24 protein-coding genes (1 of these 24 running past the window's edge) are annotated in these 57,671 nt (G+C 72.8%); 18 read left to right on the top strand and 6 right to left on the bottom strand.

The window, feature by feature from the left end; all coding sequences use genetic code 11:
- Positions 1-564 precede the first annotated feature (564 nt).
- The 3 genes from ACFMQL_RS38425 to ACFMQL_RS38415 all read left to right on the top strand — a co-directional run bounded on the left by ACFMQL_RS38425 (position 565) and on the right by ACFMQL_RS38415 (position 4,688).
- Positions 565-786: a hypothetical protein gene (locus ACFMQL_RS38425; RefSeq protein ID WP_364067745.1), complete on the top strand. Its 222-nt coding sequence runs from the start codon at positions 565-567 to the stop codon at positions 784-786.
- A gap of 8 nt (positions 787-794) precedes the next feature.
- Positions 795-1,052, top strand: coding sequence for a hypothetical protein (locus ACFMQL_RS38420; RefSeq protein WP_378789699.1), 258 nt, complete (start codon positions 795-797; stop codon positions 1,050-1,052).
- An 810-nt stretch (positions 1,053-1,862) separates the two neighbouring features.
- Entirely contained in the window at positions 1,863-4,688 is a 2,826-nt protein-coding gene (locus ACFMQL_RS38415) for an AAA family ATPase (protein ID WP_364067741.1), read from the top strand.
- On the opposite strand, the gene ACFMQL_RS38410 is transcribed toward ACFMQL_RS38415, so the two are convergent.
- Positions 4,689-5,009 (bottom strand): hypothetical protein, encoded by a 321-nt coding sequence (locus tag ACFMQL_RS38410; RefSeq protein ID WP_364067739.1) that lies wholly within the window; start codon positions 5,007-5,009, stop codon positions 4,689-4,691.
- Between the two features lie 30 nt (positions 5,010-5,039).
- Entirely contained in the window at positions 5,040-5,693 is a 654-nt protein-coding gene (locus ACFMQL_RS38405; protein WP_364067737.1) for a TetR/AcrR family transcriptional regulator, read from the bottom strand.
- Positions 5,694-5,755: 62 nt separating this feature from the next.
- On the opposite strand from ACFMQL_RS38405, the gene ACFMQL_RS38400 reads away from it, so the two are divergent.
- From ACFMQL_RS38400 to ACFMQL_RS38370, 7 genes are all read left to right on the top strand, one after another.
- Entirely contained in the window at positions 5,756-7,315 is a 1,560-nt protein-coding gene (locus ACFMQL_RS38400) for an MFS transporter (protein ID WP_378789697.1), read from the top strand.
- Between the two features lie 161 nt (positions 7,316-7,476).
- Positions 7,477-8,682: a P450-derived glycosyltransferase activator gene (locus tag ACFMQL_RS38395; protein ID WP_364067733.1), complete on the top strand. Its 1,206-nt coding sequence runs from the start codon at positions 7,477-7,479 to the stop codon at positions 8,680-8,682.
- On the top strand, positions 8,682-9,977 hold the full coding sequence (locus ACFMQL_RS38390) for an activator-dependent family glycosyltransferase (protein ID WP_364067731.1): 1,296 nt from the start codon (positions 8,682-8,684) through the stop codon (positions 9,975-9,977). The genes ACFMQL_RS38395 and ACFMQL_RS38390 overlap by 1 nt, the downstream gene beginning before the upstream one ends.
- A complete protein-coding gene (locus tag ACFMQL_RS38385) occupies positions 9,974-10,936 on the top strand; it encodes a proline iminopeptidase-family hydrolase (RefSeq protein WP_364067729.1) in 963 nt (320 codons plus the stop codon). The genes ACFMQL_RS38390 and ACFMQL_RS38385 overlap by 4 nt, the downstream gene beginning before the upstream one ends.
- Positions 10,937-10,946: 10 nt before the next feature.
- On the top strand, positions 10,947-11,438 hold the full coding sequence (locus ACFMQL_RS38380) for a cobalamin B12-binding domain-containing protein (protein ID WP_378790259.1): 492 nt from the start codon (positions 10,947-10,949) through the stop codon (positions 11,436-11,438).
- 6 nt (positions 11,439-11,444) lie between these two features.
- Positions 11,445-12,695: a methylaspartate mutase gene (locus tag ACFMQL_RS38375; RefSeq protein ID WP_378789695.1), complete on the top strand. Its 1,251-nt coding sequence runs from the start codon at positions 11,445-11,447 to the stop codon at positions 12,693-12,695.
- Between the two features lie 94 nt (positions 12,696-12,789).
- A complete protein-coding gene (locus tag ACFMQL_RS38370) occupies positions 12,790-13,731 on the top strand; it encodes an ACP S-malonyltransferase (protein ID WP_378789693.1) in 942 nt (313 codons plus the stop codon).
- A gap of 51 nt (positions 13,732-13,782) precedes the next feature.
- Here the strand turns inward: ACFMQL_RS38370 and ACFMQL_RS38365 are convergent, their stop codons facing one another.
- Entirely contained in the window at positions 13,783-14,028 is a 246-nt protein-coding gene (locus ACFMQL_RS38365; RefSeq protein WP_364067723.1) for an acyl carrier protein, read from the bottom strand.
- 42 nt (positions 14,029-14,070) lie between these two features.
- On the opposite strand from ACFMQL_RS38365, the gene ACFMQL_RS38360 reads away from it, so the two are divergent.
- From ACFMQL_RS38360 to ACFMQL_RS38345, 4 genes are all read left to right on the top strand, one after another.
- The gene (locus tag ACFMQL_RS38360; RefSeq protein ID WP_378789691.1) at positions 14,071-15,612 is read left to right on the top strand and encodes an AMP-binding protein; all 1,542 of its coding nucleotides are present in this window, start codon (positions 14,071-14,073) and stop codon (positions 15,610-15,612) included.
- 125 nt (positions 15,613-15,737) lie between these two features.
- Positions 15,738-27,335: an SDR family NAD(P)-dependent oxidoreductase gene (locus ACFMQL_RS38355; protein WP_378789689.1), complete on the top strand. Its 11,598-nt coding sequence runs from the start codon at positions 15,738-15,740 to the stop codon at positions 27,333-27,335.
- A gap of 19 nt (positions 27,336-27,354) precedes the next feature.
- Positions 27,355-42,582 carry an SDR family NAD(P)-dependent oxidoreductase gene (locus ACFMQL_RS38350; protein WP_378789687.1) on the top strand — a complete coding sequence of 5,076 codons (15,228 nt, stop codon included), beginning with the start codon at positions 27,355-27,357 and terminating at the stop codon, positions 42,580-42,582.
- Positions 42,560-48,685, top strand: coding sequence for an SDR family NAD(P)-dependent oxidoreductase (locus ACFMQL_RS38345; protein WP_378789685.1), 6,126 nt, complete (start codon positions 42,560-42,562; stop codon positions 48,683-48,685). The genes ACFMQL_RS38350 and ACFMQL_RS38345 overlap by 23 nt, the downstream gene beginning before the upstream one ends.
- Before the next feature lie 9 nt (positions 48,686-48,694).
- Here ACFMQL_RS38345 and ACFMQL_RS38340 read toward each other — a convergent pair whose 3' ends face one another.
- Both ACFMQL_RS38340 and ACFMQL_RS38335 read right to left on the bottom strand, forming a co-directional pair.
- Positions 48,695-49,420: a thioesterase II family protein gene (locus tag ACFMQL_RS38340; protein ID WP_378789683.1), complete on the bottom strand. Its 726-nt coding sequence runs from the start codon at positions 49,418-49,420 to the stop codon at positions 48,695-48,697.
- Positions 49,421-49,505: 85 nt separating this feature from the next.
- Positions 49,506-51,824 (bottom strand): penicillin acylase family protein, encoded by a 2,319-nt coding sequence (locus ACFMQL_RS38335; RefSeq protein WP_378789681.1) that lies wholly within the window; start codon positions 51,822-51,824, stop codon positions 49,506-49,508.
- 314 nt (positions 51,825-52,138) lie between these two features.
- On the opposite strand from ACFMQL_RS38335, the gene rfbA reads away from it, so the two are divergent.
- The 4 genes from rfbA (at position 52,139) to ACFMQL_RS38315 (ending at position 55,745) form a co-directional block, all read left to right on the top strand.
- On the top strand, positions 52,139-53,014 hold the full coding sequence (gene rfbA / locus ACFMQL_RS38330) for a glucose-1-phosphate thymidylyltransferase RfbA (protein WP_364070060.1): 876 nt from the start codon (positions 52,139-52,141) through the stop codon (positions 53,012-53,014).
- The gene (rfbB, locus tag ACFMQL_RS38325; protein WP_364070058.1) at positions 53,011-53,955 is read left to right on the top strand and encodes a dTDP-glucose 4,6-dehydratase; all 945 of its coding nucleotides are present in this window, start codon (positions 53,011-53,013) and stop codon (positions 53,953-53,955) included. The genes rfbA and rfbB overlap by 4 nt, the downstream gene beginning before the upstream one ends.
- Positions 53,956-54,018: 63 nt before the next feature.
- Positions 54,019-54,636, top strand: coding sequence for a dTDP-4-dehydrorhamnose 3,5-epimerase (gene rfbC, locus ACFMQL_RS38320; protein ID WP_364070056.1), 618 nt, complete (start codon positions 54,019-54,021; stop codon positions 54,634-54,636).
- Entirely contained in the window at positions 54,633-55,745 is a 1,113-nt protein-coding gene (locus ACFMQL_RS38315) for a DegT/DnrJ/EryC1/StrS family aminotransferase (RefSeq protein ID WP_364070054.1), read from the top strand. The genes rfbC and ACFMQL_RS38315 overlap by 4 nt, the downstream gene beginning before the upstream one ends.
- 280 nt (positions 55,746-56,025) lie before the next feature.
- Here the strand turns inward: ACFMQL_RS38315 and ACFMQL_RS38310 are convergent, their stop codons facing one another.
- A protein-coding gene (locus tag ACFMQL_RS38310) for an SDR family NAD(P)-dependent oxidoreductase (RefSeq protein WP_378789679.1) crosses the window boundary here: on the bottom strand, positions 56,026-57,671 show its final stretch. 9,142 nt of this gene lie beyond the right edge of the window; only the last 1,646 of its 10,788 coding nucleotides appear in the window; its start codon lies beyond the right edge, outside the window — the gene reads right to left on this strand; the stop codon is at positions 56,026-56,028.

Here is a 57,671-nt window from a genome sequence, read left to right as displayed (position 1 = left end):
GGCGTCTTCCACCGCTGCACCGTTGGACCCCAGTGCACCTGCGTAGAAGCCGACCGCGGTAGGAGGGGCCCTCACGAGGTCCGTCGCCCGCTCTTCCGCACGCCAGGCACGCGTACGCCCACCGATGAGGATCGCGACAGTGGTCAGGAGCGATGATCCACAGCGCATGGCCGCTTGCGCTGATCGCCGCGCCGGCTCACGTAGCACCCCCGGCCTCTGACAGCCGAGAGTGCGGCCGCCTGCGCTTGCCCAGCGCCTGCTTCGCCTCCGCACCGCCGGCACGGCCGGCGTCCGACGACTCGTGCACGCGCCGGCGAGGCGGGGCAGGCCGGACGGGTGGTCGTTTTGGACCGGTTGCCATAAACTGCGGCCGACCAGACTGAGAAGGCCCCCACCCGCTGCGGCGAGTGGGGGCCTTCTGCGCGTCGCCATCGCGTGAGCCGAACACGATCTCGACCTGTTCGGTGGCGCGGGAACGGCGAGGACGGCCACCCCGATCACCGATTCAGAACAATCAGCCATCGGGGCGATGCTCAGCGGCGCAGGGCGGCACATCATACGTTGGTGGGGACTCGGTGGGGACGCGCGCCGTCGTCACGGTGGTGGAACCGCGGGCTGTGGCTGGTCGCGGTCGGGATCCTGGTGACGTCGCTCGCATGGGCGGCCCAGGGCATGAGCGGGGACCTGGAGACCGCCGCGAACCAGGGGCAGATCATCGGCGTGGTGCTGATGGCGGTGGGCATCCTGTACACGCTGTCCTCACTGGAGATCCGGTCTGGGCGCTGACCTCGCTCGTGTCCGGGCTCGGGCTCGGTCTCGCGCTCGGGCTCGTATTCGGGCTCGTGGTCGCGCTCATCGCGTACAAAGCCGGGCTGCGGTACGTGTTCGGCGTCATCTGCGCGGCGGTGCGCGGGCGGCTGCCGTGGCGGCCGGCGGCGTTCTGCCGATGGGCGTGTGACGCCGGGCTGCTGCGCGTCGCCGGGGCCACGTACCAGTTCCGGTACGGCGAACTCCGGAGGTGGCTGACCGGCCCCGACCGGTCGCGCCCGTGATCGCTGCGACCTCCACCCCGCCAAGATGGCGGGCGGGTTAATGGGGCGCGCAGGCGCGGTGAAGCCGGTGGAAAGCGCACACTCAAGGGTGCGGATGTGTGAACGATGCGTACAGATCGCTGAACGCGAACACTTCCCTATCCTGCACACCTTAACCACCGGTTGTCCCACATGGCTCCATGATTCGAGGGGATATAGGGGGGCCGTTAGGGGTCGAAAAGTGATCTATCCACATATACTGCCGTCATGTTGTCCGACAGATCCCTCTTCGGGCAGTCTGTCAGGAAATGCCGACAGGCTGTCAGGGGTGGTGTCTGAAGGGGAGGATGATCCGCGACGCCGACGGGGGACGTGTGGCTATACGTACGGTGACATCGTCGAATGCCGGAGGATCAGATGCTCCGGCGATTATTGCACTTTATGCTCGCCCTTCAGCATGACATGCTGAAGGGCGAGGCTTGCGGGGGCGTGCGCGTGCGGCACGAAGACCGGCGCGCCGTCAAGGGGGCCGCGGCGACCGCGGCAGGCCTCGTAGCCGAGATCGAGCACGCGGCGGCCAGGGCAGGAGTCACCGCCGGAACGGCGGGCACCCCGTCCTGCCCTGCATCGTCTGCGAGGGCCATACGGCGTACCACCGTCCCGAAATCACGATCCGGACGGTCGAATAATGACGTTTCCCCTGCGTGTCACCCTGCCCCGCAACCCCTTCTCTCGGACGAAGGGCGCCGAGGCGATCGCAGAAATTCAGTTGAAAAGGAAAGTAAACAGGTCGAGTACGACGACTAGGGTGGCCGGCTGGAGGCATGGGCCATGCAGCTCATCGAACGTGCAGAGGCACTGGCGAACTTCCGAAACCTGATGGACAAGGCGTTGGCCGGGACCGGTGGAATCATCGTGATGACCGGGCCCGGCGCCACCGGTAAGAGTGCATTACTGCAGGCGTGCGCCGGTGAGGCCGGTGCGGCCGGGTTCCTTGTGATGAAAGCCGCCGGGTCGCGTGCGGAGCGAATGTTTCCCCTGGGAACGCTCGGACAGTTGTTTCGTTCCGTCGAGTTACCTCAGGAGCTGGCCGACGAGGTGGAGCAGACCCTCGCGCCGGAACCGGTCAACGGCATCTCCGGAGTGCCCGACCCGGTGGCGCTGGGGCATAACCTCACGAACGTCGCGGCACGGCTGTGCGGGGTCCTCGTGGAGCTGGCCAAGCGGCAGCCGATCCTGCTGTCCGTCGACGACGTGCACAACGTCGACGGCCCCAGCCTGCAGGCTCTGCTCTACATCCAGCGGCGGATGGCCAACGCCCCGCTGCTGCTGGCCGTGACCGCGCTGGCGCAGCGCCGCCCGGTGAACTCGCTGTTCAACGCCGAGCTGACGGGCCGCCCCAACTGCGTCCAGGTCCGGGTCACCCGCCTGTCGCCCGAGGGCGTGGAGGAGCTGCTGCGGGACAAGGTGGGCAGTGAGCCCGCCGCCCGGCTGGCCCCCGAGTACCACCGGCTGAGCGGCGGCAACCCGCTGCTGCTGCACGCCATGGTGCAGGACTACTGGGACGTGGCGCACGGCGGCTGGACGCCCGAGGGCCCGCAGGTGGGCGTCGGCCGGCATCTGCATCAGGCGGTCCTGTCCTGCCTGCACCGGTGGGATCCGCGAATACTCGACGCGGCCCGCGGCGTCGCACTGCTCGGGCGCTCGGCCAGCACCGGTTCGGTGGCGCAGCTGCTCGGCGTGAAGCCCGCGTACGTGCTGCCCGCGCTGGAGGCGCTGGAGGCGGCGGGCCTGCTCAAGGGCTGCCAGTTCCGCTATCCGACGATGCGCAAGGCCGTGCTCAGAGACCTCAGCCCGGACCGGCAGTCCGTCATGTACATGCGGGCGGCACGGATCATGTACCAGCTCGGGGCCGAGCCCGGCGACATCGCCGACCACCTGCTGGCGGCCAGCCCGGCCACACCGGCGGAGGCCGACCCGTGGATGGTGTCGGTGCTGCGCGAGGCCGCCGAGGCGGCGCTCGTGCACGACGACCAGGGCCGGGCGATCAGTTGCCTGGAGCTCGGCCGGCTCATCTGCGACGACGAGGCGACGCGGGCGGCGATGCTGACCGAGCTGGCCCGGGCGAACTGGTGCCACCGCCCCGCCGCCGCGCTGCGCTTCCTCGCGCCGCTCGAGGACGCGTTCGCGCGCGGCCAGCTCGCCCCCACCGACGCCCGCGCGCTCAGCCGCTATCTGCTGTGGCACGGCTGGACCCGCCGCGCGGCCGTCGTCTACGACTGGACGGCGGCGCGGGCCTGCGGCGTCCAGCCACGGGAGCAGGCCAGGCTCTGCTTCACCAGGGAGTGGATCCGGCTGCTCTTCCCCACGATGTTCGTGGAGCGGGAGGCCGACGGGCCGAAGACGGCGGACACCCGGGAGTTCTCGCTGAGCAACCTGCTGCTGGGCAAGTCGGAGGAGGACATCGTCGGCGCCGCCCAGGAGCTGCTGGAAAGCTGCAACCTCGCCGAGGCGGAGCTGGAGGCGGTCTTCGGCGCGCTGCTCACGCTGGGCCAGACCGGCCGCTACCAGGAGGCGGTGCGCTGGTGCGAGATGCTCGGCACCGAGGGGGCGGCGCGCGGGTTCACCAGGTGGACGGCGGCGCTGGCCGGCATGCGGTCGTGGCTGGCCGTGCAGCACGGCGAGCTGGGCGAGGCCCGGCGCTACGCCCAGCAGGCGCTGAGCGGCATGTCGCGTACGGGCTGGGGCGTGCTCCTCGGCCTGCCGCTGACGGTGCTGCTGCGGGCCACCGTCGCCATGGGCGATCTGGACGAGGCGGCCGAGATCATCAAGCGGGGCGTGCCCGGCGACCTGCCGCAGACCACGCTGTGGCCGCTCTTCCTGCAGGCCAGGGGCGACTACTACCTCGCCACCAACCGCACCAGGGCGGCGCTCAGCGACTTCCACGAGTGCGGCGCGCTGCTGCGCGGCTGGGACCTCGACATCCCGGCGCTCGTGGACTGGCGCTACGCCATCGCCAAGACGTACCTGCACATCGGCGCGGTCGAGGAGGCCCGGCAGAAGATCACCGAGCAGCTGTCCATCGCCGGCGGCACGCATCCGCGGGTGCACGGCAGGGCGCTGCGGCTGCTCGCGTCGGTCACCGAGCTGCGGCAGCGGCCGGCGCGGCTGCAGGAGGCGATGACCCTGCTGCAGCGCTCGGGCGACCTGCTCGAGCTCGGCTGGGCGTACGCGGACCTCAGCGACGCCTACCAGGAGCTCGGCGACATCACCCGGGCGCGGCTGATGGTCAGGCGGGCCAAGCAGATCGCCAAGGCGTGCGAGGCCGGGCCGCTCCTCGCGCGGCTGCAGCCACGCGAGGAGGACGGCGTCGAGGGCCTCGGCGAGGCGGCCGCGCTCAGCGACGCCGAGCGGCGCGTCGCCGCGCTCGCGGCCTTCGGCTACACCAACAGGGAGATCAGCGAGCGCCTGTTCATCACGGTCAGCACGGTCGAGCAGCACCTCACCCGCGTCTATCGCAAGCTGAACGTGAAGCGCCGCGCCGACCTGCCGACCGAGCTGTCGCTGGGCACGGGGTTCGCCGAAACGGACGTCTCCCGCATGACCCGGCGCGGCGCGGGCCACATGCGGCGTACGGCGGGGAGAACGGCACGCTGATCACGCGCTCATCCAGGATGTCGGCGGCGACCCCGCGTCGCTCAGCAGGGCGTCGACCGCCAGGGGCTGCGGCTCCGGCAGAAGCGTGATCAGCAGGCTGACCTTCTTCATCATCGCAGGGGAGTACTCGCGCACCGGGGTGATCTCCGCCTCGGCCAGATCCCACGGGCCGAGCAGCTCTTCCGCGCGCTGCGCCGCCAGCACGGGGTCGAGCCCGTACCAGGAGATGACCGAGGTCAGCAGGTCACGTCCGGTCCAGTGCTCCGGAACGTCCGAGTAGTCAACGAATGCGGGTGGGGCAGTGACCGACGAAAGGAGCATTTGGAACACAGGAGTCCCCCAAGAATCAACTCAACTGTTGTTCGCCGAAGATGCGGTGCCGAGTGCCTCACGTGCTGGGCGCGAATCCTCCTCCCCCTGGTCGTCCTCGCGCCGGTCGGCCGAGGGGCGGCCGAGGAGCACGCGCAGGCCCTCGGTCAGGTCGCTCACGGACACCAGCTCGGGGTTGATCAGCCACTGGGCCATCAGTCCCTGGAGCAGGGTGAGATAGAGCCGGCCGACCGCGCGCGTGGACTTCTCGTCCAGCGATTCGTCCGCGCCGAGCAGCTTGGGAAGCCCTTCGGGCGCGGCGGCGGAAGCGAGCGCCTCGCCGAGCCGCTCGCGCAGATCGGGCGCGTGCTCGGCGGCGGTGAGCGCCTCGAAGTTGGCGGCCAGCAGCGGGCGGTTGTCCTTGAAGCTGTCGACGATCTGCTGCCAGGTCTCCTCGAAGCCCACCAGCGGGTCCGTCGCGTCGGTGGGCACCATGACCTGCCACAGGTCGGTCCAGTCCTGAACCATGTCGATGAGGGCCTCGCGGAGCAGCGCCTCTTTCGAGCCGAAGTGGTAGCCGATGGAGGCGAGGTTGGCTCCCGACGCGGCGGTGATGTGCCGGGCGGTGGTGTGGGCGTAACCGCGCTCCACGATGCACCGCTTCGCCCCCTCAAGGAGCTGCTCTCGTTGTCCCATGCCGGCAACCTTACCACGAATTCATTCATACGTCCGTCCAAGACGCTTGTATGATTCGGGGCATGGCGCAGACAACTCGCCCCATCGCGGGCCGACGCGAATGGCTCGGCCTCGCCGTACTGACGCTCCCTGTGATCTTGTTGTCCAACTCGATCACCATCCTGTTCCTGGCGGTCCCCTGGATCACCGCGGGGCTCCGGCCCAGCGCCACCGAGCTGCTGTGGATCATGGACATCTACACGTTCGTGCTGGCCGGGCTGCTGATACCGATGGGCGCCCTGGGCGATCGCATCGGCCGGCGCCGGGTGCTGCTCGGCGGTGCGGTGGTCTTCGGCGTGGGCTCCGCCGCCGCGGCGTACGCCACCTCGCCCGAGCTGCTGATCGCCGCCCGGGTGCTGCTCGGCATCGGCGCCGCCACCCTCATGCCGTCCACGCTTGCGCTCATCAGGACGTTGTTCGTGGATCCCGGGCAACGCAAGATGGCGGTCGGCATCTGGACCGCCGGCTCCTCCGGCGGCGTGGTGCTCGGCCCGCCGCTGGGCGGCCTGCTGCTGGAGTACTTCTGGTGGGGGTCGGTCTTCCTGCTGAACGTGCCGTTCATGGCGCTGCTGCTGATCGCGGGTCCGCTGTTGCTGCCGGAGTCGCGAGATCCCAAGAAGGGCGGCTTCGACCTGCTCGGCGTGCTGCTGTCGCTGGCCGCCGTGCTGCCGCTCATCTACGGGCTCAAGCAGGTCGCGCTGGAGGAGCCGTCGATCTGGTCGGTCGGCGCGCTCGTCGCGGGCGTCGCCTTCGGCGTGGCCTTCGTCTACCAGCAGCGCCGCAAGGCCGACCCGATGGTCGACGTCGACCTCTTCCGCCGGCCGGTCTTCACGACGGCCGTGGGCGGCTACGCGCTGGTCATGTTCGCGCTGACCGGCGGCACCTACCTCGCGTCGCCGTACCTGCAGCAGGTGCTGGGCTTCAGCCCGCTGCCCGCGGCGCTGTGGCAGATGCCCGCCGGCGTAGGGGTGATCGTCGCCGCCGTGGTCGCCGGCTACCTCGCCCAGCGCCTGCGGCCCGGCCCCATCTTCGCCGCCGGCCCGCTCATCATGGCGGTCGGCCTGCTCATCATGTCGCAGGTCGAGGTGGACGCCGGGCTGGCGGCGCTGGTGCCGGGGATGATCCTGGTGGGCGCGGGCACCGGCATCGTGGCCACCGTCGCGGTGGACATCGTTTTGGGCAGCGTGCCGCCCGAGCGGTCCGCGCGGGCCTCCGCGCTGTCGGAGACCAGCCTGGAGCTCGGCACCGCCCTGGGCATCGCGCTCATGGGCCTCATCAGCACCGTCGTCTACAGCCGTACGCTGCTCGACACCACCCCGCAGGGGGTGCCGCAGGCCGAGACGGCGGCGGCGTCCGAGACCCTCGCGGCGGCGCTCGCCATCGCCGCCGAGCTGCCGGGGGAGATCGGGGCGCAGCTCGCCGACGCCGCCAGGGCCGCGTTCACCCTCGGCATGCAGGTGCCGCTGTACGTGACCGCCGCGCTCATGCTAGCGCTGGGCGCCATCGCGCTGTTCGCGCTGCGCCGCGCCGACATCAAGCCCGCGGAGGCCGCCGAGGAGCCCGGCATGTCCGAGGCGCGTTGAGCCGCCGCTCACCTGCGGCGACGTGCGTTCCCCCGCAGATCGCCCCGGCCCCCTACGTGGTTCGGCGGGCCGGGGCGAGGCCCATTAGGGGTTGATCTAGGGGGAACGTCCGCCTCTACCGTGGCCATCGTCGATCCGATCGCCGGCTAGGTGGAGGCACCATGCCCGAAGGCGCCAACCCGGCAGCCGATTACGAACTGGGGCTGCGCCTGCTCAACGCCCGCGCCACGCAGCGGGTGCTGGGCATCCTGGGCGACCCGTTCGCCCTGGTGCTGCGCGGCACCGATGATCCCTACCCGCTCTACGCCGCGATCCGCGAGCGCGGCCCGATCCACCGCAGCACCACCGGAAGCTGGGTGACCGCGGACCCGGACGTGGCGGCCGCGGCCCTGGCGGACCCGGTGTGGCGGATGTCGGGCCGGGACGGCTCGCCGGCCGCCGAGCAGCTTCTGCCCTTCTACGGGCACGGCACGCTGGGCGGCGAGGCCGATGAGCACGAGCGGCTGCGCCCCCACTGGCAGGCCCTGCTCGACCCGGAGCCGCTGGCCGCGCACCGCAAGACCGTCGAGCGGGAGTGCCTGGCCCGCCTCGACCGCGTCACCGGCGGCGACCTCATGACCGGCTACGCCTGGCCCGTCGCGACCGCCGCCACCGCCGCGCTGCTCGGGCTCCCCGCGGCGGACCTGCCGCGATACGCCGAGCTCTGCCAGGACGCCGCCGCGCTGCCCGACTCCCTGCTCGCCGCCCAGCCGCTCGCCCTCGTCCGCCGGATCGAGGACGCGGTGGCCGGGCTCGATGAGCTGTTCGGCGGCACGCCGGGGGAGGGGACCCACGACCCTGACAGGGCCGTACGGGTGCTGCTGTCCACCGCCGCCGTCCCGGCGACCGCCCACCTCATCGGCAACGCGGTCCGCGCGCTGCTGGCCGAGCCGGACGCGTGGCAGGCGCTGTCCCGCGACCCCGGGCTCGCGCCCGCCGCCGTGGCCGAGACGCTGCGCCACGACCCGCCGGTGCAGATGGAGGCACGGGTGGCCGCCGGACCCGCCGACCTGGCAGGCACCCGGCTGGAGCCCGGCAGCCACCTGGTGCTCGTCACCGCCGCCGCGGGCCGGGACGAGACCCGGCACCCGGAGCCCGGCCGCTTCCGCCTCGATCGGCAGGGCGAGCCGGAGCCGCTCGCCTTCGCCGGCGGCCTCCACCACCTCCCCGTCGCCCCGCTGGCCCGCGCCCAGGCCGAGGTGGCGCTGCGGATACTCGCCGAGACCCGGCCGGACGTGCGGCCGTCCGGCGCGCCGGTGTACCGGCGGCGCGCCCCCGTGGTGCGCGGCCCCGTCGAGCTGCCCGTGCTCGGGCTTGGAGAGACCTGATGCGTGTCCTGCTGACCTCGTTCGCCCTCGCCTCGCACTACAACTGCCTGGTGCCGCTCGGCTGGGCGCTGACCGCCGCCGGACACGAGGTCCGGGTGGCCAGCCAGCCGTCGCTGACCGACGCGATCACCGCGTCGGGGCTCGTCGCGGTCCCCGTCGGCACCGACCCGGAGCTCGAGGAGGTGCGCGAGCAGCCGGGCGCGGCCATGGGGCCGCCCCGGGTGCACGAGGACCGCGACGAGCCGGTCACCTGGGAGCAGGCGCTCGACTTCGACACGGTGATCGCGCCGCTGCTGCTCGCCGCCACCAACAACACCGAGATGGTGGACGAGCTGGTCCGCTTCGCCCGGAGCTGGCGGCCCGACCTGGTGATCTGGGAGCCGTTCACCCTGGCCGGCGCGATCGCGGCCGAGGCGTGCGGCGCGGTCCACGTACGGGCCCTGTGGGGCCTGGACGTGCTGGGCAGCGCCCGCCGCACCTTCCTCGAGCTGCGCGCCCAGCAGCCGAAGGCGCACTGGGAGGACCCGGTGGGGGAGTGGCTGACGCTGACCCTGGCCCGATACGGCCGCCCCTTCACCGAGGAGGCAGTCACCGGGCGGCTCACCATCGACACCACGATGCCCGCGAGCCTGCGCCTCCCCGTCGGGGTGCCGATCGTCGGCATGCGGACCCTGCCGTACAACGGCCGCTCCGTGCAGCCCGATTGGCTGGCCGAGCCGCCGAGCCGCCCCCGCGTGTGCTTCACGCTCGGCGGCACCGGCGCGGACTTCCTGCACGACTGGGCGCTCAGCCCGGCCGAGCTGGTACGGGCGGCGTCCGAACTCGACATCGAGGTGGTCGCCACGCTCGACGCCGAGCAGCGCGCCGGCCTCGGCGAGGTGCCGGACAACGTGCGCATCGTCGACTTCGTCCCCATGAACCTGCTCATGCCGACCTGCGCGGCGGTCGTGCACCACGGCGGCGCCGGCACGTTCAGCGCCGCGCTGCTCAACGGCGTGCCGCAGCTCATGATCGCCAACACCTGGGACCCTCCGGTCAAGGCCAAGCGGCTGGCCGCCATCGGCGCCGGCGCGTACATCCCGCCGCCCCGGCTCGACCCCCGCGGCTTCCGCGACACGCTGGCCGCGCTCGTACACGAGCCCGGACCGCGCGCCGCCGCCGAACGGCTCCGGCAGGAGATGCTCGCCGAGCCCACCCCCGCCGAGCTCGTCCCCCGCCTGGAACGCCTCGTCGCCGAGCACCGCGCCGGCGCGCCCGCGCAGGAGCCCGCCCTGGCCGAGGGGGCGCTGCGGTGAGCAGGACGGCCGCGACGACCCGGCGGCCCACCGCCAAGGGCACGGTGCCGTTCGGCGAGTACCGCACCTGGTACCGCGTGACCGGCGACCTGACGGGCGGCCGCCCGCCCCTGGTCGTGCTGCACGGCGGGCCCGGCAGCACCCACGACTACCTGCTGCCGCTCGCCGAGCTGAGCGACACCGGACAGCCGGTCATCCACTACGACCAGCTCGGCAACGGCGGCTCCACCCACCTGCCCGGCGAGGGCGCCGACTTCTGGACCGTGCGGCTCTTCCTCGACGAGCTGGACAACCTGCTCAAGCAACTGGGCGTGGCCGACGGCTACGTGCTCTTCGGCCACTCCTGGGGCGGCATGCTCGGCGCCGCGCACGCCGCCACCCGCCCCAGCGGGCTGCGCGGGCTGGTCATCGCCAACTCGCCCGCCTCGATGATCACCTGGCGGGCCGAGATGGAACGGCTGCGCGCCACCCTCCCGCCCGAGGTGCAGGAGACGCTCGCCCGCCACGAGGCCGCCGGCACCACCGCCACCCGCGAGTACTTCGACGCCATGCGCGTCTTCTTCGCCCGGTACGTCTGCCTGGTCGACCCGTGGCCGCGCGAGTATCAGGCGTCCTTCATGGAGATGCACAACAACCCGACCGTCTACTACACGATGAACGGGCCGACCGAGTTCCACGTCGTCGGCACGCTGCGCGACTGGTCGGTCGAAGAGCTGCTGCCCTCCATCGAGGTGCCCACCCTGATCATCTCAGGACGGCACGACGAGGCGACACCGGAGACCGTACGCCCGTTCGACGAGCTCATCCCGGACTCCCGCTGGGAGATCCTCGAGCACTCCAGCCACCTCCCGCACCTGGAGGAACCCGACCGGTTCAGGGAAGTGCTGCTGGCCTATCTCGCCACCGTCACCGGGACCCGACCGGGGACCCGCGCAAGCGACGCCGCGACAGGGAGTTGACGTGACCCGCATGTTCCCCGATCAGAACCCGGCCCGCATCGAGGGCCGCCGCCCGCGCGCCCTGGTGAGCGGCGTGGCATCGGACTCGCACACCTGGAACCTCGTCTATCTGCAGCTCGTCTGCGAAGAGGAGGGCCTGGACGTGGTCAACCTCGGCCCGTGCGTTCCCGACGAGCTGCTCGTCGCCGAATGCGTGGACCAGCGCCCCGACCTTGTGGTGCTCAGCACCGTCAACGGCCACGGCTACCGCGAGGGCCTGCGGGTCGTCCCCAAGCTGCGCGCCCGGCCCGAGCTGGCCGGCGTCCCCATCGTCATGGGCGGCCGCCTCGGCGTCACCGGACGCCGCGAAAAGGAGCTCGCCGATCAGCTCGAGGCGGCCGGCTGCGACCGCGTCTTCGACCGCGGCGGCCCCGAGGACATCGACGAGTTCAGGACGCTGGCCGCCGCGGTCACCTGGAAGGCGGACGACGCCGCCGCGCGCACGCCGGTCCAGTCCGGCTGAGCCCGCATGGCCGCTGGATTCGGCGGTTACGTGACCGCCACGGCCGCGGCCGGCGAGCTGGTGGTGCAGCCCCGCATGGGATTCGGCGACGTGGCGGCCATGCGCGCCGGGCTGCTCGCCACGAAACGCGCCCGCGCGGCCACCGCCGGCACGATCACCGTGGACAGCTACACCCGGGTCGGCGACCTGGGCTCGGCCGCCGCCGCGCTGGCCTCGGGCGCCGCGCTCAACGGCTACCCCCTGGTCAGCCACGGCGTCGTCGTCAACAGGGCGCTGCTGCACGGCGTCCGCGACGACGGCTTCCCCGTGCAGGTGCGGCACGGCTCCGCCAACCCGGTGAGGATCTTCGAGGCGCTGCTGGACGCCGGACTGGACGCCACCGAAGGCGGCCCGGTCTCCTACTGCCTGCCGTACAGCAGGATCCCGCTCAGCCAGGCGGTCGACCACTGGGCGCGCGGCTGCGAGCTGCTGGTCGCCCGCGGGCAGGAGGAGGGGCGCGAGCCGCACCTGGAGACGTTCGGCGGCTGCGTGCTCGGCCAGCTCTGCCCGCCCGGCCAGCTCGTCGCGCTCAGCGTCCTGGAGGGCCTGTTCTTCCAGGCGCACGGCCTGCGCGACATCTCGCTCAGCTACGCCCAGCAGACCAGCCCAGAGCAGGACGTCGAGGCGGTGCTCGCGCTGCGCGCGCTGGCCGAGGAGTTCCTGTCCGGCGTGCGCTGGCACGTCGTCGTCTACGCGTACATGGGCGTCTACCCCGAGACGCCGCGCGGCGCCGCCGCCCTGCTGACCTCCGCCGCCGAGCTGGCCGTGCGCACGGGCGCCGAGCGGCTCATCGTCAAGACCGAGGCGGAGTCCCAGCGCATCCCCACGATCGAGGAGAACGTCGCCGCGCTGGAGCTGGCCGGACGGGCGGCCCGCGCGGCCCGCCCCGCCGCGCCGCCGCCGCCCAGCACGGACTCGCAGGTGTACGCCGAGGCGCGGCGGCTCATCGAGGCCACCCTGGAGCTGCACGAGGACGTGGGCCGCGCGCTGCTGCGCGCGTTCAAGCTCGGCTACCTCGACATCCCCTACTGCCTGCACCCCGACAACAGGGGTGCCGCGCGCAGCCGCATCGACGCCGACGGCCGGCTGCTGTGGGCCGACGTCGGCGCGCTGCCGCTGGACGACCTGGCCGAACGCCACCGCCTGCGCCCGGTCGGCTCCGCCGAGCTGCTGCACGCGCTCCACTACGTCCAGCGCAGATTCGACGGCCTCGCATGAACGGCCGAAGCCCGCAGAATGTGGGGGCCGCGGGGATCACGAGCAGGGGTACTAGGGGTGGGGCAGGCAGGTCGGCCGCGGTTAGCGTGCCGGAGTGGACAACACATCGAGTCACGAGATCGCGATGGTCTTCCCAGGGATGGGGCCGACCGCGTACGCCGACATCGAGCGGTTCGCCACCGAGGTGCCGTCGGCGTGGCGGTTGTTCGCCGAGGCCGACGAAGCGCTCGGATACCCGGTGCTGGGGCGGTTCCGCGACACGGAGGGCGACTACTCCGAGTACGCCCAGGTGGCGTTCCTCGTCACCTGCCTGGCCCTGGCCGAGTGGGCCGAGCGCGAGGCGCTGCCCGCCCCGCCCGGGGTGTGCGCGGGGCCGAGCTTCGGCGGCAAGTCGGCCGCCGCGTACGCGGGGTCGCTGAGCTTCTCCGACGCGGTGTGGATGACCGCCCGGCTGGCCCGCTGCGTGGCCGACTACTTCAGCAGGGAGCACAGCGGCCTGGTCACCCACTCGTTCGTCCGCGTACAGCCCGACGTGGTGGAGGAGATGCTCGGCGAGCTGACCGCGCGCGGCCGCATCGCCGACGTCGCCTGCCGCGTCGACCGCGACTTCTTCATGATCACACTGTCCGCCGACGACCTGCCGGGGCTGGAGAAGGGCATCCGCGCCGCCGGCGGCCTGTCGCTCTACACGATGCGCCCGCCGATGCACTCACCGGCCTTCTCCTGGCTGCGCGAACGCGCGGAGAAGGAGGTGCTGGACGAGCTGGACTTCGCCGAGCCGCGGCTGCCGGTGATCTCCGACCACGACGGGTCGCCGCTGACCACCGGCGAGCAGGTGCGGAACCTGCTGCTCGACGGCTTCGTCAAGCAGATGCACTGGCCGGGGACGGTGGAGGCGCTGCGCGCCCACGGCGTGCGCACGGTCTGCGTGGCCGGGCCCGACGCCCTCTTCAGCCGGGTGCCCGCCACCACCAAGAACTTCACGGTGGTGCCGGTCGGCCCCAAGCGGCCGCTGCTCGCCGCCCGCGACAGTTGAGCCCCGCTCAGCGGTCGCTGAACGGGGCTCGGCGGCCGGTTGATCGCGGGGTCAGGAGACGGGACGGGCCGAGCTGAGCGCCGTCCACAACGCCCCGGGGGTGGCGAAGGTGTCAAGAACAAGTGCCTGCTCGTCGAACTGCACGGAGTAATCGGCTTCCAGCGCGCTCAGCAGTTCCACCGCGCCCATGGAATCCAATCCGAATTCCCGGAGGTTGGTGTCCGCGGTGAGCTCGTCGTCGGAAGACAGCAAGGGAAGTCGGTGCCGCAGCAACTCCTCGAACTTTTCATCCCACATGGCTCGCATTATGCCTCATATTCTCGCGCTGGGGAAAAGAAAATGGGCGAAGAAATTCAGCGGAACCTGCACGGGCGATTTCTGAACGGTCTCGCCGCCGCGCCGCAAGGAGCCGCGCTCCGCCTCGGCGGCCGCATGGTCACCTTCGAGGAGCTGCACGAGCTCGCCCTGCTGTGGGCCGGGTCGCTGCTCCACGCCGGCGTCACCGGACCGGTGGGGGTGCTCGCCGAGAAGGGCACCACCGCCTACGCCGGGCTGCTCGCGACCCTGTACGCCGGGACCACGGTGGTGCCGCTGCACGTCGGCTTCCCGCCCGACAGGACGGCGCGGATGATGTCGGCGGCCGGCGTCACCGCCGTGATCGCCGACGAGCGCGGCGCGCGCCTGCTGCCTGAGCTGCGCGAACGCGGCTTCTACGGCTCCGTGCTGCTGCCCGAGGGCGGCGGCGAAGGCAGCGTCGCGATCTCGGCCGCGCACGCCCTCGCGCAACCGGTCGCGGCGCCGCCCGACGCGCCCGCGTACATCCTGTTCACCTCGGGCTCCACCGGCAGGCCCAAGGGCGTGACGCTCACCCACGCCAACCTGACCCACTACTTCGGCGTGCTGGACGAACGCTACGACTTCACCCCCGGCGACGCCTTCTCGCAGACCTTCGACCTGACCTTCGACTGCGCCATCTTCGACCTGTTCTGCGCCTGGGGCGCGGGCGCACCCGCCGTGCCCGTGCCGCCCCGCGGCCACGCCGACCTGCCCGCCTTCCTGGACGACCACCAGGTCACCGTCTGGTTCTCCACGCCCAGCGGCATCAGCCTGGCCCGCCGGCTCGGCGCCCTGCGCCCCGGCGCGCTGCCCGGCCTGCGGTGGAGCTTCTTCGCCGGAGAGGCGCTGCGCTGCCAGGACGTCGAAGACTGGATCACGGCCGCGCCGCACGCCACCGTGGAGAACCTGTACGGCCCCACCGAGCTGACCGTCACCATCGCGGGCCACCGCTGGTCCGATGAGTCGGCCAAGCTCGCGGTCAACGGCGTCGTGCCGATCGGCGCCGTGCACCCGGGACACCAGGTGCTGCTCGTCACCGAGGACGGCGAGGTGACCGACGAGGAGGAAGGCGAGCTGTGCGTCGCAGGACCCCAGCTCACCCCCGGATACCTCGACCCGCGCGACGGCGAGGGCCGCTTCCTCCAGCACGACGGCCACACCTTCTACCGCACCGGCGACCGCGTACGGCGCCTTCCCGGCGACGAGCTCGCCTACCTGGGCAGACGCGACGCCCAGGTCCAGGTGCAGGGCTGGCGGGTCGAACTGGCCGAGATCGAGCACGCGCTGCTGGCCGCAGGAGACGGCGTCGCCGAGGCCGCCGCGGTAGGGGTGGACGGCCCCGCCGGAACGGAGCTGGTGGTCTTCTACACCGGCGAGCCGCGACCCCCCGTCGAGCTCGCCAACAGGCTGCGCCGGACACTGCCGCACGGCATGGTCCCCAAGCGATATCACCACCTCGGAGAACTGCCGCTCAACGCCAACCGCAAGGTCGACAGAAAGGCGCTCGCCGAACGCGCCGGCGAACTCCTGAGCCCCCACAATTAATTGGTCTTAGGGGGCGCATAGGGGTTAGTGCGGCTCCGAACTTTTCGTAGTTTGGTGGCGGCACCGAAAGGGTCAGAACGTACAAGCCCGGTGAGCTCAACGCTCCTCATATTCCTAGGTTGGTAATGGACAACGAAGAGAGACTTGTCAATTACCTGAAAAGAGCGACGGCGGATCTGCGGGAATCCCGGCGGCGGTTGCGCGCGGCCGAGGACCGCCTGCGCGAACTGGGCGCCGGCCCGGACGGCGCCGTGCCGATCGCGATCGTCGGCATGGCCTGCCGCTACCCAGGCGGGGTCACCACGCCCGAGGACCTGTGGCGGCTCATCACCGACGAGGTCGACGCCGTCACCCCCATGCCCGCCGACCGCGGCTGGGACATCGACGCCATCTACGACCCGGAGCGCGGCAAACCGGGCAAGACCTACACCCGCGAGGGCGGCTTCCTGCGCGACGTGGCCGGCTTCGAACCGGAGTTCTTCGGCATCAGCCCCAACGAGGCCACCGCCATGGACCCGCAGCAGCGGCTGCTGCTGGAGACCACGTGGGAGGCGGTCGAGCGCGCGGGCATCGACCCGACGGCGCTGCGCGGCAGCCGTACCGGCGTGTTCGTCGGCGTCATGTACGGCGACTACGGCTCACGCAGCGACCGGATACCCCGCGGCGTCCAGGGCTTCATCGCGCACGGCAGCCACCGCAGCGTCGCCTCCGGGCGCATCTCCTACCTGTACGGCTTCGAAGGACCCGCGGTCACCGTGGACACCGCCTGCTCCTCGTCGCTGGTGGCCCTCCACCTGGCGGCGCAGGCGCTGCGCGGCGGCGAGTGCGAGCTGGCCCTGGCCGGCGGTGCCACCGTGCTGTCCACCACCGAGCTGTTCGTCGACTCCGGCCGCCAGGGCGTGCTCTCGCCCGACGGCCGCTGCAAGTCCTTCGCCGCCGCGGCCGACGGGGTCGGCTGGGGCGAGGGCGTCGGCCTGCTGCTGCTCGAACGCCTCTCCGACGCCCAGCGCAACGGCCACCCCGTGCTCGCCGTCATCCGCGGCTCGGCCGTCAACCAGGACGGCGCGAGCAGCGGCCTGACCGCGCCGAACGGCCCCTCCCAGGAGCGGGTGATCGGCGCCGCGCTGTCGGCGGCCGGACTGTCGCCGTCGGACGTGGACGTCGTCGAAGGCCACGGATCCGGCACCAGGCTGGGCGACCCCATCGAGGCGCAGGCGCTCCTCGCCACGTACGGGCAGGGCCGCGACCGGCCCCTGTGGCTCGGCTCGGTCAAGTCCAACATCGGACACGCCCAGGCGGCCTCCGGCGCGGCAGGCGTCATCAAGATGGTGCTGGCCATGCGGCACGGCACGCTCCCGAAGACACTGCACGTGGACGCCCCCAGCCACGAGGTCGACTGGTCGGCCGGCAACGTGGAGCTGCTCACCGAGCCCCGGCCGTGGACGCGCGCCGGGCACCCGCGCAGGGCCGCCGTCTCCGCGTTCGGGGTCAGCGGCACCAACGCCCACGTCATCCTCGAAGAGGCCCCCGAGGAGACCACGGAGCCCTCGCCTGCCGAGGGCTCCCCGGCGCTGCCGATCGTGGTGTCGGCCAAGTCCGAGGCCGCGCTGCGCGCCCAGGCGGAACGGCTCGCCGGGTTCCTCACCGGTGACGGCGCCGACGCCGACCTGCCCGGCGTGACCTGGACGCTGACCCGCCGCGCGGCGCTCGCCCACCGCGCCGCCCTGGTGGCCCACGACAAGGACGGCCTGATCGCCGCGCTGCGCGGCCTGGCCGCCGGCGAGACCCCGCCCGGCGTCACAGTCGGAGAGGCCAGGAGCGGGCGGCTCGGCCTGGTGTTCTCCGGGCAGGGCGCGCAGCGGCCCGGCATGGGCCGCGGACTGTACGAGCGCTTCGGCGTGTTCGCGCGCGCCTTCGACGAAGCCTGCGAGCTGCTGCAAGCCGAACTCGCCGCAGCGGATGTCGTAGCCGGGCTGGCCGGTGGGCTGAGCGTGCGCGACATCATCCTCGGCGATTCGGCCCCTGACGGGGTGCTGGATCAGACGGTGTTCGCGCAGGCCGGGCTGTTCGCTTTCGAGACGGCGCTGTTCCGGCTGCTGGAGTCGTTCGGTGTGCGGCCGGACTTCGTGGCCGGGCACTCGCTGGGTGAGATCACCGCCGCGCACGTCGCCGGGGTGCTGGATCTGGCGGATGCGTGCCGTCTGGTGGCCGCCCGTGGGCGGTTGATGCAGGCGTTGCCGTCCGGTGGTGCGATGGCCGCGATCGGCTGCGGTGAGGACGAGATCGCCTCCGTGCTGGCTCGTTACGATCAGGTGGCCATCGCTGCGGTGAACGCGCCGGGCGCGGTCGTGGTCTCCGGTGCCGCCGCTCAGGTCGATGAGGTGGTCGCGTGGGCGCGCGAGCAGGGGTTCCGTACGCGGCCGCTGCGGGTGTCGCATGCGTTCCACTCGCCGTTGATGGAGCCCATGCTGGCCGAGTTCGAGCAGGTCGTCGCCGGGCTGACGTTGCGTCGTCCGGAGCTCGCCGTGGTCTCGAACGTCTCCGGCGAGCTGGCGGGTGAGGAGGTCACCGAGCCTTCTTACTGGGTGGAGCATGTGCGCCGTCCGGTGCGGTTCGCCGACGGCGTCGAGGTGATGCGGCGGCGCGGCGTCACCCACTTCCTGGAGGCGGGTCCCGACGCCCAGCTCGCCCCCATGATCGAACAGACCCTCGCCGGTCACGATGCCCCGGTGGTGGCGCTGCTGCGCCGCGGCCGCGACGAGGTGGCCTACTTCGCCGAAGCGCTCGGCGCGGCCTGGGCCGGTGGCGTGAGCGTGGACTGGGCCGGCTGGTTCGCCGACCGCGAGACCCCGCCAAGTCCCGTCGCGCTGCCCACGTACCCGTTCCAGCGGCGTCGGTTCTGGCTCGAAGCTCACAAGTCGGGCGACGTGTCGGCGGCCGGGCAGTCGCCCGTCGAGCATGCGCTGCTCGCCGCCGCCGTGACCCACCCGGACGGGGCCGTCACCCTCACCGGGCAGCTGTCCCCGCGTACTCAGCCGTGGCTGGCCGACCACACGATGAACGGCACCGTGATCTTCCCGGGCACGGGCTTCGTGGAGCTGGCGCTCCGCGCCGGCGACGAGGTGGACTGCAGCAGGCTGGACGAGCTCGTCCTGGAGACCCCGCTGGTCATCCCCACCGGGGAGGACGCGGGCGGCGTGGCCGTCCAGGTCGCGGTCGCCGCCCCGGACGACGACGGCCGCCGTACCGTGGAGATCCACTCCGCCGACGGGGAGGGCTGGATCCGGCACGCGCAGGGCACCCTCGCCCCCGCCGCTGCGGAAGGCGCCGACCTCACCGCGTGGCCGCCCCCCGGCGCGGTGGCCGTGGACATCGACGGGCTCGACGACCGGCTGGCCGAGCGCGGCTACGAATACGGCCCCACGTTCCGCGCGCTGCGCGCCGCCTGGCGCAAGGGCGAGGAGTTCTACGCCGAGGTGGCGCTGCCCGAAGGCGTGGACGCCACCGGCTACGACGCGCACCCCGCGCTGCTCGACGCCGCGCTGCGCGTGGGCCTGCTGCCCGAAACGGACGAGAAGGCGAGCGAGAACGGGCGGCCGGTGGTCCCCTTCGCATGGCGCGGCGTCGAGCTGCACGCCACCGGCGCCGCCGCGGCACGGGTACGGCTGCGCCCCGCCGACGGCGCGGGAGCCGTACGGCTGGACCTCGCCGACGCGACGGGTGGCCCCCTGGCCACCGTGACGTCGCTCGAATCCCGCCCGCTCGCCGACTCCCTCCCGGCGGGCGGAGCGGCGGCGCTACCCCTGTACGAGGTGGAATGGCGCCCGCTGGCCACGCAGGACGGCGACCCGGCGGCACGGGACGCCGAGGTCCATCTGGCCTGGGACGACACCCGCACCGCCACCTCCGCGCCCGAGCGGGTACGCCGCACCATGGCGGCCACGCTGGAGCGCGTACGGCGCTGGCTGGCCACCGACCCGTCAACCGACGACACCCTCGTGATCGTGACCAGGGGAGCGGTCGCCATCGGCGGCGCTGCCCCGGACATGGCGCAGGCGGCGGTCTGGGGACTGGCCAGGGCCGCCAGGGAGGAGAGCCAGGGGCGCATCGTCCTGATCGATTTGGACCCCGAGCAGGACCAGGACCGCTCCGTCATCGACTCGGCCACGGCCGCCGCGCTGCGCGCGGGAGAGCCGGAGATCGCCGTACGCGCGGGAAAGCCGCACATCCCCAGGCTCACCCGCCGCGCACCGGAGAACGGCGCCGCCGCATGGCCCGCCGAGGGCGCCACACTGATCACCGGCGGCACCGGCGGCCTGGGCGCGCTGCTGGCCAGGCACCTGGTCACCGAGCACGGCGTACGGCACCTGGTGCTGACCAGCCGCCGCGGCCTCGACGCGCCCGGCGCGGCCGAGCTGCGCGACGAGCTCGCCGGGCTCGGCGCTGAGGTGACGGTGGCCGCCTGCGACGTGGCCGACCGCGCCGCGCTCGCGGCCCTCCTGGACGAAACCGCGCGGCGGCAGCCGCTCGCGGCCGTGGTGCACGCGGCGGGCGTGCTGGCCGACGGCACCATCCCGACCCTCGACGACGAGCGCCTGGCGCGCGTGCTGCAGCCCAAGGTGGACGGCGCATGGCACCTCCACGAGCTGACCCGCGACCTGGACCTGCGCGCATTCGTGCTGTTCTCCTCGACGACCGGGCTCATGGACGCGGCGGGACAGGGCAACTATGCCGCCGCCAACGCCGCCCTGGACGCGCTCGCCGCCGAGCGCGCCGCCGCCGGGCTCCCGGCGATCTCGATCGCCTGGGGCGCGTGGGAGGCGGAGAGCGGCATGGCCGGCCGGCTGGACGACCGCCAGACCGCCCGCCTCGCCGCCTCCGGCATGCGCCCGCTCACCGCCGAGGAGGGGCTCGCGCTGTTCGACGCGGCGCTCGCCGCCGGACATCCCGCGCCGGTCGCCTGCCGCCTGGACCTGGCCGCGCTGCGCGGCCGCGACACGGAACCGCCCGCGGTGCTGCGCGCGCTCGCCGGCCGCCGCCCCGCCCGCGCCGCCGCGGCGGGACCCGGCTCGCTGGCCGACCGGCTCGGCGCGATGTCCCCGGCCGAGCGGCGCGAGCTGCTGCTCGGCGTGGTACGCGCGGAGGCCGCCGGCGTGCTCGGCTACGGCTCGCCCGACGCGGTGCCGGTTGACCGGGCCTTCCAGGAGCTGGGCTTCGACTCGCTGTCCGGCGTGGAGCTGCGCAACAGGCTGGGCCGCAGGGTCGGCATGGCGCTCCCGGCGACCCTCGTCTTCGACCACCCGACGGTGACCGCGCTGGCCGGTTTCCTGGCCGACCGGTTCGGCGGCAAGCCGGAGCCCGCGCAGGCACCGGCTGCGGCGGCGGCCCCGGCCGGGACCGACCCGATCGTGATCGTCGGGCTCGCCTGCCGGTACCCGGGCGGCGTGCAGACGCCGGAGGACTTCTGGCGGCTGGTGACCGAGGGCGTCGACGCGGTGGGCGACTTCCCCGCCGACCGCGGCTGGGACCTCGGCTCGCTGTTCCACCCCGACCCCGAGCACGAGGGCACCTCGTACACGCGGCAGGCCGCCTTCCTGCACGGCGCCGCCGAGTTCGACCCGGACTTCTTCGGCATCAGCCCCCGCGAGGCGGCCGAGATGGACCCGCAGGAACGGCAGTTCCTGGAGGTCAGCTGGACCGCACTGGAGCGGGCCGGTATCGACCCGACGTCGCTGCGCGAGACCAGCGCCGGGGTGTTCGCCGGCGTGATGTACCACGACTACGTGCCCGCGGGCGCGGGCGGCGCGACGGTCTCCGGGCGCGTCTCCTACACGCTCGGCCTGCGCGGTCCCGCGATCAGCGTGGACACCGCCTGCTCGTCCTCGCTGGTGGCTTTGCACCTGGCCGCGGACGCGCTGCGGCGCGGCGAGTGCGACCTGGCCCTCGCCGGTGGCGTGACCGTGATGTCCACGCCGGGGGCGTTCATCGAGTTCTCCCGGCAGCGCGGCCTGGCCGCCGACGGCCGGTGCAAGGCGTTCTCCGAGGGCGCCGACGGCGTCGGCTGGGGCGAGGGCGTCGGCGTGCTGGTGGTCGAGCGGCTGTCGGATGCCCGCCGCCGCGGGCATCGGGTCCTGGCCGTCGTACGCGGCAGTGCCGTCAACCAGGACGGCGCCTCCAACGGCATCACCGCCCCCAACGGGCCTTCGCAGGAGCGGGTGATCGCGCAGGCGCTCGCGTCGGCGGGGATCGGCCCTGACCAGGTGGACGTGGTCGAAGGCCACGGCACCGGCACCTCCCTGGGCGACCCGATCGAGGCCCAAGCGCTGCTGGCGACCTACGGCCAGGACCGCAAGGAGCCGTTGTGGCTGGGCTCGGTGAAGTCGAACCTGGGCCACACGCAGGCGGCCGCCGGCGTGGCCGGTGTGATCAAGATGATCCTGGCCATGCAGCACGAGCTGCTGCCCAAGACCCTGCACGTGGACGCCCCGTCGTCGAAGGTGGACTGGTCCGCCGGAGCGGTGGAGCTGCTCACCGAGCCGAAGCCCTGGCCCAAGCAGGCCGATCGGCCGCGCCGCGCGGGCGTGTCCTCCTTCGGCATCTCCGGCACGAACGCCCACGTCATCATCGAGGAGCCGCCCGCCGAGGACGCCCCGGCGGAGGCAGGCCCGACGATCGTGGATGCGGGCAGCGCCGTGCTGCCGGTGCTGGTCTCGGCCAAGACCGAGCCCGCGCTGCGCGCCCAGGCCGACCGGCTCGCCGCCTTCATGACCGAGCACGACGAGACCGGACTCCCCGAGATCGCCGCCGAGCTGACCCGCAGGGCCGGTCTGCCCAAGCGTGCCGCCGTACTGGGCGACTCCCGCGAGGCCGCGCTGGCCGGGCTGCGCGCGCTGGCCGCAGGGGAGCAGGACGCGGGGCTCGTCCGGGGCCAGGTGCACGAGGGCGCGGACCAGCCGGTGTTCGTCTTCCCCGGGCAGGGCGGCCAGTGGCCCGGCATGGCGCTCGAGCTGCTGGACTCCTCGCCCGCGTTCGCCGCCGCCCTCGACCGCTGCGCCGCCGAGATCGAGCGGCTGGTGGACTGGCGGGTGCGCGACGCGCTCGGCGACGCCGAACTGCTCGAACGCGTCGACGTGGTCCAGCCGGTGCTCTGGGCGGTCATGGTCGCGCTGGCCGAGACCTGGCGCGCCGCCGGAGTCGAACCGGCCGCCGTGGTCGGCCACTCCCAGGGCGAGATCGCCGCCGCCTGCGTGGCCGGGGCGCTGTCCCTCGCCGACGGCGCGCGGGTGGTGGTGCTGCGCTCCCGCGCGGTCGCCGAGCGCCTGTCCGGCCTGAACGGCGGCATGATGTCCGTGGCGCTGCCCGCGGAACGCATGCCCGAGCTGCTCGCCGACCACGGCGACGCGATCTCCGTGGCCGTGGTGAACGGCCCGGGATCGGTGGTGCTGGCCGGCGACTCCGACGCGCTGGACGCCCTGGAGGCCCGGCTGCGCGCCGACGGCACCCGCGTCAAGCGGCTGGCCGTGGACTACGCCTCCCACGGCGCGCAGGTGGAGGTGCTGCGCGAGCCGCTGCTGCGCGACCTCGCCGGGCTGCGCCCGCAGGCCGCCGCGGTGCCGTTCTACTCCACCGTGGAGGCGGCCGAGCTGGACACGACCGGGCTCGACGCCGAGTACTGGTACACGAACCTGCGCAGGACCGTACGGTTCGCCGAGACCACCCGGGCGCTGCTGGCCCGCGGACGCCGGCTCTTCCTGGAGATGAGCCCCCACCCGATGCTCACTCCCGCGATCGAGGAGACCGCCGCCGCCGACGGCGTGGACGTCGCCGCGCTCGGCACGCTGCGCCGCGACGAGGGCGGCAGGTTCACCACGGCGCTGGCCGAGGCGTGGCTGCGCGGAGCACAGGTGGACTGGTCGAAGGTCCTGCCCGCCGCGCCGCGCGTCGACCTGCCCACCTACCCCTTCCAGCACGACAAGTACTGGAAGCCGAGCACGCTCGGCGGACCCGCCGGGCTCAGCGCCGCCGGCCTCGACCCCGCCGGCCACCCGCTGCTCGCCGCGGTGCTGGACGAGCCGGACGGCGACGGGCTGGTCTTCTCCGGCCGGCTGTCCGCCGCGGGCCAGCCGTGGCTCGCCGACCACCGCGTGGCCGAGCGGATCATGGTGCCCGGCGCGGCGCTGGTCGAGATGGCGCTGCACGCCGCCGACCGCGCCGGCTGCGACGTACTGGAAGAACTGATCCTGGAACGTCCGCTCGTGCTGCCCGACGACGGCGCGACCCGCGTACGCGTGGTGGTCGGCGCCGCCGAGGACGGCCACCGGCAGATCTCCGTGTACGCCGCCCCGGACGCGCCCGACGCGGAGACCCCCGTATGGACCAGGCACGCCACCGGCAGCCTGGCCAAGACGGCGGGCGAAGCCCCCGCCCCGCAGGGGACCGGCCCGGCCTGGCCCCCGGCGGACGCCCGGCCGGTGGACGTCAGCGACCTGTACGAGGCCATGGCCGCCGGCGGCTACGGCTACGGCCCCGCCTTCCGCGGGCTGCGCCGTGCCTGGCGCAGCGGCGACGACGTCTACGCCGAGGTCGCCCTGCCCGAGCAGGCAGCCGGTGACGCGGACCGGTTCGGCATCCACCCGGCCCTGCTGGACGCCGCCCTGCACGCCGCCGGGCTCATCGACGGCGACGGCTCCGGCGCGCCCAAGCTCCCGTTCACCTGGCGCGGCGTGCGCCTGCACACCACCGGCGCCACCACGGCGCGGGTACGGCTGCGCGCCGCCGACGGCTCGGCCCCGGACCGCTACACCATCGAGCTGGCCGACTCCACGGGCGCCCCGATGGCCTCGGTGGACGCCATGGTGGTGCGGCCGATCACCGACGGCGAGCTGGCGGGCGCGGCGGTGCACGTCGCGCTGCCCCGGCTCACCTGGACGCCGCTGCCCCAGGCGGCGCAGGCCGCCGAAGCGGCGGCCCCGCAGACCCCGGGCATCGAGACGTTCCACGTGCCGCGAGACTCCGGCGAGGACCCGGCAGCCGCCGCGCACGCCGCGACCCGGGCCACCCTCGACGCGCTGCGCACATGGCTCGCCGCCGAGCAACAGGACGGCGCCCGGCTGGTCGTGATCGTGCGCCGCGCGGCGGCGGTCGTCCCGGGCGAGGACGTCGATCCCGCACACGCGGCGGCCGTCGGCCTGGTGCGCGCCGCCCAGGCCGAGCACCCCGACCGCATCGTCCTGCTCGACGCCGACGGCGAGGACCTGCCGTGGGCGGCGATCCGCACCGCGATCGACGCGGGCGAGCCGGAGCTGGCCGTACGCGCAGGGACGGTGCACGTGCCGCGCCTGGTGCGCGACACCGACGCGCTCGTCCCGCCGTCCGGGCCGTGGCGGCTGGCCACCACCGGCAAGGGCACGCTGTCCAACCTCGCGCTGCTGCCGGCACCCGAGGCGCTGCGCCCGCTGCGCCCCACCGAGGTACGGCTGGCGCCCCGCGTCGCCGGCATCAACTTCCACGACCTGGTCGTCGCCCTCGGCATGATCACCGAGGAGGACGACGGCCTGATCGGCGAGGCCGCGGGCGTGGTGCTGGAGGTCGGCTCCGCCGTCACCGACCTGCGGCCGGGCGACCGGGTGACCGGCCTGGTGGACGGCGGCGCGGGCAGCGTGGCGATCACCGACAGGCGGCTGCTCGTCCCGATGCCGCGCGGCTGGTCGTTCACGTCGGCCGCGGTGCTGCCGATCGTCAACCTCACCGCCTACTACGGCCTGGTGGACCTGGCCGGGGTGAGCGCGGGCGACCGGGTGCTGGTGCACGCGGGCGCCGGCGGCGTCGGCCTGGCCGCGATCCAGCTCGCCCAGCACCTGGGCGCGGAGGTCTTCGCGACCGCATCGCCCGCCAAGTGGCCGGTGCTGCGCGCGCTCGGCCTCGACGACGACCACCTGGCCTCCTCCAGGGACCTAGGCTTCCGCGACAAGTTCCTCGCCGTCACCGGCGGGAAGGGCATGGACGTCGTGCTCAACTCGCTGGCCAGGGAGTTCGTGGACGCCTCGCTGGAGCTGCTGCCGCGCGGCGGCCACTTCCTGGAGATGGGCAAGACCGACATCCGGCAGGCGGACGAGGTGGCCGCCGCCCACCCGGGCGTCGTCTACCGGGCGTACGACATGGTCGCCCAGTCCCGCACCGAGCATCCGGAGGGCACCCCGGAACGCGTCCAGGAGATCCTCGCCGAGGTCGTGCGCCTCTACGAGGAGGGCGTGCTGCGCTCCGCACCCGTCACCGTCTGGGACGCCCGGCGCGCCAGAGACGCCTTCCGGCACCTCCAGCAGGCCCGCCACGTCGGCAAGCTCGCACTGGCCGTGCCGCGCGACCCCGACCCGGACGGCACCGTGCTGATCACCGGCGGCACCGGCGTCATCGCCGGGCACGTCGCCCGCCACCTGGTGACCCGGTACGGCGCCCGGCACCTGCTGCTGGTCACCCGGCGCGGCGCCGACGCCCCCGGAGCCGCCGCCCTCCGCGACGAGCTGGCCGGGCTGGGCGCGTCCGTCCGCGTGGCGGCATGCGACGTGTCCGACCGCGACGCGCTCGCCGCGCTGCTCGACGGCATCCCCGCCGAGCATCCGCTGACCGGCGTGGTGCACGCCGCCGGCGTGCTCGACGACGCCACGATCGCCTCGCTCACCCCCGACCGGCTCGCGAAGGTGCTGCGCCCCAAGGCCGACAGCGCCTGGCACCTGCACGACCTGACCAGGGACGACGACCTCGCGCTGTTCGTCATGTTCTCCTCGGCGGCCGGCCTGCTCGGATCGCCGGGACAGGGCAACTACGCCGCGGGCAACGCCTTCCTGGACGCGCTCGCCCAGCACCGGCGCAACCTCGGCCTGCCCGGCCACTCGCTGGCCTGGGGCCTGTGGGCCGAGCGCAGCGCCATGACCGCCCACGTGGGCGCCGGCGAGTCCGCCCGGCTGTCCGCGAGCGGGCTGCGCGAGCTCGACACCGAGTCCGGCCTGCGCCGCTTCGACGCCGCTGTCTCCGGTGACGCCCCGGTGGTGCTCGCCGCGGACGTGGACGCCGACGCGCTGTCCGCCGGGCCCGTCCCGCCCGTGCTGCGCGAGCTGGTGACCGCGCGGTCGCGACGCCGCGCGGCGGCCGACACTCCGGCGGCGGAGGAGTCGCTGACCGACCGGCTGTCGGGGCTGCTGCCCGCCGAGCAGCGCCGCATCCTCCTCGACCTGGTCCGCTCGCACGTCGCCGCGGTGCTCGGGCACTCCGGCGTCGAGGCGATCGGCCCCGACCGCGCCTTCGCCGAGCTGGGCTTCGACTCGCTGACCGCGGTCGAGCTGCGCAACCGGCTCGGCGCCGCCGCGGGGATGCGGCTCCCGGCGACGCTGATCTTCGACTACCCGAACCCTGAGGCGCTGGTCGAGTTCCTCCTGGAAGAGCTCGACCCGGAGCACGCCGATCCGGCGCGCGCCGTACTCGACGAGATCGAGCGGCTGGAGGCCACCATGGCCGAGCCGATCGCCGACGCCCCGCCCGAGCCCGCCGACGTGGAGGCCGTCGCGGCCCGGCTGGAGGCGCTGGCCCGCCGCTGGCGGGAGGCGCACGGCCGCGCCGGCGGCAACGGCGCCGCGCCCGGCCGGGTGGCGGACCTCGCGTCGGCTTCCGACGAGGAGCTGTTCGCGGTGCTGGACAGCGAGCTGGGCGGCTCGGACGCAACGTCCTGAACGACGGGGGAGATGACTGATGTCGGGCGATGACCGCCTGCGCGACTACCTGCGCAGGGCCACCGCGGATCTCCAGGAGACGCGCAGGCAACTGCGCGACGTGACGGAACGGGCCAGGGAGCCGATCGCGATCGTCGGCATGGCCTGCAGGTACCCGGGCGGCGTGAGCACGCCGGAGGAGCTGTGGAACCTGGTGGCCGACGGCCGGGAGGGGATCTCCGGCTTCCCCACCGACCGCGGCTGGGACGTGGACGCGCTCCACGACCCCGAGCTGACCCGGCCCGGCACCACGTACGTCGACCGTGGCGGGTTCCTGCACGGCTCCGGCGAGTTCGACGCCGACTTCTTCGGCATGAGCCCGCGCGAGGCCACCGCCACCGACCCGCAGCAGCGGCTCGTCCTGGAGACCTCGTGGGAGGCTCTGGAGCACGCCGGCATCGACCCGACGGGGCTGCGCCGCAGCCGCACCGGCGTCTATCTCGGCGTGATGGCCCCCGACTACGCCATCGGCTACGGCCGGGACGTGCCCGAGGCCGAGGGCCTGCTCAGCACCGGGTCGCACGGCAGCGTGGTGTCCGGGCGGGTGGCGTACACGCTCGGCCTGGAAGGGCCCGCGGTCTCGGTGGACACCGCCTGCTCGTCCTCGCTGGTGGCGCTGCACCTCGCGGCGCACGCGCTGCGCGTCGGCGAGTGCGATCTCGCGCTGGTCGGCGGCGTGACCGTGATGTCCACGCCCGAGACGTTCACCGAGTTCGCCCGGCAGCGGGGCCTTGCGCCCGACGGGCGGGTGAAGGCGTTCGCCGACGGGGCGGACGGCACCGCCTGGGGCGAGGGCGCCGGCATGCTGGTCGTCGAACGGCTCTCGGACGCCCGCCGTCGTGGCCACCGCGTGCTGGCCGTGATCCGCGGCAGCGCCGTCAACCAGGACGGCGCCTCCAACGGCCTGACCGCCCCCAACGGCCCCTCCCAGGAGCGGGTGATCCAGCAGGCGCTGGCCGCCGCCGGGCTGGTGGCGGCGGACGTGGACGCGGTCGAGGCCCACGGCACCGGCACCTCCCTGGGCGACCCGATCGAGGCGCAGGCGCTGCTCGCCACCTACGGGCGGGGGCGGCGCACGCCGCTGTGGCTGGGGTCGGTGAAGTCGAACCTGGGCCACACGCAGGCGGCGGCGGGCGTGGCCGGCGTGATCAAGATGGTCATGGCGCTGCGGCACGGCCTGCTGCCGAAGACCCTGCACGTGGACGCGCCGTCGTCGAAGGTGGACTGGTCTTCCGGTGCGGTGGAGCTGCTGACCGAGGCCAGGCCGTGGCCGCGGGCCGAGGGGCGGCTGCGCAGGGCGGGCGTGTCGTCGTTCGGGTTCAGCGGCACCAACGCGCACGTGATCCTCGAAGAGGCGTCCGCCGATGAGGAGGTGCCCGCTGAGACCGAACCGGGTGACGCCGCCGGGCTGGCGGTGCCAGTGGTCGTGTCGGCCAAGACCGAGGCCGCGCTGCGGGCGCAGGCCGAGCGGCTGGCCGGCTTCGTGGAGTCGCATACCGAGGCCGAGGTGCTGGAGGTGGCCGTCGGGCTGACCCGCAGGGCCGCTCTGGAGCATCGGGCCGTACTCCCGGTGTCGGATCGGGATGGGCTGCTGGCCGGGCTGCGTTCGCTGGCGGCCGGTGAGCCTTCGGGCGTCGTGGGCCGGGTGCGGCCTGGTCGTCTCGCCGTGGTGTTCTCCGGCCAGGGTGCGCAGCGTTCGGGGATGGGGCGGGAGCTTCATGCGGCGTTTCCCGTCTTCGCGCGGGCCTTCGATGAGGCTTGCGAGCTGTTGCAGGCCGAGCTCGCCGGTGCCGATGTCGTGGCCGGGCTGGCCGGTGGGCTGAGCGTGCGCGACATCATCCTCGGCGACTCGGCCCCTGACGGGGTGCTGGATCAGACGGTGTTCGCGCAGGCCGGGTTGTTCGCTTTCGAGACGGCGCTGTTCCGGCTGCTGGAGTCGTTCGGTGTGCGGCCGGACTTCGTGGCCGGGCACTCGCTGGGTGAGATCACCGCCGCGCACGTCGCCGGGGTGCTGGATCTGGCGGATGCGTGCCGTCTGGTGGCCGCTCGCGGGCGGTTGATGCAGGCGTTGCCGACCGGTGGTGCGATGGCCGCGATCGGCTGCGGTGAGGACGAGATCGCCTCCGTGCTGGCTGCACATGATCAGGTGGCCATCGCCGCGGTGAACGCGCCGGGCGCGGTCGTGGTCTCCGGTGCCGCCGCTCAGGTCGATGAGGTGGTCGCGTGGGCGCGCGAGCAGGGGCATCGGACGCGCCCGCTGCGGGTGTCGCATGCGTTCCACTCGCCGTTGATGGAGCCGATGCTGGGCGAGTTCGCCCAGGTGGCGGCGTCGCTCACGTTCAACTCGCCTTCTGTGGCGCTCGTATCGGGCGTGACCGGGCAACTCGCCGGTTCGCAGATCACCGAGCCCGGCTACTGGGTGGAGCACGTGCACCGGGCGGTGCGGTTCGCGGACGTCGTCACCACCCTGCGCGAGAACGGCGTCCGCTGCTTCCTGGAGATCGGCCCCGACGCCCAGCTCGCTCCCATGATCGAGCAGACCCTCGCATACCACGACGACCCCGACGTGTCCGGCGCGGATGCGGCTCACGCGCCTGCCTCGGTGGTCGCCCTGCTGCGGCGCGACCGGGAGGAGACCGCCCAGCTCGTCGCCGGGCTGGGCCGGGCCTGGACGTCCGGCGCCGGCGTGAAGTGGATGACCTGGCCTTCGCTGGCCGCCGCCCGGCCCGGCCATCTCGACCTGCCCACCTACGCCTTCCAGCGGAGGCACTACTGGCTGCTCCCGCCGGGCGGCTCGCAAGCGCGGGCGTCCGGTGTCACCAGCCGGCCTGCCACGTTCGAGGTCGCCTGGCGGCGGCTCGAACCGGCCCCGGCGGCCGCCACCGGTGGCGACCCCCTCGTCATCGACGTCACTGGTGCCGAGGAGGCCCACGTACCCGACCGGGTGCGGGGTGCGCTGCGTACGGCGCTCGCCGGCCTGCAGGGCTGGTCGGCCGAAGGGGGCTCGCGGCCGGTCGTGGTGGTGACCCGGGGCGCGGTGGCCGTCGCTGATGACGAGGTGCCGGACCCGGCGCAGGCCGCCGTCTGGGGTCTGGTACGTGCGGCGCAGGCTGAGGAGCCCGGACGTATCACGCTCGTCGATGTCGAGGCCACCGCCGATGGCGGTGCGGGCGGCCTTGCGGAGGGCGTGCGTGCGGCGCTGGCCTCCGGCGAGCCGGAGGTCGCGCTGCGGGGCGGTGGGTTGTGGGCACCCCGGTTGTCGCACGTCGAGTCCGTGAACCCTGGTGGCGAGGCCGGCCAGGGTGATGATGCCGATGTCTTGTGGCCCGTTGACGGGACGACTCTGATCACGGGCGGCACGGGTGGTCTGGGTGCCGTGGTGGCGCGGCATCTGGTGTCCGAGCACGGCGTACGGCATCTGCTGCTGGTTTCCCGTCGGGGTCCGGACGCGTCCGGCGCTGTCGAGCTGCGTGAGGAGCTGGCCGGGCTCGGCGCCGAGGTGACGATCGCGGCCTGTGACGTGGGCGATCGTGAGGCGCTCGCCGCTTTGCTGGCGGGGATTCCTGAGGATCGGCCGTTGTGTGCGGTGGTGCATGCGGCGGGTGTGGTCGATGACGGGGTGATCTCCTCGTTGTCGCCGGAGCGTGTGGATGCGGTGCTGCGGCCCAAGGCCGATGCGCTGTGGCATCTGCACGAGCTGACGCAGGACCGTGCTCTGGAGCGGTTCGTGGTGTTCTCGTCGCTGGCCGGGGTGGTGGACGGTGCGGGTCAGGGCAACTACGCCGCCGCTAACGCGTTCGCAGACGCCGTGGCCGTGGCGCGGGCGGCGGCCGGGTTGCCGACCGTGTCGCTGGCCTGGGGGCCGTGGGCCGAAGAGCGAGGCATGGTCGGCCGCATCGGCACCAGGGACGAGGCGCGGATGCGCGCCGCCGGGCTGTTCGCACTGACCACCGAAGAAGGGGTCGCGCTGCTGGACGCCGGCGTGCGGTCGCGGCGGCCGTTCCTGGTCTCGGCTCGTTTCGACGCGGTGGCGCTGGGACGGCGCGGGCCCGAGCTGCCGCCCATGCTGCGTGAGCTGGCCGCCGACATCGGCAAGCCCGCCGCCGCGCCTTCCGCATCTGCGGAGAGCGGTACGGGTGGCTCGGCGCTCGTCGCGGAGCTGATGAACTTGCCGGGGGCGCAGCGGCGGCGGCGGTTGCTGGAGGTGGTGTCCGCTCAGGCGGCGGCCACCCTGGGGCACGACAGTGCGCAGGCCATCGATGCGGATCGGCCGTTCCAGGACCTGGGCTTCGACTCGCTGACCGCCGTGGAGCTGCGTAACCGGCTGCATCAGGTGACCGGGCTGCGGCTGACGCCCACGCTGGTCTTCGATCACCCCACGCCTCGCGCCCTGGCGGCGCACCTGGACAGGACCTTGTCCGGTACGCGCCGCACGACCCCCACCGTCACCGTGAAGACGAGCGGGGATCGCGAGGATGATCTGATCGCGGTGGTCGGCATGGCCTGCCGCTTCCCCGGCCAGGTCACCAACCCCGAAGAGCTGTGGCGGCTCCTGATCGAGGACCGCGACGGCATCACCGGCTTCCCCACCGACCGGGGCTGGAACCTGGCATCGCTGTTCCACCCCGACCCCGACCACCCGGGCACGTCTTACGTCCGTACCGGCGGATTCCTGACCGGCGCCGCCGACTTCGACCCCGAGTTCTTCGCGCTCAGCCCGCGCGAAGCCGTGGCGATGGATCCCCAGCAGCGGCTCATCCTGGAGGCGTCCTGGGAGGCCCTGGAGCACGCCGGCATCAACCCGTCCCGGCTGCGCGGCACTCCCACAGGGGTGTTCACCGGGGTCATGGCCAACGACTACGGCTCGGGCGCGGTCGCCTCACCCGAGGCCGAGGGCCTGGTGGCCACCGGAACGCAGGGCAGCGTGGTGTCGGGGCGGGTGGCGTACGCACTGGGCCTGGAGGGACCTGCGGTGTCGGTGGACACCGCGTGCTCGTCGTCCCTGGTGGCTCTGCACCTGGCCGCGCAGGCGCTCCGCAACGGCGAGTGCGATCTCGCGCTGGCCGGTGGCGTGACGGTGATGGCCACGCCGGACGCGTTCGTGGAGTTCTCCCGGCAGCGCGGGTTGGCCGCCGACGGCCGGTGCAAGGCGTTCTCCGAGGCGGCCGATGGTGTCGGCTGGGGTGAGGGCGTCGGCGTGCTGGTCGTGGAACGGCTGTCGGATGCTCGCCGTCGCGGCCACCGGGTCCTGGCCGTGGTGCGGGGGAGCGCCGTCAACCAGGACGGCGCCTCGAACGGTCTGACCGCCCCCAACGGGCCCGCGCAGGAGCGGGTCATCGGTCAGGCGCTGGCGGCTGCCGGGCTTACCCCCGGTGAAGTGGACGCCGTCGAGGCGCATGGCACGGGGACGGCGCTGGGTGACCCGATCGAGGCGCAGGCGTTGCTGGCCACCTATGGCCAGGGTCGGCAGGAGCCGTTGTGGCTGGGGTCGGTGAAGTCGAACCTGGGTCACACCCAGGCGGCCGCCGGCGTGGCCGGGATCATCAAGATGATCCTCGCGATGCGGCACGAGCTGCTGCCCAGGACGCTGCACGTGGACGCGCCGTCGTCGAAGGTGGACTGGTCCGCCGGAGCGGTGGAGCTGCTCACCGAGCCGAAGCCCTGGCCCAAGCAGGCCGATCGGCCGCGCCGCGCGGGCGTGTCCTCCTTCGGCATCTCCGGTACGAACGCCCACATCATCCTGGAAGAGCCGCCCGCCGAAGAGGCATCGGTAGTCGGCGACGGTACGGAACCGCCGTCCACGGCGTGCAGTGAAGAGGAACGTCCGCTGGTCGCCTCCACCGATACGGAGGACACCGCCGTACTTCCTGTGGTGGTGTCGGCCAGGAGCGAGGCTGCGCTGCGGGCCCATGCCGACCGATTGGCGGTTTTCGTGGCCGAGCACGAGGAGGCGCAACCGCTGGAGGTGGCGGGTGGGCTGTCGCGCCGGGCTGCTTTGGAGCACCGGGCGGTGCTGCCGGTGTCGGATCGGGATGGTCTGCTGGCCGGGCTGCGCGCTTTGGCTGGCGGCGAGCTGGGGGCGTCCTCTGGGGTTCAGGGTCGGGCGCGGGCGGGCCGTTTGGCCGTGGTGTTCTCCGGCCAGGGTGCTCAGCGTTCGGGGATGGGGCGGGAGCTGTATGCGGCGTTCCCGGTCTTCGCTCGCGCTTTCGACGAAGCCTGCGAGCTGCTGCAAGCAGAACTCGCCGGAGCGGATGTCGTAGCCGGGCTGGCCGGTGGGCTGAGCGTGCGCGACATCATCCTCGGCGACGCTGAGGTGCTGGACCAGACCGTCTTCGCCCAAGCCGGGCTGTTCGCCTTCGAGACCGCCTTGTTCCGGCTGCTGGAGTCGTTCGGCATCCGGCCGGACTTCGTGGCCGGGCACTCGCTGGGTGAGATCACCGCCGCACACGTCGCCGGGGTGCTGGATCTGGCGGATGCGTGCCGTCTGGTGGCCGCTCGCGGGCGGCTCATGCAGGCGTTGCCGGCCGGTGGTGCGATGGCCGCGATCGGCTGCGGCGAGGACCAGATCGCCTCCGTGCTGGCTCGTTACGATCAGGTGGCCATCGCCGCGGTGAACGCACCCGGCGCGGTCGTGATCTCCGGCGCCGCCGACCAGGTCACCGAGATCGTCGAGTGGGCGCGTGAGCAGGGGCATCGGACCCGCCCGCTGCGGGTGTCGCATGCCTTCCACTCGCCGTTGATGGAGCCGATGCTGGCCGAGTTCGAACAGGTCGTCGCCGGGCTGACACTGCGACGCCCGGAGCTGGCGCTCATCTCCAATGTCTCCGGCAAGCCGGCAGGCGAAGAGATCACCGAGCCCGCGTACTGGGTGGAGCACGTACGCCGCCCGGTCCGCTTCGCCGACAGCGTCACCACCCTGCACGAGCAAGGCGTCACCTGCTTCATCGAAGCAGGCCCCGACGCCCAGCTCACCCCCATGGTCGAACAGACCCTCACCGACGCCGATCCCGCCGTCGTACCCCTCATCCGCCGGGACCGCGACGAGACCACTCACCTCATCACCGGCCTCGGCCAAGCCTGGGCGAGCGGCACCGATGTGGACTGGACCGTCTGGCCGACCAAGGCCGGGCCGCTGGGTGTCCGCATCGGCGACATCGACCTGCCCACGTACCCGTTCCAGCATCGCCGCTACTGGCTGGAGCCCGCCCCGGCCGGCGACCCGACGGCAGTCGGCCAGGCCGCATCCGACCATCCGATCCTGGGCGCGGTCGTGGAGCAGCCGGACGGCGGCGCGATCCTGACCGGCCGCCTGTCGGTGACCGCCCAGCCGTGGCTGGCCGATCACGCCATCAACGGCACTCCGATCCTGCCCGGCACCGGCTTCGTCGAGCTGGCCCTGCACGCCGGCGACCAGGTCGGCAGCCCGTTCCTTGACGAGCTGACCCTGCACACGCCCCTGCCCATCCCTGACAGCAGCGGCGACGTCGCCGTCCAGGTCACCGTGACCGCCCCCGACGAGGACGGCCGACGCGAGATCACCATCCACTCCAAGGACGACGCCGAGCAGTGGACCCGGCATGCCACCGGCGCCCTGACCGCCACCTCCACGGTGGCTCCGGCCGACCTGCGCCACGCCTGGCCGCCGCCCAACGCCGAGCCCGTCGACACCACCGGCCTCTATGAGCGCCTGATCGACCACGGTTACGGCTACGGCCCCGCCTTCCACGGCCTCACCCGGGCCTGGAGAGACGGCGACGACCTCTACGCCGACATAACACTCCCCGAAAAAGCCGGACAACCCTCCCGCTACGGCATACACCCCGCCATCTTCGACGCGGCCACGCATCTGGCGCTCCTGGCCGGCGACGAGACCGCAGGGGGTACGCCGCTGATCCCGTTCAACTGGAACGGCGTCACCCTGCACGCCACCGGTGCCACCGCCCTGCGCGTACGCCTGCACCCGGACCCGGATGGCGGCTTCCGCCTGGACCTGGCCGACCCCACCGGCCAGCCGGTGATCACCGTGGGGACCGTGGCGTCCCGGCCGGTGGCCGAGACGGACAGCACGACGCCCGCCGCGGGGTCGGTGGCGCGCTGGCTCACCGAGGTGGCCTGGCGACCGCTGCCCGAATTCTCAGCAGAGCCGGCACTGCTCGACGGCACGGCCGTGATCGATGCCACCACCGGCGACGGCCCCGATGACCTGCCGACCCGTGTACGCCGACGCGTCGGCGCGGTACTGGCGGAGCTGCAGGCCCGGCTCGCTGAAGACGATCAGCGCCCCATCGTCGTGGCCACCCGCGGAGCGGTCGCCGTCGCGGACGGAGAGACCCCCGACCCGGCGGGAGCCGCGGTCTGGGGCCTGGTACGTGCGGCCCAGCAGGAACACCCCGGCCGCATCACGCTGCTCGACCTCGAGCCGACGGCGCGGACCGCGGACCTTGACCTGACGACTCTGCAGAACACGGCCCTACCCGGCGACGAACCCGAAGTCGCCATCCGCGGCGACCGGCCATGGGTGCCTCGCCTGGAGCGAGCCCGCCTAGGCGAGGAACCCACGTCGGCCTGGCCGCTGGACGGGACGACGCTGATCACCGGTGGCACGGGTGGTCTGGGCGCTGTGGTCGCCAGGCATCTGGTCTCCGAGCACGGCGTACGGCACCTGCTGCTGGCCTCCCGGAGAGGTCTGGAAGCGTCCGGCGCGGCCGACCTCCGCGAGGAGCTGGCCGGACTCGGCGCCGAGGTGACGATCGCCGCCTGCGACGTGGCCGACCGGGACGCCCTGGCCGGTGCGCTCAAGCAGATCCCCGACGACCGGCCGTTGCGCGCGGTGGTGCATACGGCGGGTGTCGTGGACGACGGTGTGATGTCGTCGCTGTCGGCTGAGCGTGTGGAGCGGGTGCTGCGGCCGAAGGTGGATGCGTTGTGGCATCTGCATGAGTTGACGCGCGACGGTCAGGTGGCCCGGTTCGTGGTGTTCTCGTCGCTGGCGGGGACGTTGGGTGCGGCGGGTCAGGGTAATTACGCGGCTGCGAACGCGGCGGTGGATGCGCTGGTCGTCGATCGTGTGCGTGCTGGGTTGCCGGGTGTGTCGGTGGCGTGGGGTGTGTGGGACGCCGAGGAGGGCATGGCCGGTCGGCTGTCGGATCGGGATCGGGAGCGCATGTTGCGTGAGGGGCTGATCCCGGTTACGGCTGATGTGGGCTTGGCGGTGCTGGATCGGCTGGTGGGTGAGGGCCGTAGCGGGGTCGTGGTGGCGGCCGGCTGGTCGGTCAGTGCCTTGCGTGCCGGGGCGGACAGGTTGCCGGCTTTGCTGCGCGAGCTGGTCCCGGTACGCCGCAGGGCCACGGCGGAGGTCGCGGCCGGTGCGGGCTCGTTCGCCGATCGGCTGGCCGAGCTGTCGGAGACCGAACGCCGGACGGCGGTCACCGAACTCGTACGTACGCAGGCGGCCGCCGTGCTGGGCTATGGCGCGGCCGAAGCGGTCCCGGTGGACCGAGCCTTCCAAGAGCTGGGCGTCGACTCGCTGATGGCCGTCGAACTGCGCAACCGGCTCGGCCGCGCGGCCGGGCTCACCCTGCCGGCCACGCTCATCTTCGATCACCCGTCCGTGAACGCGATCACGGACTTCCTCCTAGGCCGCCTCCTGGGGCGGCAGGCCGACCAGAGAAAGGTCAGGCGCACGGCGGCGGTCACCGACGATCCCATCGCGATCGTGGGGATGGCGTGTCGTTATCCGGGTGGGGTTGATGGCCCGGAGGAGTTGTGGCGGTTGCTGGTGGGCGGTGTGGATGCCGTGGGTGGTTTCCCGGGCGATCGGGGTTGGGATGTCGCCGGTTTGTACGATCCTGAGCCGGGCAGGCCGGGGCGTACGTATGCGCGGGAGGGTGGGTTCCTGTATGGGGCGGCGGAGTTCGATCCGGCGTTCTTCGGGATCAGTCCGCGTGAGGCTGCGGAGATGGACCCGCAGGAGCGGCAGTTTCTCGAGGTGTGCTGGGCCGGGCTGGAAGGTGCTGGGATCGATCCGACCTCGCTGAAAGGCAGCAGTGCCGGTGTTTTCGCGGGTGTGATGTACCACGATTACGCGCCTTCGGGGACCGGTGGTGCCACGATTTCGGGCCGGGTGGCTTACACGTTCGGTCTGGAGGGGCCTGCGGTGTCGGTGGACACCGCGTGCTCGTCCTCGCTGGTGGCCTTGCACCTGGCCGCGCAGGCGCTGCGTAATGGTGAGTGCGATCTGGCGCTGGCGGGTGGGGTGACGGTGATGGCCACGCCGGACGCGTTCGTGGAGTTCTCCCGGCAACGCGGCCTGGCGGCTGATGGGCGGTGCAAGTCTTTCGCTGAGGCGGCCGATGGTGTCGGCTGGGGCGAGGGTGTGGGCGTCCTGGTGGTCGAACGGCTGTCGGACGCTCGCCGTCGCGGGCATCGCGTGCTGGCCGTCGTGCGGGGGAGTGCCGTCAACCAGGATGGCGCCTCCAACGGCATGACCGCCCCTAACGGGCCCTCCCAGGAGCGGGTCATCGCTCAGGCGCTGGCGTCGGCCGGGATCAAGCCGGATCAGGTGGACGTGGTCGAAGGCCATGGCACCGGTACCGCGCTGGGCGACCCGATCGAGGCCCAGGCGTTGCTGGCCACCTACGGTCAGGGTCGGCAGGAGCCGTTGTGGCTGGGGTCGGTGAAGTCGAACCTGGGTCACACCCAGGCGGCCGCCGGCGTGGCCGGGATCATCAAGATGATCCTCGCGATGCGGCACGAGCTGCTGCCCAAGACCCTGCACGTGGACGCGCCGTCGTCGAAGGTGGACTGGTCCAGCGGGGCGGTCGAGTTGCTGACCGAGCCCAAGCCTTGGCCGAAGCACGCGGACCGGCCGCGCCGCGCGGGCGTGTCGTCGTTCGGCATCTCCGGCACGAACGCCCACATCATCCTCGAAGAACCCCCGGTCGAAGAAGAGCCACTCCGTCAGCTCACCGGTCGACCGTCAGACGGGCAAGACGTCAGCCAGGACGGCAGCACAGCCGCAGCGCCCGAGGACGCAGCCGAGTCCGCCTCGCTGCCGGTGCCCGTGATGGTCTCGGCCAGGAGCGAGGCTGCGCTGCGGGCCCATGCCGACCGATTGGCGGTTTTCGTGGCCGAGCATCAGGAGGCGCAACCGCTGGAGGTGGCGGGTGGGCTGTCGCGCCGGGCTGCTTTGGAGCACCGGGCGGTGCTGCCGGTGTCGGATCGGGATGGTCTGCTGGCCGGGCTGCGCGCTTTGGCTGGCGGCGAGCTGGGGGCGTCCTCTGGGGTTCAGGGTCGGGCGCGGGCGGGCCGTTTGGCCGTGGTGTTCTCGGGCCAGGGTGCTCAGCGTTCGGGGATGGGGCGGGAGCTGTATGCGGCGTTCCCGGTCTTCGCTCGCGCTTTCGACGAAGCCTGCGAGCTGCTGCAAGCAGAACTCGCCGGAGCGGATGTCGTAGCCGGGCTGGCCGGTGGGCTGAGCGTGCGCGACATCATCCTCGGCGATTCGGCCCCTGACGGGGTGCTGGATCAGACGGTGTTCGCGCAGGCCGGGTTGTTCGCTTTCGAGACGGCGCTGTTCCGGCTGCTGGAGTCGTTGGGTGTGCGGCCGGACTTCGTGGCCGGGCACTCGCTGGGTGAGATCACCGCTGCACACGTCGCCGGGGTGCTGGATCTGGCGGATGCGTGCCGTCTGGTGGCCGCCCGTGGGCGGTTGATGCAGGCGTTGCCGTCCGGTGGTGCGATGGCCGCGATCGGCTGCGGCGAGGACGAGATCGCCTCCGTGCTGGCTCGTTACGATCAGGTGGCCATCGCCGCGGTGAACGCGCCGGGCGCGGTCGTGATCTCCGGTGCCGCCGCTCAGGTCACCGAGATCGTCGAGTGGGCGCGTGAGCAGGGGCATCGGACCCGCCCGCTGCGGGTGTCGCATGCGTTCCACTCGCCGTTGATGGAGCCGATGCTGGCCGAGTTCGAACAGGTCGTCGCCGGGCTGACACTGCGACGCCCGGAGCTGGCGCTCATCTCCAATGTCTCCGGCAAGCCGGCAGGCGAAGAGATCACCGAGCCCGCGTACTGGGTGGAGCACGTACGCCGCCCGGTCCGCTTCGCCGACAGCGTCACCACCCTGCACGAGCAAGGCGTCACCTGCTTCATCGAGGCGGGCCCCGACGCCCAGCTCACCCCCATGGTCGAGCAGACCTTGGCGTCGCATGAAAGCTCGGCTCCCGACCAAGCCGACGACAGCCGTGCCGAGCCCGCCTCGGTGATCGCGCTGCTGCGGCGCGACCGGGACGAGACCGCTCAGCTGGTCGCCGGACTGAGCCGAGCCTGGACGTCAGGCGTCAACCTCAACTGGACCGCTTGGCCCGCCTGGAACACCCCAGGAGGCGCTGGCTTCGGCCACCCGGACCTGCCCACCTACCCCTTCGAGCACCGGCGTTACTGGCTGCACTCGACCCCGACGGGCGACCCGGCCGCGCTGGGCCTGGGGGTGGCCGACCATCCGATCCTGGGTGCGGTGGTGGAGCAGCCCGACGGCGGGGCCATCCTGACCGGACGTCTGTCAGCGACGGCCCAGCCGTGGCTGGCCGATCACGCCATCAACGGCACCCCGATCCTGCCCGGCACCGCGTTCGTCGAGCTGGCGCTGCGGGCCGGTGAGCTGATCGGCTGCACGGTCATCGACGAGCTCACCCTGCACGCACCCCTGCCCGTCCCCGACACCGCCAACGGCATCACCCTCCAGGTCATCGTGAGCCCTCCCGACGAGGACGGACGTCACCAGATCGGCATCCACTCCCGGGACGACGGCGGAAGCTGGACCGAGCACGCCAGTGGCACGCTCAGCGCCACCCCGGCCGCCGTGCCGCCCGACGTGTCGGAGGAGCTGCGGCAGGTCTGGCCACCTGCGGGCGCCGAGCGGCTGGACACCACCGGCCTGTACGACAGCCTCATCGACCACGGCTACGGCTACGGGCCCGCCTTCCAGGGGCTCACCGGCGCGTGGAAGCGTGGCGACGACCTCTTCGCCGAGGTGTCGCTGCCGGCGGACGAGGCCGACCCGACCGGGTACGGCGTGCACCCCGCGCTGCTCGACGCGGCGATGCACGTGGGCATGCTCGCCGGGCCGGACAGCGGAGCGGAGGTCCGGAACGAGGGCCCGCTGATCCCGTTCAACTGGCGCGGCGTGACCTTGCACGCGTCGGGCGCGTCGTCGCTGCGCGTCAGGTTGCGCAGGTTGGACGGCGAGGCGGTCACCCGCCTGGACATCGTGGATCCGGCAGGCGGCCCGGTGGTGTCGGTCGAGGAGCTGACCGCACGCCCGCTCCCTGCGGGCCGGCTGACCGGTACGGCCGGGACGCGCTGGCTGTACGAGGTGGCCTGGCGGCCCCTCACCACAACCGACGAGAGCACGTCCGCGGGCGGGGTGCGGGTGCTGGACGCCGCGTCCTCGGCGACGACCGGCGGCGATGTGCCCGCACGCGTACGCCAGACCGTCGGGGAGGTGCTGGCCGGTCTGCAGAGCTGGTCGTCGGAGGGCGACACGCGCCCGGTGGCAGTCATCACGCGCGGCGCGGTCGCCGTAACGGACGACGAAACGCCGGACCCGGCACAGGCGGCGGTCTGGGGCCTGGTACGCGCCGCCCAAGCCGAAGACCCCGGCCGCATCACCCTCATCGACCTCGCTCCGAACGCTCTCAGCAAGAACGGAGCATCGGCCGGCGACGACAACCTCCTCACGGCCGACGTGCGCGCCGCACTGGCGTCCGGCGAGCCGGAGGTCGCGCTGCGCCACGGCCGACTGTGGGTGTCCCGCATGACGCACGCCACATCCACCGAAGCATCCATCGATACGACCGACGCCGTGTGGCCGGTCGATGGGACGACGCTGATCACCGGCGGCACAGGTGGTCTGGGCGCCGTGGTGGCCAGACACCTGGTCTCCGAGCATGGCGTACGCAATCTGCTGCTGGTCTCACGCCGGGGCCTGGACGCCCCAGGAGCCGCCGACCTCCGCGACGAGCTGGTCGGCAAGGGCGCCGAGGTGACGATCGCCGCCTGCGACGTCGCGGACCGGGACGCCCTGGCCGGTGCGCTCAAGCAGATCCCCGACGACCGGCCGCTGTGCGCGGTGGTGCATACGGCGGGTGTCGTGGACGACGGTGTGATGTCGTCGCTGTCGGCTGAGCGTGTGGAGCGGGTGCTGCGGCCGAAGGTGGATGCGTTGTGGCATCTGCATGAGTTGACGCGCGACGGTCAGGTGGCCCGGTTCGTGGTGTTCTCGTCGCTGGCGGGGACGTTGGGTGCGGCGGGTCAGGGTAATTACGCGGCTGCGAACGCGGCGGTGGATGCGCTGGTCGTCGATCGTGTGCGTGCTGGGTTGCCGGGTGTGTCGGTGGCGTGGGGTGTGTGGGACGCCGAGGAGGGCATGGCTGGTCGGCTGTCGGATCGGGATCGGGAGCGCATGTTGCGTGAGGGGCTGATCCCGGTTACGGCTGATGTGGGCTTGGCGGTGCTGGATCGGCTGGTGGGTGAGGGCCGTAGCGGGGTCGTGGTGGCGGCCGGCTGGTCGGTCAGTGCCTTGCGTGCCGGGGCGGACCGGTTGCCGGCTTTGCTGCGCGAGCTGGTCCCGGTACGCCGCAGGGCCACGGCGGAGGTCGCGGCCGGTGCGGGCTCGTTCGCCGATCGGCTGGCCGAGCTGTCGGAGACCGAACGCCGGACGGCGGTCATCGAACTCGTACGCGCCCGAGCAGCCGCAGTACTCGGCCACGACTCACCCGCGTCCGTACCCGTGGACCAGGCGTTCCAAGAGCTGGGGGTCGACTCGCTCGCCGCGGTCGAGCTGCGGAACGGGCTCGGCGCGGCGCTGGGGCTCCGGCTGCCGACCACGCTGGTGTTCGATCACCCGTCGGTCCGAGCCGTCGCCGACTACGTGCTCAAGCAGATCGCGCCGATGCCTGACCCCGAGAGCAACGGCCACGACGAGGCGGCGATCCGCAGGGCGCTGCAGACCGTGCCGCTGGCGAAGCTGCGCGCCGCCGGACTGCTGGACAGCCTGCTGGAACTCGCCGGAGTGACCCCGGCAGGTACGAACGGAACCGCACCTCCCGACGAGATGGAGGACCTCGACGCCATCGACGAGCTGGACGCGGAAAGCCTGATCAGGATGGCGCTGCACGACGGGCAGCCGGATGACGAGACCGAGGAGGGCTGAAGAGATGGCGGAGAACGAGGGCAAGCTCGTCGAGGCACTGCGCGCTTCTCTCCGTGAGACGGCCAAGCTGCGCCAGCAGAACCGCGCGCTCACGGCCCGCGCTCGGGAGCCGATCGCGATCGTGGGGATGGCGTGTCGTTATCCGGGTGGGGTTGATGGCCCGGGGGAGTTGTGGCGGTTGCTGGTGGGCGGTGTGGATGCCGTGGGTGGTTTCCCGGGCGATCGGGGTTGGGATGTCGCCGGTTTGTACGATCCTGAGCCGGGCAGGCCGGGGCGTACGTATGCGCGGGAGGGTGGGTTCCTGTATGGGGCGGCGGAGTTCGATCCGGCGTTCTTCGGGATCAGTCCGCGTGAGGCTGCGGAGATGGACCCGCAGGAGCGGCAGTTTCTCGAGGTGTGCTGGGCCGGGCTGGAAGGTGCTGGGATCGATCCGACCTCGCTGAAAGGCAGCAGTGCCGGTGTTTTCGCGGGTGTGATGTACCACGATTACGCGCCTTCGGGGACCGGTGGTGCCACGATTTCGGGCCGGGTGGCTTACACGTTCGGTCTGGAGGGGCCTGCGGTGTCGGTGGACACCGCGTGCTCGTCCTCGCTCGTGGCGCTCCATCTCGCCGCGCAGGCGCTGCGTAATGGTGAGTGCGATCTGGCGCTGGCGGGTGGGGTGACGGTGATGGCCACGCCGGATGCGTTCGTGGAGTTCTCCCGGCAGCGCGGCCTGGCGGCTGATGGGCGGTGCAAGTCTTTCGCTGAGGCGGCCGATGGTGTCGGCTGGGGCGAGGGTGTGGGCGTCCTGGTGGTCGAACGGCTGTCGGACGCTCGCCGTCGCGGCCACCGGGTGCTGGCTGTCGTGCGGGGGAGCGCGGTCAACCAGGATGGCGCCTCCAACGGCATGACCGCCCCTAACGGGCCCTCCCAGGAACGAGTCATCGCCCAGGCGCTGGCGGCGGCCGGTCTTGCACCAAGTGATGTCGATGTGGTTGAAGCGCACGGCACCGGCACTTCGCTGGGCGACCCGATCGAGGCGCAGGCGTTGCTGGCCACCTACGGTCAGGGTCGGCAGGAGCCGTTGTGGCTGGGGTCGGTGAAGTCGAACCTGGGCCACACCCAGGCGGCCGCCGGCGTGGCCGGGATCATCAAGATGATCCTCGCGATGCGGCACGAGCTGCTGCCCAAGACCCTGCACGTGGACGCCCCGTCGTCGAAGGTGGACTGGTCCGCCGGGGCGGTCGAGTTGCTGACCGAACCTCGCCCCTGGCCGAAGAACCCGGATCGGCCGCGCCGGGCAGGCGTGTCGTCGTTCGGCATCTCCGGCACGAACGCCCACGTCATCATCGAGGAACCACCCGCAGAGGAAGCACCGGCCGGTGTAGGCGAACCGGCTGCAACGAACGGCACCACCGGCTCCGTTGTGCCGGTCATGGTGTCGGCCAAGACCGAGGCTGCTCTGCGGGCTCAGGCCGACCGGCTGGGCGCCTTCGTGGCTGAGCACGAGAAGGCGCAACCGGTAGAGGTCGCTGCTGGGCTGGCTCGCAGGGCCGCGCTGGAGTATCGGGCGGTGCTGCCGTCAACGAGCCGGGACGACCTGCTGGCCGGGCTGCGAGCCTTGGCCGCTGGCGAGCCGGAGGCGTCCTCTGGAGTTCAGGGTCGGGCGCGGGCGGGGCGTTTGGCTGTGGTGTTCTCGGGCCAGGGTGCTCAGCGGTCGGGGATGGGGCGGGAGCTGTATGCGGCGTTCCCGGTCTTCGCCCGAGCCTTCGACGAAGCCTGCGAGCTGCTGCAAGCCGAACTCGCCGGAGCGGATGTCGTAGCCGGGCTGGCCGGTGGGCTGAGCGTGCGCGACATCATCCTCGGCGACTCGGCCCCTGACGGGGTGCTGGATCAGACGGTGTTCGCGCAGGCCGGGCTGTTCGCTTTCGAGACGGCGCTGTTCCGGCTGCTGGAGTCGTTCGGTGTGCGGCCGGACTTCGTGGCCGGGCACTCGCTGGGTGAGATCACCGCCGCTCACGTCGCCGGGGTGCTGGATCTGGCGGATGCGTGCCGTCTGGTGGCCGCTCGCGGGCGGCTCATGCAGGCGCTGCCCTCCGGTGGCGCGATGGCGGCCATCGGCTGTAGCGAGGACCAGATCGCCCCCGCCCTGGCCGACCACGACCAAGTAGCAGTAGCGGCGATCAACGCACCCGGCGCGGTCGTGATCTCCGGCGCCACCGACCAGGTCAACCACATCGTCGAATGGGCGCGCGAGCGGGGGCATCGGACCCGCCCGCTGCGGGTGTCGCATGCGTTCCACTCGCCGTTGATGGAGCCGATGCTGGCCGAGTTCGAACAGGTCGTCGCCGGGCTGACACTGCGCCGCCCGCAACTGGCGCTCATCTCCAATGTCTCCGGCAAGCCGGCAGGCGAAGAGATCACCGAACCCGCGTACTGGGTGGAGCACGTACGCCGCCCGGTCCGCTTCGCCGACAGCGTCACCACCCTGCACGAGCAAGGCGTCATCTGCTTCATCGAAGCAGGCCCCGACGCCCAGCTCACCCCCATGATCGAACAGACCCTCACCCAGCACGAGGAGCCGGCCTCGCAGGTGGTGGCGCTGCTGCGGCGCGACCGCGATGAGAGCGCTCACCTCATCACCGGCCTCGGCCAGGCCTGGACCAGCGGCACCGACCTGGACTGGACGGCCTGGCCCGCCTGGAACACCCCAGGAGGCGCCCGCCTCGGCCACCCGGACCTGCCCACCTACCCCTTCGAGCACCGCCGCTACTGGCTGCAGCTCGATTCGGCAGGCGACCCGGCCGCGCTCGGCCAGACAGCCGTCGATCACCCGATCCTGGGCGCGGTGGTGGAGCAGCCCGACGGCGGCGCGATCCTGACCGGCCGCCTGTCGGCGACGGCCCAGCCATGGCTGACGGACCACGTGATCAACGGCACCCCGATCCTGCCCGGCACCGCGTTCGTCGAGCTGGCGCTGCGCGCCGGGGAACTGCTCGGCTGCCCGCTCATCGACGAGCTCACCCTGCACGCACCCCTGTCCATCCCCGACACGGCCACAGGCCAGGACGACACCACCGGCGGCGCCATCCTCCGCATCACGGTGACCGCCCCCGACGAGGACGGCCGGCACCACATCGCCATCCACTCCAAGCCGGAAGACGACGGCGAGTGGACGCAGCACGCCACCGGCGCCCTTACCTCCGCAGCCGCGACGTCCGGCGTGCCGGGTGAGCTGCGGCAGGCATGGCCGCCGGCAGGCGCCCAGCCGCTCGACGCCACCGGCCTCTACGACCGCCTCATCGACCACGGCTACGGCTACGGCCCATCCTTCCAAGCGCTGACCCGCGCCTGGAAACACGGTGACGACCTGTACGCGGAGGTGTCGCTGCCAGAGGACGAAGCCGGCCCGGCCGGGTACGGCGTGCACCCCGCGCTGCTCGACGCGGCCATGCACGTGGGCATGCTCGCAGGACTGGAAGCCGAGGCAGACGGCGGGGCGGGGGACGACAACGACGGCCCGCTGATCCCGTTCAACTGGCGCGGCGTGGCCCTGCACGCATCGGGCGCGTCGTCGCTGCGCGTCAGACTCCGCCGGTTGGACGGCGAGGCGGTCACCCGCCTGGACATCGCGGACCCGGCAGGCGGCCCGGTGGTGTCGGTCGAGGCGCTGACGTCCCGCCCGCTGGCACAAACCCAGCTGACCAGCGCGACCGGAACGCGCTGGCTGTATGAGCTGGCCTGGCGGCCCCTCGCCACAGGCAACGACAAAGCGCCCGCGAACGGAATCCGAGTGCTGGACGCTTCAGCGGCGACACCGAACGGCGATCTGCCGACCCGGGTGCGACAGACCGTCGGAAAGGTGCTGGCCGAGCTGCAGAGCTGGTCGTCGGAGGGCGACACCCGCCCGGTGGCGGTCATCACGCGCGGCGCGGTCGCCGTAACGGACGATGAGACGCCCGACCCGGCACAGGCGGCGGTCTGGGGCCTGGTACGCGCCGCCCAAGCGGAGGACCCCGGCCGCATCACCCTCATCGACCTGGCCCCTGCCCAAGACCTCGACACCGCCGCACAGGCCGCCCTGCTCAAGACCGGGGAGCCCCAGATCGCACTCCGTGAGAACCAGGCATGGGCCCCGAGACTCGACCGCGCCCGCCTCACCGAGGATCCCGCCCCCGCCTGGCCGGTGGACGGAACCACTCTGATCACGGGCGGCACCGGCGGCCTGGGCGCCCTCATGGCCAGGCACCTGGTCACCCAGCACGGCGTACGCCATCTGCTCCTGGTCTCCCGCCGCGGCCAGGACGCCCCAGGAGCCACCGACCTCCGTGACGAGCTGGCCGGGCTGGGCGCCGAGGTGACGATCGCCGCCTGCGACGTGGCCGACCGCGACGCCCTCGCCGCCCTGCTGGAGCAGATCCCCGACGCCCACCCCCTGCGCGCCGTCGTCCACACGGCGGGCGTCAGCGCCAACGCCGTCATCGAAGACCTCACCCCCGACCTGCTCGACCGGGTTGCGGCCCCCAAAGCGGACGCCGCCTGGCATCTGCACGAGCTCACCCAGAAGCACGACCTGGCCGAGTTCGTGCTGTTCTCCTCCTCGGCGTCGCTGGTGGACAGCCCAGGCCAGGGCAACTACGCGGCCGCCAACGCCTTACTCAACGCGCTCGCCGAACACCGCCGGGCCGCCGGACTGCCGGCGCGCACGCTGGCCTGGGGCCTGTGGGGCGGCGACGCGGGCATGCAGACCGAGCTGCGCGAGGACGACCTGGCCCGCATCCGCCGCTGGGGCATGCTGCCGCTGCCGGTGGACGCGGCGCTGGCGCTGTTCGACGCGGCCCGCCGGTCGGACACCGCCGTGCTGGCGCCGATCAGGCTCGATCCGGCCGCCCTGCGCGCCCGTACGGACGGCGTGCCGTCTCTGCTCCAGGAGCTGGCACCAGCCGTGCGGCGCGCGGCGGCGGCCCGGGAGAACGAGCGCGAGCCGCTGGCCGCGCTCAGCCCGGAGGAACGGCGCGAGCGGCTGATCGACCTGGTACGCAGGCGCGCCGCCCAGGTGCTCGGCCACGCCGACCCGGCGCCCGTCGAGCCGGACGCGGACCTGGTCGGGCTGGGCCTGGACTCCCTGGCCGCCATGGAACTGCGCAACGTGCTCGCCTCCGACACCGGCGTCCGGCTGCCCGCCACCGCCGCGTTCGACTACCCGTCGGTCAGCGCCCTGGCCGGTCTGCTGGCCGAGGAGATCGCCCCCGCACCGGCCACGGACGACCCGGTGACGCAGGACGTGCCGAGCGCGGCGGAGACGCTGAGCGGCCTGTTCCGCGAGGCGGCCGCCGCCGGGAAGATCGAGCAGGGCATGGCGCTGCTGCACGCGGCCGCCGCCGTCCGCCCCCGCTACGACGTGGCCGACGCCCCGGCCCGCACCCCGGTGGTGCTGGCCACGGGAGCGCGCCGCCCGCGGCTGTTCTGCCTGAACTCGCCGATGGCCTTCGGCGGGCCGCACCAGTTCGGGCCGCTGGCCGCCGAGTTCCGCGACGTGCGCGACCTCGCCGTGCTGCCGATCCCCGGCTTCGTCCGCGAGGAGAGCCTGCCGGCCTCGCTGGACGCCCTCGTGCACGGCCTGGCCCAGGCGGTCACGGCGGACGGGGAGCCGTACGCGCTGGTCGGCTATTCCGCCGGCGGGGTGTTCGCGCACGCGCTCGCCGCCGCGATGACGGAGGCCGGGCAGGGGCCGTCCGCGGTGATCCTGCTCGACACGCACGTCCCCCAGCCGGGGGAGAGCCCCGCCGTCTGGTCGTCGATCGTGGGCGGCCTGCTCGACAGGGAGGCGGTGTTCGGGCCGTTCACCGCCGCCCGGCTGTCCGCGATGGGCTGGTACGCGGCCCTGCTCGCGCAGTGGCGGCCCGCCGAGCTCGCCGCGCCGACCCTGTACGTGCGCGCCGTCCAAGACGTGGCGACGTCCCAGGGCACGGGGGCGGCGGCCGGCGCGGGCTGGCATCCCGTCATCACGCCGGGTACGGCGGTGCGCGATGTCACCGCCGACCACTTCAGCATGCTGGAGTCCGAGGCCCGGCAGACCGCCGCCGCGATCGAGGACTGGCTATCGGAGACGTGCGGGTGACACGCGGGCTCACGTGGCCAGCGCGACGAGCGCGTCAGAGACCTCGTTCACCTGATCCTCCAGGTAGAAGTGCCCACCGGGAAAGACCCGCAGATCGAACGGACCGGTCGTGTTCCGCTCCCAGGCCCGCGCCTCATCCACCGTGGTCTTCGGATCGTCGTCCCCCACGAACACCACAAGCGGACAGGAAACGGCGGCACCCTCCGCACACTCGTACGTCTCCACCGCCTCATAGTCGGCCCGCAACGCCGGCAGCACCATCTCGAACAGCTCGGGATCCTGCAGGAACACCGGGTCGGTGCCGTTGAGCCTGCGCAGCTCCTCCGCCACCCCGGCCGCGTCCCGCCGATGCACCCATTCGTCCCGGTAGGTGGACGGGGCACGCCGGCCCGAGGCGATCAGCGCGTGGGGTGCCGCGCCGCGCCGTTCCAGCAGCAGCGCCAGCTCGAACGCGACCAGCGCGCCCATGCTGTGCCCGAACACCAGCGTGGGCCGCTCATCCGGGGGCAGCGCGCCGGCGATGCCGGCGGCCAGCAGGCGCACGTCCGTCAGCGGCGGCTCGTGCCGGCGTTCCTGACGGCCCGGGTACTGCACGGTGAGGGCGTCGAGCGCCGGGTGCAGCGCGGCCGACAGCTTGAAGTAGCCGCTCGCCGCGCCTCCGGCGTGCGGCAGCACAATGACCCGCGCCGGAGCCTCGGGCGCGGGGTGGAAATGCTTGATCCAACGCTCGTCCATGTCGTTCCTTCCGCGGTGATCCGTTCACCGCTCGGCACGCAGCCCTCCGGAGCCGTCTCCGGAGGGCTGCCGTGCGGGGCGGCGATCACCCGCGGCCGGACGCCGCGGGCACCAGGGTGATGACGCTTTCCGTGTTCTTCGCGACCGCCGACCGGCTGTACAGCAGCGGCACCTGAGTGCCGGAGCCCCAGGCGGCGGCGAGGTCGTCGTAGTGCGGGCTCTCCGGGTCGCCGGACTGGCCGGGCGCGCTGACGAACGTCGAGTTGTCCCAGGCTCCGACGTCCAGCACCATCCGGTACGCCGCGCCGGACGCGGACTGGTAGGTCCCGGGCGTGTAGGTCGAGGCGTCCACCGTGGTCGGCGAGCCGCCACGGGAGATCGGGCCCACGTGCGCGCCCAGCGGGTGGGGGAACAGCACATGGTGCAGGTCGCCCCAGCGCCAGGCGGCCGGGTCCGCGCCGAGCCTGCCGCGCACCTCGGCGTACGCGGTGCTCAGCGTCCGCTGCACCAGCCGGTCGCGCGCCGCGGCGCCGCCGGGGCCGAACCAGCGCTCCGGCCGCTCCAGCGCGTCGATGATCTGGCGGACGTCGGCGCGCGGCACCCTGACGGCCACCGCCGGATCCACGAACGCGGCGAGGAACGCCGGGCCGAGATGCCCCGACAGCCACGGCTCGTACAGCGCCGCGCCGGGGGAGCCGGTGTCCGCCGTGCCGTCGTAGCCGCGCAGCAGCTCCAGCGCGGCCGCCGTGTCGGGGTCGTCACCTGCGGGGATGTCGCGCAGGATCGCGACGATGCGCCTGGCGTACTCGTCGGCGTGGTCGCGCTGGAGCCGCGCCATGGCGGACGTGGTGTGCTCGGTCGAGCCGGACAGCACGTCCACGATGCGTTCCTTGCGGACCGCCGGCTCCCACTCGTAGCCGACGCGCAGCGGATGACCCGGCGGCATGCTGAACTCGTTCGCCGAGGCCACGATGCCGCTCTTCGGGTTGCTGACCCTGGGCAGCTCGGAGCCGTCGTGGAAGCCGTCCCACTCGTAGCGGCCGTCGCCGGGCACCGGCAGCAGCCCGTCGTGCCGCGTCCGCCTGGGCACCAGCGCGCCGGGCACCCAGCCGATGGCGCCCGAGGTGTCGGCGTAGATGAGGTTCTCCGGCGGCGCGCCCCAGCGCCGCACCTTGGCGGCGAACTCCGGCCAGCTCCGCGCCGTCATGGCGTCCAGACCGGCGAGATACGGCGCCGTCCCCGGCTCCGACCACGCCGTACGCAGGCCGAACGCCAGGCCCCGCGCGGCGTCCACCTTGAGCACCGGGCCGTGCCGGGAGAAGGTCAGCTCCACCTGGCGCGGCTGCGAGCCGGCCACCGGAACCTCCTCACGCACCGTCGTGAACCGCACCCACCGGCCCTTATAGCGGTAGCGGCCGGGGTCGTCCGGGTGCAGCCGGTACACCTGGATGTCCTCCTGGTCGGCGGCGAACACGGTGAGCGCGAACGCGGCGCGGCCGTTGTGCCCCATCGACACGCCGGGCAGCGCGGGCTCGCCCGCGCCGATCACGTCCAGGCCGGGAGCGGACAGGTGGGCGACGTAGCGCAGCGCCGGGGCGGTGAAGGACCGGTGCGGGTCGCCGGCCAGGATCGGCCTGCCGGTCGCGGTGCGCGACGGCGCGAGCGCCCACGCGTTCGACCCCTCCGTCGAAGGCAGCGGCGCCTGCCGCAACGTGACGCCGTCGAAGGTGACCGGCGTGATGCCCAGCAGATACGTGTCGAGCACGTCCAGCGGCACGTCGCACGGGTCGAGCCCGTCCGGCACCTGCGGCTCGTGCGCCGGCTCCAGCCGCACCAGAGCCCGCGCGGCGCTCTGCCCGCCCTTGCACATCGCGGCCGCGCGCAGCATCTCCGGGTACGCGTTGAGCGCCAGCCCGTGGCTGCGGATCCGCACCACGTCCTCGGGCCGCCACCGCTCAGGACGGTGGCCGAGCCGGCGGAACTCCGGCGGCAGCGCATCCGGATGCGCGTTCACCCAGTCCACGTACGCGTTGATGCCGTTGACGAACGCGGTCACCGCGCGCTGCGTGCCCGCCCCGTAGGCGGCCCACTCCTTCTTCATGTCACCGCGGTACAGCAGGAGCCGCGCGGCCCGGTCCTTCTCCACGTACGCGGGTCCGAAGGCGGCCGACAGCAGGCCGAGCCCGCGCCGCCGCCACAGGTCGAGCTGGAACAGCCGGTCCCGCGCGGCGTTGTAGCCCTGCGCCAGGAACACGTCGTCGGTGTTGCGCGCGTACAGGTGCGGCACGCCCCAGCGATCGGTCACCAGCCGCACCGGCTCGCGCAGCCCCGGCACCTGCAGCGTGCGCGCGTCGCCCGCCCCCTGCTCCGCCCGGACCGGAACGGCCGGTGTGAGTGCCAGCACCGCTGCCGCTAACACGGCGACGGCACGGCGTAAAGCGTTATTCCGCACCGCCGGGCTCCTTTCCCATGTGCTCATCACGAAATTCTTGTGGGCCGGGCGATGCCGGTCAGCCCCTACCCTCCCCTAAATCCGGCCCCTTGCCGCACCCATTCGCGACGGCCCGTGCACGGTCCCCTATTCAGCGATTTCCCGGGCCAGGAGGTTCGTTACCGAAACCCCTAATGGACCCCCCTTCTCCGGCCCGCGACCTTGCCGCCCGCCTTCGCCGCTGCTTAGCCTCGGGACCACTTCCACGCAGCAGAGAGGTACAGGCCGTGAAGGGAATCGTGCTCGCGGGAGGCCGGGGGACGCGGCTGCATCCGATCACCGCCGCGGTCTCCAAACAACTGCTCCCGGTGAGCGACAAACCGATGATCTACTACCCGATATCGGTGCTCATGCTGGCCGGTATCCGGGATATCCTCCTCATTTCCTCGCCCGACCAGCTGCCGAACTACGTGCGCCTGCTCGGCGACGGCTCACGCTTCGGGCTGAACATCTCCTACGCCGCCCAGGAATCGCCGGACGGCATCGCACAGGCGTTTCTCATCGGCGCCTCCCATATCGGCGGCGGGCCTTCCGCGCTCATCCTCGGCGACAACATCTTCCACGGGCCGTCGTTCTCGGAGGTGCTGGAGGAGAACGCCCGCGACGTCAAGGGATGCGTGCTGTTCGGATACCCGGTGAGCGACCCCGGCCGGTACGGCGTCGGCCTCACCGACGAGAACGGCCGGCTCATCTCCATCGAGGAGAAACCCGAGAAACCCCGCTCCAACAGGGCCATCACCGGCCTGTACTTCTACGACAGCGACGTCGTCGACATCGCCGAGAACCTCAAACCCTCCGAGCGCGGCGAGCTGGAGATCACCGACGTGAACCTCGCCTACGTGCGTGAGGGCCGCGCCAAGCTGGTGGACCTCGGCCGAGGATTCGCCTGGCTCGACACCGGCACGCCGGAGACGCTGCTCCAGGCGGGCCAGTACGTGCAGACACTCGAACAACGCCAGGGCGTGCGCATCGCCTGCCTGGAGGAGGTCGCGCTCCGCATGGACTTCATCGACGCCGAGCAGTGCTACCGGCTCGGAGCCGAGCAGGCCCAGTCCGGCTACGGCCAGTACGTCATGAGCATCGCGAGCAGCTACCAGCGATGAGGATCCTCGTCACCGGCGGCGCCGGATTCATCGGCTCCTGCTACGTCCGCACCCTCGCCGAGCGCGGCGAACACCAGCTGACCGTCCTCGACAAGCTCACCTACGCCGGCAACCTGGCCAACCTCGCCCCCGCCGAAGGCCGCTACACGTTCGTGCACGGCGACATCTGCGACGCCCGCCTCGTCGGCAAGCTGATGGCCGAGCACGACCAGGTGGTGCACTTCGCCGCCGAGTCCCACGTCGACCGCTCCATCAGCGACGCGGGCGACTTCGTCCGCACGAACGTGACCGGCACGTACACGCTGCTCGCCGCGGCTGTCGAGCACGGGCTCCAGACGTTCGTGCACGTCTCCACCGACGAGGTGTACGGCTCCATCGCCGAAGGCTCGTGGACCGAGGAGGAGCCGCTCGCGCCCAGCTCGCCGTACTCGGCGTCGAAGGCGTCGGCCGACCTGCTCGCCCTCGCCTACCACCGCACGCACGGGCTCGACGTGCGCGTCACCCGCTGCTCCAATAACTACGGGCCGTACCAGTACCCCGAGAAGATCATCCCGCTGTTCGTCACCCGGCTCCTCGACGGCGGCACGGTCCCGCTGTACGGCGACGGCATGAACGCCCGCGACTGGCTGCACGTCTCCGACCACGTCGCCGGCATCGAGCTCGTACGCCAGGGCGGCCGCCCCGGAGAGGTCTACAACATCGGCGGCGGCACCGAGCTGACCAACCGCGAGCTGACCGGACGGCTCCTCGCCGCCTGCGGCGCCGGATGGGACCGCGTCGAGTTCGTCGAGGACCGCAAGGGCCACGACCGCCGCTACTCCGTCGACGACCGCAAGATCCGCCGGGAGCTGGGCTACCGTCCGGCCGTCGACTTCGAAAAGGGCCTCGCCGAGACCGTCGCGTGGTACCGGGACAACCGCCGCTGGGTGCGCGGCTCATAAGGGTGCCCTAGGGGTTGTCGCCCCAGTTCAGGGCCCTGACCATAACGTCGAAGGAGGGATCCGATGCGAATCCGCGAACTCGGCATCGGCGGGGCGTTCCTCGTCGAGCCCAAGATCTTCCCCGATTCCCGAGGAATGTTCCTCGAGGTCTTCAAACAGCCCGCGTTCGCCGAAGCCGTCGGCCACCCGCTGAACGTCGCCCAGGTCAACTGTTCGGTGTCCGTGCGCGGCACCATTCGCGGACTCCACGCGATCCACCTGCCGGGCCAGGCCCGCTACGTCAGCTGCCCGGCCGGCGCCATCCGCGACATCGTCGTCGACATCAGGCAGGGCTCGCCCACGTACGGACAGCACGTCGCGGTCGAGCTGAGCGAGGACAACCGGCACGCCCTCTACCTCGCAGAAGGGCTCGCCCACGGGTTCGCCCCGCTCAGCGACCAGGCCACGGTCTTCTACCTGTGCTCCGCCACCTGGTCGCCGGAGAACTCCTACGAGATCAACCCGCTCGACCCCGACCTCGACCTGCCCTGGCCGCGCGACCGCGAACCCGTCCTGTCGGACAAGGACCGCGCCGCGCCCTCGTTCAAGGAGGCCGAGCGGCTCGGCATCCTGCCCTCCTACGCCGACTGCCAGGCCCGCTACGCCGAACTCGCCGCCGCAGCGAACGGAGCCACGCGTTGATCCCGCTGTTCAAGGTCCCCATGTCGGAGTCGGCCCCGGCCGCGGTCGCCGAGGTCGTCGGCAGCGGCCAGATCGGCCAGGGCGCCAAGGTCGCCGAGTTCGAACGGGCGCTGGGTGAGCGCATCGGCAACCCGCGCGTCGCCACCGTCAACAGCGGCACCTCGGGGCTGCACCTCGCGCTGCACATGGTCGCCGCGTCCGGCGACGAGGAAGGCGAGGTGCTCTCCACGCCGCTCACCATGGAGGCGACCAACTGGACCATCCTGGCCAACCGGCTGCGCATCAAATGGGTGGACGTCGACCCCGCCTCGCTCAACGTCGATCTCGACGACCTGGCACGCAAGATCTCACCCCGCACCCGCGCGATCGTCGTCGTGCACTTCGCCGGCTACCCCGTGGACCTCGCCCGGCTGGCGAAGATCCTCGACGACGCCGAGGCCACCTTCGGCTTCCGCCCCGTCGTCATCGAGGACTGCGCCCACGCCTGGGGCGCCACCTTCCAGGGCGCCCGCATGGGCACCCACGGCAACATCGCCGTCTACAGCTTCCAGGCCATCAAGCACCTGACCTGCGGTGACGGCGGCGCCCTGGTGCTGCCGGACGACGAGCTGCACGAACGCGCCACGCTGCTGCGCTGGTTCGGCATCAACCGCCGCGCCGACCGGCTGCGCAACCCGCCCGACGTCGCCGAGTGGGGCTACAAGTTCCACATGACCGACATCAACGCCGCCATCGGGCTCGCGAACCTCGACTGGGCGGAGGAGGTCGTGGCCCGCCACCGCGCCCACGCCGCCTACTACGACCGTGAGCTCGCCGGCGTCCCCGGCCTCGAACTGACCGAACGCGCGCCCGACCGCGAGTCGTCCTTCTGGATCTACCCGGTGAAGGTCGAGGACCGGGCCGGCTTCATCAAGCGCATGGACGAAGCCGAGATCATGGTCAGCAACGTCCACGAACGCAACGACACCCACACCTGCGTCCGCCGCTTCGCCACTCTGCTGCCCGGGCTGGACAGCGTGGCCGAGCGCGTCGTCTGCCTGCCCGTGGGGTGGTGGCTGACCGAGGAGCAGCAGGCCCACATCGTCGAGACCGTACGACGGGGCTGGTAGGCCCGCGGAGAATCCCTGGACAGGCCCGGCAGCCGATCCCGGCGGCCGGGCCTGTCCCGTATGTGGAGCCCCTGGTCGCACCCGACTCGCCCGGAAGCTCCCAGGGGCTTGCGGGCTGCCGGCCTTTCGCCTCTGCGCATGGTCCCAGCACACAGCACGGCCGCACTCCTCCTCGTCCAGCCGGGCGGGCCGGTCGAGCTGCCGGGCACCGGCGGGGCAGGCGGGCCTGGGGCAGGTGAGGAGTGCGGCCGTGCAGGCGACGCTGTTCGCGGGAGCCTTGCTACACGTCGCCGAGTTCCCGGTCGAGGATCTCGAAGAGCTCCTCGGCAGAGGCGGCGGTCAAGTCCTCGTCCTCCGCAGCCGAGGAAGCCTCGTCGGCGGCCGGGGGAGCGGGCTGGGAGGGTTCGGGTTCGGCGGGGGCCAGGCGTTCGGCCAGGTAGCGGGCCACCGCGGTGGCGTTCGGCTGGTCGAAGGCGAGCGTGGCGGGCAGCGGGAGGCCGGTCTTCTGGCGCAGGCGGTTGCGCAGCTCGACGGCGGCCAGGGAGCTGAAGCCGAGCTGGACGAAGCCGCGATCGGCGTCGATCATGTCCGCCGAGTCGTGTCCGAGCGCCATCGCCGCCTCGGCCTGGACCAGCTCGAGCAGCACCCGGTCCCGTTCCCGCGCGGGCAGCCCGGCCAGCCGCTCGCGCAGCCCGGCCGCGTCACCCGACCCGTTGGCCCGCTCGGCCACGGCGGCCGTACGGCGCGGGCCCACCAGGTCGCGTAGCAGCGCGGGCAGGTCGTCGCCGCGCGTGCGCAGCGTACGCACGTCCGGCTGGATCGGCGCGAGCACCGGCGCGGGCACCCGCAGCGCCGCGTCGAACAGCGCCAGCCCCGTCTCCGCGGAGATCGCCGGTATTCCGAGGTTGCGCACCCGGGCCAGGTCGGCCTCCTGCAGCGGACCGCCGAGCCCGGTGTCCACCGCCCACATGCCCCAGGTGAGGGATGTGGCGGGCAGTCCGGCGGCGGCGCGTTCGACGGCGAGCGCGTCGAGGAAGGCGTTGGCCGCCGCGTAGTCGCCCTGCCCGGCGGCGAGCACCATCCCGCCGGCCGACGAGAACAGGACGAAGCGGGCGATGTCGTGCTTCTGCGTGAGCTCGTGCAGGTGCCAGGCGGCATCCGCCTTGGGCCGCAGCACCCGGTCAAGCCCGTCCTCCGTCAGGTTGCCGAGCAGCCCGCCCGCGACCGCACCCGCCGCGTGCACCACCGCGCGCAGGGGGTGGGCGTCGGGGATCTGCTCCAGCAGGGCGGCGAGGGCGTCGCGGTCGGCGACGTCGCAGGCGGCGATCGTCACCTCGGCGCCCAGCCCGGCCAGCTCGTCACGGAGGTCGGTGGCTCCTGGGGCGTCCTGGCCGCGGCGGGAGACCAGGAGCAGATGGCGTACGCCGTGCTGGGTGACCAGGTGCCTGGCCATGAGGGCGCCCAGGCCGCCGGTGCCGCCGGTGATCAGCGTCGTCCCGTCGACCGGCCAGGGGCCGGAGAACCGGTCGTCGGCTGCGCGGCCGTTGCCCGGTCGCGTGGCGCGGGTCAGCCGGGGGACCCACGGGCGGCCGTCGCGGATCGCCAGCTCAGGCTCCCCGGCGGCCAGCGCGACGCGCACGCCCTCCGCCACGTCACCGGCCGGCTCGAGATCGACGAGAACGATCCGGCCCGGGTTCTCCTCCTGGGCGGCACGTACCAAGCCCCAGACCGCGGCCCGCGCCGGGTCCGGTGCCTCGCCGTCGCGCACCGCCACCGCACCCCGCGTGACCACCACGGCCTGCCGGCCGCCCTGCTCCGCAGACCACTCCTTCAGGCCGGTGAGGACCGGGCGGAGGGCCCGCCGTACGCGATCGGGCGCGCTGCCGCCGGAGGTCTCAGCGGTGACGTCGATGACGAGCGCGCCGG

Source organism: Nonomuraea fastidiosa (assembly GCF_042751225.1).
In the GTDB taxonomy this organism is placed as follows: Bacteria; Actinomycetota; Actinomycetes; order Streptosporangiales; family Streptosporangiaceae; genus Nonomuraea; species Nonomuraea fastidiosa.
The sequence above is the reverse complement of the archived record's forward strand: the minus strand, read 5'-3'. Positions and strand labels throughout refer to the sequence as shown.

What these genes read in the sequence shown, in the direction of transcription:
- ACFMQL_RS38375 (WP_378789695.1), top strand. Translation starts at nt 11,445, where the DNA reads ATGGCCGCTGGATTCGGCGGTTACGTGACCGCCACGGCCGCGGCCGGC.
- ACFMQL_RS38410 (WP_364067739.1), bottom strand. Translation starts at nt 5,009, where the DNA reads ATGCTCCTTTCGTCGGTCACTGCCCCACCCGCATTCGTTGACTACTCG.
- ACFMQL_RS38345 (WP_378789685.1), top strand. Translation starts at nt 42,560, where the DNA reads ATGACGAGACCGAGGAGGGCTGAAGAGATGGCGGAGAACGAGGGCAAG.
- ACFMQL_RS38400 (WP_378789697.1), top strand. Translation starts at nt 5,756, where the DNA reads ATGGCGCAGACAACTCGCCCCATCGCGGGCCGACGCGAATGGCTCGGC.
- rfbC (WP_364070056.1), top strand. Translation starts at nt 54,019, where the DNA reads ATGCGAATCCGCGAACTCGGCATCGGCGGGGCGTTCCTCGTCGAGCCC.
- ACFMQL_RS38360 (WP_378789691.1), top strand. Translation starts at nt 14,071, where the DNA reads ATGGGCGAAGAAATTCAGCGGAACCTGCACGGGCGATTTCTGAACGGT.
- ACFMQL_RS38350 (WP_378789687.1), top strand. Translation starts at nt 27,355, where the DNA reads ATGTCGGGCGATGACCGCCTGCGCGACTACCTGCGCAGGGCCACCGCG.
- ACFMQL_RS38365 (WP_364067723.1), bottom strand. Translation starts at nt 14,028, where the DNA reads ATGTGGGATGAAAAGTTCGAGGAGTTGCTGCGGCACCGACTTCCCTTG.
- ACFMQL_RS38340 (WP_378789683.1), bottom strand. Translation starts at nt 49,420, where the DNA reads ATGGACGAGCGTTGGATCAAGCATTTCCACCCCGCGCCCGAGGCTCCG.
- ACFMQL_RS38390 (WP_364067731.1), top strand. Translation starts at nt 8,682, where the DNA reads ATGCGTGTCCTGCTGACCTCGTTCGCCCTCGCCTCGCACTACAACTGC.
- ACFMQL_RS38415 (WP_364067741.1), top strand. Translation starts at nt 1,863, where the DNA reads ATGCAGCTCATCGAACGTGCAGAGGCACTGGCGAACTTCCGAAACCTG.
- ACFMQL_RS38395 (WP_364067733.1), top strand. Translation starts at nt 7,477, where the DNA reads ATGCCCGAAGGCGCCAACCCGGCAGCCGATTACGAACTGGGGCTGCGC.
- ACFMQL_RS38380 (WP_378790259.1), top strand. Translation starts at nt 10,947, where the DNA reads ATGTTCCCCGATCAGAACCCGGCCCGCATCGAGGGCCGCCGCCCGCGC.
- ACFMQL_RS38405 (WP_364067737.1), bottom strand. Translation starts at nt 5,693, where the DNA reads ATGGGACAACGAGAGCAGCTCCTTGAGGGGGCGAAGCGGTGCATCGTG.
- ACFMQL_RS38355 (WP_378789689.1), top strand. Translation starts at nt 15,738, where the DNA reads ATGGACAACGAAGAGAGACTTGTCAATTACCTGAAAAGAGCGACGGCG.
- rfbB (WP_364070058.1), top strand. Translation starts at nt 53,011, where the DNA reads ATGAGGATCCTCGTCACCGGCGGCGCCGGATTCATCGGCTCCTGCTAC.